Raw genomic sequence first — 57,671 nt, 5'->3', positions numbered from 1 at the left:
GGGCCCACGCCAACATTCAGAAAGACGGCACCTACTCCGTCATCCCTCGCATGTGGGGCGGCATTACCAACGCGGCAGAACTGCGGCGGATTGCCGATGTTGCCGACAAATACCAAGTGCCTATGGTCAAGGTTACTGGCGGCCAGCGTATCGACCTGCTCGGCATCAAGAAGGAAGATCTGCCGTCGGTATGGAAGGATCTGGATATGCCCTCAGGCCACGCCTACGGCAAATCGATTCGTACGGTAAAAACCTGTGTCGGTAGCGAGTTCTGCCGCTTTGGTACGCAGAATTCGACGCAGATGGGTATTGATTTGGAACACGCGCTGTTCAATATGTGGTCGCCGCACAAGGTCAAGCTGGCGGTCTCCGGCTGCCCACGCAACTGCGCGGAATCTGGCATCAAAGATATCGGCATCATTGGTGTGGATTCCGGCTGGGAGCTGTATATCGGTGGTAATGGCGGGATCAAGACCGAAGCTGGTGAGTTCTTCGTCAAGGTCAAGACCGAAGCCGAGGTAATGGAGTACAGCCTGGCCTTCCTGCAGCTGTACCGCGAAGAGGCCTTCTACCTCGAACGTACCGTGCATTACATGCACCGCGTCGGTCTGGAGCATATCAAGACGGGTGTGCTGGAAGATGCCGAGCGTCGCAAGGCCTTGCAAGAGCGTCTGCTGTTCTCCTTGTCATTCGAGCAGGACCCGTGGAAGGAACGTATCGAGAAGGAAGAGCTGAAAAACGAATTCCGCCGCATTGCGGTGAAGGAAGTTGCCGAGGTGGCCCTATGAACTGGCTGGATATCTGCGCACTGGAAGACATTCCCCCACTCGGTTCACGGGTGGTCACCGGCGCCAAGTGCGACATCGCGGTATTTCGCACCAGCGATGACGACGTATTCGCCGTGGATGATCGCTGCCCGCACAAGAATGGGCCGCTGTCCCAGGGCATCGTATTCGGCAAACAGGTCACCTGCCCGTTGCACAACTGGACCATTCAGCTGGAAAACGGCGAGGCCGTGGCGCCGGATGTCGGATGTACTCACCGGTACCCGACCCGGGTAGAGAATGGACGAGTGCAGTTGGTGTTGGACAAGGTTTCTCCATGACCTACGCACTGATTGAGATTAGATCGAGTGTTGGCGCCATTGCCGACGGGCTGGGCTGGACGCGCTGTAAACACGTCCCTGTTCGCTCGGCGATGACCACCCGACCGCCAAGGACGGCGGAAGTGTCGAAATTGCAGGAGCAAATTTCGACCGGTCATCGACGGTCCAGCCCAGCCCGTCGGCAACGTCGCTATTCTGCTGCGTGCAGTCAATCAGTGCTCTCCGTCGCGAAGAAAATTGCCAAATCAACCAACATCGTGAATTTGGAAGCTTGCCCATGATCAAAACAACCGCCTCCACCTGCTGCTACTGCGGCGTCGGCTGCGGTGTGCTGATCGAGCACGATGATGAGCGCATTATCGGCGTCAAAGGCGACCCGGCGCACCCGGCCAACTACGGCCGGCTGTGCAGCAAAGGCGCAACGCTGCATCTGACCGGCGACCTTACGGCTCGAGCGTTGTACCCCGAACTGCGGCTGGGCAAGGGGTTGGCGCGCAGCCGCACTGATTGGGATACCGCCATGGGGCACGCCGCTCAGGTGTTCGGTCAGACCATTGCCGAGCACGGCCCGGACAGTGTCGCTTTCTATATTTCCGGGCAGTTGCTGACCGAAGATTATTACGCGTTTAATAAACTGGCGCGTGCGTTAGTGGCCACCAACAATATCGACAGCAACTCGCGGCTGTGCATGTCCAGCGCAGTGGTTGGTTACAAGCGCAGCCTGGGCGCCGATTCACCGCCCTGCTCCTATGAAGATATCGAACAGAGCGATTGCCTGCTGATCGTCGGCAGCAATATGGCCTATGCGCATCCGGTACTGTTCCGCCGTTTGGAGCAGGCCAAGGCGGATAAGCCGGATATGCGCATCATCGTCGTCGATCCACGGCGCACCGATACCTGCGACATTGCCGATCTGCACCTGGCCGTACAGCCCGGCACCGACGTCGCGCTGTTCCACGGCATCCTGCATATTCTGATGTGGGAAGGCTGGATCGATCGGCGTTTTATCGACGAACACACCGGCGGTTTTGACGAGCTGAAAACCCTGGTGCGCGACTATACGCCGGAGATGGTCTCGGGTATTTGCGGTATCAGCCAGGACGATCTGCAGAGCGTGGCACGCATGATCGGCAGCGCGCCTTCGTTTCTCTCGCTATGGTGCATGGGGTTGAACCAGTCCAGTGCTGGCAGCGCCAAGAACAGCGCGCTGATTAATCTGCACCTGGCCACCGGGCAGATCGGCAAACCCGGTAGCGGGCCCTTCTCGCTGACCGGCCAGCCGAATGCCATGGGCGGCCGGGAGACGGGCAGCTTATCCAATCTGCTGCCTGGTCACCGTGAAGCCGCTAACGCCAAGCACCGCGACGCGGTGGCCGCGTACTGGGGCGTAGACAGCCTGCCTAGCAATGTCGGCTTGAGTGCTATCGAGCTGTTCGAGGGCGTGCGTCAGGGCAAGATCAAGGCACTATGGATCGCCTGTACTAACCCCGCGCAATCTATGCCCGATCAGACACTGATCCACGAGGCGCTGGCGGCCTGCCCTTTTGTAGTCGTACAGGAGGCCTTCGCTACCACCGAAACTTGCCACTATGCCGATCTGCTGTTGCCTGCCGCAAGTTGGGGCGAAAAGGCCGGCAGTGTGACCAATTCCGAGCGGCGTATCAGCCGCGTGCGTTCAGCAGTCGCAGCGCCGGGCGAAGCGCGAGCGGACTGGGCGATCGTTTGTGATCTGGCCACACGCCTGGAGGCGCAGTTGCGCCCCGGCCAGCCCAGCCTGTTCGACTTCGCTAGCCCCCAGGCATTATTTGACGAATACCGCGGGTTGACTGCCGGCCGCGATCTGGATTACAGCGCGCTCAGCTACGCGCTGATTGACGAACTCGGCCCACAGCAATGGCCATTCGACGGCGCTACCCAGTCAGGTACCGCACGGCTGTACGCGAACAATCACTTCCCGACCGAAGACGGCCGAGCGCGCTTTATCGCCGAGTCTTATCTGCCGCACAAGGAACAGCGCGACGCGCGCTTTCCATTGACGCTGAATACTGGGCGCCTGCGCGACCAGTGGCACGGCATGAGCCGTACCGGTACGGCCGCGCAGCTTTTTGGTCATGTCGAGCAGGCGCAGATCAGTCTGCATCCAGACGAGCTGCGCAGCCGGCGCCTGGTCGACGGCCAGCTAGTGCAGGTCAAAAGTCGCCGCGGTGAACTGATCCTGCCGGTACTGAGTGATGAGCAGATTCGTCCTGGGCAGGCTTATATTCCGATGCACTGGGGCAAGCGCTTTCTCAAGGGCCTGGGTGTGAATGTGCTGACCCAGTCAGTGTTCGATCCGCTGTCCAAACAGCCGGAACTGAAGCAGGCCGGCATCAACGTCAAGCCGGTGGTCTTTCCCTGGGAATTGTTCGTACTGGTTGAACATGACGTACAACGACGCTTTACCGCATTACGCGAACACTGTGAAGAACTGGCGTTCGCCAGCTTTAGTCTGGCAGGCCGGGAGCGCCCAGCGCTGCTGATCCGCGCTGCGCATGGCCATGCGCCTGAAGCAGACTGGCTAACCAAGCTGGACAGTCTGCTGGATTTACAGGACGGCCCTGTGCTGATTTACGACGACCCGCGCCGCGCCATCGGCAAACGGGTCAGGATCGAAGCGGGTCGCATCACTGCGATTCGGCTAACCGGTGAAACCGCTGCCCGCGACTGGTTGCGTGCGGCCTGGCAAAACGGCGAGACCAATGCTGAACTGCGGCGCTGGTTTCTGGCGCCCGTCAGCACGCCGCCAGGTGGCAAGTCCGGCAGCGCTGACCGCACTATATGCAACTGTATGAACGTCAGCCAGAGCCGTATTCAGACGGGCATTGAACGCGGGCTGGACCTAAACGGGCTGAAATCCGAGCTAGGCTGCGGGACCGAGTGCGGCTCCTGCGTGCCTGAGATCAAAGGGTTACTGAGCCGGGCCAAGGTGGCGGTATGAGACTCCCCTTTCGCGCCGAGGCCGGCGCTCCCACCAGCCCTCATTCCACTAACGCAGTGATGGTCATGCCAACGTCTGTGAAAGCCCTCGCTTTGGTAAAAACACCGACCCATATGGGAACCTCACCCCCTGTGGCAACGCCAGCCTTTGTGGGAGCGCTGACCTCTGTGGGAGCGCCGGCCTCGGCGCGAACGGCCCCCACCCAAACACCTTACCTACCGGAGACACCCTCATGAGCCCATTAGTCCACCTGGTAGGCGCAGGTCCCGGCGATCCAGAACTCTTGACTCTAAAAGCCGTGCGCGTCCTCGGCCAGGCCGATGTGGTCATGGTCGATGATCTGGTCAACCCAGCGATCCTTGAGCATTGTCCGCAAGCGCAACTGGTGCGCGTAGGCAAACGCGGCGGCTGTCGCTCTACACCCCAGGACTTTATCAACCGCCTGATGCTGCGCTACGCCCGCCAAGGCCGTAAGCTGGTGCGCTTGAAAGGCGGCGATCCGTGCATTTTTGGCCGTGCGGGTGAAGAGGCGCAATGGCTAGCCGAGCGCGGCATTGAATCGGAAATCGTCAATGGCATAACGGCAGGGCTGGCAGGCGCGACCCAATGTGGTATTCCGCTGACGCTGCGCGGCACCAGCCGCGGTGTCACCCTGGTGACAGCCCATACGCAGGATGACAGCGAGCTGAACTGGCAAGGCCTTGCGCTGGGTGGCACCACCCTGGTGATCTATATGGGCGTGGCGCGGCTAGGGCAAATCCAACAGGGATTGTTGGCCGGGGGTATGCCGGCGACCACGCCTGTGGCGATGATCGAGCGTGCCAGCCTGCCGGACCAGCGCCAGCATCTGTGCAGCCTGGCTGATCTCTGCCACGCTGCTGCTGAGTTCCAACTGCAAAGCCCGGCGGTATTGGTGATCGGTGATGTGGTTGCGGCGGCACTGCACCTAAACCAACCAGCGGAACATGCGGCAGCGGCGCAGTAACTCCAGCAACGGTGAGTACACGCCAGCCCCGCTGGTCGAGATGGAACTCGACCTTCCCGGTGGTGCGCTCTGGGAGGGCCGAGTTCCATCTCGGCCTGGGGCGTCTCAGCCAGGACGCTAGTCGAGGTGGAACTCGACCGGTAGTGCTCTCGTCAGCTTTTGGGCTTCATTGCCTCAAGCATCGAGCCCATCGCCTGATGAATCGCATTGATCGCCTTCAACGGCCGGACCATGACCTTGAAATCGATAATCTGACCAGCCTCGTTCCACTCAATCATATCAACGCCGTTAATTTTGACGCCATCGATCAGAGTTTCAAACTCAAGTACTGCGTGATTGCCCTGTTCCACTTCCCGCAAATAGCTGAAGTGCCCAGGCGCATTGAGCACCTGCATCGCTGCCATCAGATACAGACGGGTGATTTTCTTGCCGGTTTGCGGGGTGTGCACGACCGGCGAGTGAAATACCACGTCCTCCGCCAACAGGGCTTCCAAACCTTTTGCGTCCTGATGTTTGACGATCTCATGCCATTGTTCGATTACGCTAGTCATGCGTTTGCTCCCTTGTCTGTTCTGAGCATTCTCGGCGCCTACACCCAGCAGCTCAAGCCCTATAAGCGTCAAGAATAAGGACGCTGTGCTACAAGATGGAACTGGACCTTCCCGGCGGCACTCTGGGAGGGCCGAGTTCCATCTCGGCCAGCGAACTTATCTGCTAGCACAAGGGTCGAGGTGAAACCAGTCCTTCCCGGAGGAGGTACTAAGAAAAGTCAACTAGCCTTGGGGTTGTTGTTCCCGCTGCTGATCAGCCCAAAGCCGCGCATAGGCGCCGCCTGCAGCCAATAAGTCGGCGTGACTGCCCTGCTCCACTACCCGCCCCTGGTCCAATACCAGAATCCGCTCGGCGTGCACGATGGTCGACAGGCGATGCGCGATCGCCAGGGTCGTGCGTTTTTGCGAGACTAGATTCAAAGCGTCGAGAATCAGCCGCTCGGCATGGGTATCGAGCGAAGACGTGGCCTCGTCGAGAATCAAAATCGGCGGATTCTTCAGTAGTACTCGGGCGATAGCGATACGTTGCTTCTCGCCACCGGACAGTTTCAGACCCCGCTCACCCACCTGCGTATCCAGACCCTTTGGCAGACGCCGTACGAAGTCTTCCAGTTGCGCCATCCTTAGCGCCTGCCATATCTGCTCCTGCGAAGCGCCGGGCTTGCCGTAGGCGATGTTATAGCCAATGCTGTCGTTAAACAGCACCGTGTCCTGCGGCACTACACCAATCGCCTGGCGCAGGCTGTCCTGGGTCACACTGCGAATATCCTGACCGTCGATACGGATGGCGCCGCCAGCCACGTCATAGAACCGGAACAGTAAACGCGCCAGGGTGGATTTACCGGCGCCGCTGGGCCCAACGATCGCCAGGGTATGCCCGGCCGGAATATGCAGGTCCACTCCCTGCAAAATCGGCCGAAGGGGATCGTAGGCATGACTGACCTGGTCAAAATCCACTGCACCGCCAGTGATCTGCAGCGGTTTGGCATCGGCGGCATCGGCAACTTTAACCGGCGCTTCCAGCAAGCCGAACAGGCGTTCGATATTCGTCAGCGCCTCGCGAATTTCGCGGTAAATAAATCCGAGAAACCCCAAGGGCACGAACAGCTGAATCATATAGGCGTTGATCATCACCAACTCACCCAGGGTCATGGCACCGGCGGCTACCTGATTAGCAGCCATAAACATCATCAGCGTGACCGACCCGGCGATAATCAACGCCTGCCCGGAGTTCAGCGCCGCCAATGACAGGCGATTCTTCATCCGCGCCGCCTCCCAGCCTGCCAGGTGCGTGTCGTACTCCTGCGCCTCGAAGCGCTCATTGCCGAAGTACTTGACCGTTTCGTAGTTCAGCAGGCTGTCCACCGCCCGGGTATTCGAGCTGTTGTCCAGCTTGTTGCTTTCCCGTACGAAGCGGTTGCGCCACTCGGTACACCAGATCGAAAACGCGCCGTACAGCAGCACGGAACCAAGTACGGTCAGGGCATACATGGGGCTGAAGTTGATTAGCAGAATGACCGCAATCAGGCCGATCTCAAGCAGCGTAGGAATGATATTGAAAACCATGAAGCGCAGCAAAAAGCTGATGCCGCTGGTACCGCGCTCGATATCCCGAGCCAGGCCACCGGTTCGACGCGCCAAGTGAAAGCCCAGATCAAGGCGATGCAGATGTTCGAACACCCGTAGTGAAACGCGCCGCATTGCCCGCTCGGCCACGCGGGCAAAGACCGCATCACGCAGTTCCGAGAAAAACACCCCGGAGAACCGCAGTAGACCGTACATCGCCAACAGCGCAACGGGTACCAAAACCAGCGCATCGGTGGTCGCTTCGAAATGCTCGACGATCAGCTTTAGCGCCCAAGGTACCGCTACGCCCGCCAACTTGGCGACCAGCAAGAAGCCCATGGCCAGCGCAACGCGGCCACGGAATTCGCTGAGATAGGGGATCAAGCTGGTCATGATGCGCCAGTTGACCGGCCCACCATCGTATTGATTATCGGAATTGGGACGCACGGGATTTCCTTAGGCAAGCGACAAGCGGCCTTAGTGTGATTCCTGGCCTAACGAAGTCAAGCCTTTCCCAACAGCCTTCCCATTGCAGGACATCCCGTGATTGGGGGCCTGGCAATCTGTCGCTTACGGCTGGAGGGTCCGAAGGCCCTCCCCTCACTTAGTCCTCGTGCGGAATCGGGTCGCGGTTGACATCCCAGCCGACCAGCAGCAGCGTCGCCAACACACCGAAAGTCAGACCGATCCAGGGTTCGAAGAATGCCAAGGCAGCGCCAATCAGCACTACGGTGCCGCGCGAAGTGTTGTTCTGCGGAATGGACATGGCCACATAAGCACAAGCGAAACCTGTCAGCACCAATGTTAGCGAGAGCGCGATACCCAGCAACGGCTGTAGCCCTGTAAGCAGCGGCAACACGAAGAACATGATCGGCAGGCCCATCAGGTAATAGGAGGCAAGGCCGCTGTGCAGGCTGTTCATGTTCTCTTTGCCCAGCTTCCAGCGCTGCACAATGATCACCTGCACGCCGGTCCACATAGTGCCCTGAGTCGGGAAAAACGGTGCTGCCACCCCCATCACCGCGTTGCGGATCGCTACAGAAATATGCGTGCGGGTCGGATTGATGTCGATATGCTCATCATGGCGCGCAGTCAGGCCGTCACGAATCACCTCGTTACCGGTGACCATGTCGCCGAACAGAATTACATAGGTGATGATTGCCAGGGGGATGCCCTGCAGAAACATCTCCAGGCTTGGCCAACCAATCGCAAAGGGCGACATTTGTGCCCAGGCAGCGCCAACCGGCGGGATCAAGATCCCCCACTGGATATCATAGGTCACCTCGCCGACCATCGGGCCGACGACCGCTGCGATGATGAAACCAGGTAGCAGGCCTAGCGCGCCAATGATCGCAAACGCCTTGTACTTAAGCTTGAGCTTCTGCATTGGCAGCGAGAAGGCAAAAATCAGGCACACCGCGCAGGCCAGAGTGATGGCAATGGGTTGCTGTAGCAGAAAGCGGTCGGCGTCGTCGATAAATACGCGTTTGAGTGCGGCAATCGCAGCACCAAGAATGATACCGGCCTTGAGCGTATCAGGCAGCCAGAGCACGAACTTCTTACCCAGTCCGGAAATACCCAGAATAAACAATAATGCAGCAAAGTTCAGAGACAGTGCGGTCATCGCCTGCCAGCGGGAAGCCGGATCATCATAGCCGCCCAGTACATAGGCCAGCACCAAGGGCAGTGCTGGCGTAATCCACCCGGGCGCGTAGGGTTCACCGAACACAATAATCGCCGAGGCAATGATCGCAGAATGGATCATCGATACCGCTACTGCTTCTTCAAACCCGAGCCCAAAGAACTCCATCATCAGTGGCACCAGCGCCAAGCCGGTTGCAGCAGCCACAAACAGGCCCTGCATCGCTTCCTGCCAATAAAACCGGGTGTGATAGAACGGCATGCGGAAGGTAAAGGGGCCCCAGCGCCAACCGGGCAATTCGGGTTTGGACATAGCAGACTCTCCGTGACGTTTAAATTATTCTTTTAGGTCAATGAACGGCACGCACTGTTCAGTACGGCGTTCCACGACGGGGTCCATTATGCCGCCTGTAAAGATAAATGTGCACAGCCTGCAGCATGCTTTCCAGAGCCACAAACGACGATAGAAAAAGCCCGCAGGAGTGACTCAAAGCCAGCCATAACAAGGTCTGCGGCAAAGACCTGGCATAGCAACGCAGGCCCAGCCATCTCGAGTACGTGTCATCACCACCATGAATAACCTGACTAACCCGGGCGCTCCTCACTGTTCAGCGACCCTGCAGGCGTTCTGCAGGGTCGCTGCAGCCAAGCGGATAGTGGATCAAAGCGAGGTTATTCCATGCTTTGCGCAAAAAATAGCTGCATCGCGGCGAATGCACGTGCTGCTACCTGAGGGTGGTACTCATTGCGGCCCGGCGTAGCGGCCGTCGGATCGGTGAAGGAATGCACCGCACCGCCGTAATTGACGAACTGCCAATCCACCTCGGCGTCACGCATCTCTTTCTCGAAAGTGCGAATTTGTTCGGCGGGCACCGCAGGATCATCCGCGCCGTTCAGCACCAATACCGGCGATTTGATCGCCTTGGCGTCGTCGAGTTCAGGCGTATCCAGATTACCGTGGAAGGACACCACGCCATCAATGTCAGTACCGGAACGTGCCAGTTCCAATACCACGCCACCGCCGAAACAGAAGCCAATGGCACCCATTTTTGAGCTGTCCAACACCGCGAGATCGCTCTGTTTGAAGACCTCCAGCGCTGCATTCACGCGCTCGCGCATCAGCAGCCGGTCCGACCGTACAAAGGTAGCAGCGTCCCTGGCCTCCTCTGCGTTACTGGGGCGCACCGACTTGCCGTACATGTCAGCGACAAACACCACATAGTCAGAACCGCCCGCACGGTAGGCCTTTTTCAGCGCGTTATCGGTCATGCCCATCCAATTGGGCACCATCAATAGTCCGGGACGCTTGTCCTGTACCGAACCGTCATAGACCAGCACGCCTTCATAGGCTTCGCCATCAATCTCGTAAGCAACGGGCTGGGTCACCATTTCTGCCTGCGCCATGCCTACGGCGCCAAGTATTAACATGGTAGTCAGAGTCTTTCTCATTGTGGGCTCCTGGTCAAAAAAGTTCATTCAGGGGGGGATGTGGCTATGGATGCAAGTAGGTATGTTTGGATTTCAGCTTAGACGCTCGGACCCAGGCGTGCGCGTCCCGTCACATCATGTTGACGTTTAGGCCGCCAATAAAAAGGCCCAGTCACCTGAATGACTGAGCCCTTTGTTCACACTGTTAATGCCTTGCTGCTTACTTGCTGAGTTCCACCAGCAGCGCATTCAGCCGGCGCACATAGGCACCCGGGTCCTGAAGGCTCTCGCCAGCCGCCAGCGCTGCCTGGTCGAACAGGATGTGGCTTAGATCGCCAAAGCGCGCCTCATCCTGCTCCTTATCGAGCTTATCCAGCAGCGGATGGGCCGGGTTGATCTCCATAATCGGTTTGCTTTCCGGCGCAGGCTGACCCGTAGCCTCGAGGATCTTGCGCATCTGCAAACCCATGCCGTCTTCATTGATCACCAATACGGCCGGTGAGTCAGTCAGGCGGTGCGAGACCTTGACGTCTTCAACACTGTCGCTGAGCACGTCCTTGATGCGCTGCACCAGGTCGGCTTTGGCCTTGGCCGCTTCTTCCTGAGCTTGCTTGTCCTCATCAGCCTCCAACTTGCCCAGATCCAGGTCACCGCGAGCGATGTCGACGAAGCTCTTGCCCTGATACTCGGTCAAATGGCTCATCAGCCACTCGTCGATACGATCAGTGAGCAGCAGCACCTCGATACCCTTCTTGCGGAAGATTTCCAGGTGCGGACTGTTTTTTACCTGGTTGTAACGCTCGCCGGTCAGGTAGTAGATCTTGTCCTGACCTTCCTGCATGCGCTCTACATAGGCATCGAGACTGACCACTTCGCTGTCGTCGTTCTGCTGGGTGGAAGCAAAGCGCAGTAAGCCGGCAATTTTCTCGCGGTTGGCGAAGTCTTCGGCCGGGCCTTCTTTCAACACGCTGCCGAAATTTTTCCAGAAGGTGGCGTACTGCTCAGGCTCTTTCTTAGCCAGTTTTTCCAGCATATCCAGCACGCGCTTGGTCAATGCCGACTTCATGCTGTCGATGGCCGGATCTTTCTGCAGGATCTCGCGTGATACGTTCAATGACAGATCGTTGGAGTCAACCACACCCTTGATAAAGCGCAGGTAAAGCGGCAGGAACTGCTCGGCATCGTCCATGATGAACACGCGCTGCACATACAGTTTCAGGCCGCGCGGGGCTTCGCGCTGGTACAGATCAAAGGGAGCACGGGCTGGCACATACAGCAGGCTGGTGTACTCAAGCTTGCCTTCAACCTTGTTATGGCTCCAGCTCAGCGGGTTTTCAAAGTCATGGGCCACATGCTTGTAGAACTCCTGGTACTCCTCGTCCTTCACCTCGGTACGAGCACGAGTCCAGAGTGCGCTGGCACGGTTAACCGTTTCCCATTCCAGCTCAGCAGGCTTGTCCTTGTCGTCACCCATATGCTGCTTGGGCAATTCGATAGGCAGGGAGATGTGGTCGGAGTATTTCTTCACCACATTGCGCAAACGCCAGCCATCGGCAAATTCGGATTCGGCCGCCTTCAGATGCAGTACAATGCGCGTGCCACGCTCGGCTTTGGTGACATTCTCGATGGTGAATTCGCCTTCGCCAGCGGATTCCCAGCGCACGCCTTCGTCATTTTCCAGGCCAGCGCGACGGGTAAATACCTCGACCTTATCGGCAACGATAAAGGCACTGTAAAAACCCACCCCAAACTGGCCAATCAAACTCGCATCTTTCTTCTGATCTCCGGTCAGTTGCTGCATAAAGGCAGCAGTGCCGGACTTGGCGATGGTGCCCAGGTTCTCGATCACTTCGTCGCGGGACATGCCAATGCCATTGTCTTCAATGGTCAGCGTGTTAGCAGTTTCATCCGAGCTGATACGAATGCCGATATTCGGTTGATCTTCCAGCAGTTCAGGCTTGGCAATCGCTTCAAAGCGCAGCTTGTCAGAGGCATCAGAGGCGTTGGAAATCAGCTCGCGGAGAAAGATCTCCTTGTTCGAATACATCGAATGGATCATCAGATGCAGCAGCTGCTTCACCTCAGTCTGAAATCCAAGCGTTTCCTTATGGGCTTCCACGGTCATCTTCGGTTGTCTCCCTTTGGTTTCTCTAGGCATTTTCAGTCAAGGCCCTCAGCCCCACATGAGGTTGTTGAGACAATGACGGAAAACTCGGCAACGAAGGCATTCGCTTACCGAGCTGATGGGCCTTTAATGGGGACAACTGCGAAGAATTCAAGTCACCGCGTGGAACGGTAGCGCACTTCCAGGCTGAGAATATCCAGCGGGTGAAAATGGTAATCCACCTGATTGGGGCCACGCGGCTGCGCTATGACGACCCGTTGGTCGCCACTCACGGCTTTCAACCGCCCTTCATATACACGATCCGTGACGGTGACTAACCTGACATTCTGGCCGAGAAACAATTCTGGTTCATCCAGCAGCGCAAGCAGGCTGATCCTTTGCCATTGGCCCAGCTGCGGCTCCACCGGCAGCCGCACACTCGGCTGCACAACCGCTCGGTTAGCGGGCGCAGCAGGCTGTGACCTAGCTGATTCGCGCTCAAGCGTCTTAAGCCATGCCGGCGTCTCTTCCAGCCAGACCTCCCCGGCCAGTCGCGTAGCATCCTGGCTGGGCAGATGCAGGTGCATATTTACCCGAGTGCGACCATCGGGCTGCGGATTGAATTCCAGGCTCATTGTGTAGCCATCAACCACCCGACGCAGCCCAGGCGCCTTTAGTGCACCGGTATACCACTGCATTACCAGTTCCGGACCGGGGCCCAGATCACCCGGCAAACGCTCAACCCGTCGCTGGCGCAGCGCACCCGGGACGCTGGCGAAGCGGATAGTCAGCGATCGACGGACGCGCTCGCCCTCGCCCTCCACCAAAACCAGCTCGTTGTTGTTCCAGAACACCCGGTCAGGTAGAAAGCGCTGACCCATCAACTCGCCTTCGATGTCGCCTTGAGCCGACCGGGATGGGATCCAGTCGCCGGCCATTAACGCATCGAACCGCTCTGGTTGGTCGCGGTGCAGCAAGGCCGCCCCCAGCAGAATAAATGCCAGGCCCAGCAACAGCAGCAACCGAGGTATCAGCGCATAACCGCGCCGCCGCAACACCAGGGTCACCAACGGCAGGAAAATGGCGAGCAGCAGCGGGCCGACGCCCAGGGCTCTGGCATTCAATACCAACCAGGCCCAGGCAATCAGCACCACGACAACACCGCTGACGATCAACAAGGCATCCATGTCTGCACATTCCCAATGCGTAAGTGGTTTGTGAGGATGATCTGTCAGCCCGCGGGTCTGGTTATGTCGCCACCAACGGTCAGTCAATCCAGCTTGAAATGCGCCCTCGCGGTGGCTATCGGCTCGTTAGACCGAGTCTGCCAGGCGGTTATCGCCACATTACCTACTCGCCTGCCCTGGCGCCATACCTGACAGGTGGCATAAGTGTCTTTGTATAGACCTGCACGAAGGTAGTCGATGGAAAAATCGATTATTTTAGGAAAGCTTGAACTGCTCATGGAGATCATCAGGTGCAGCATCGCTGCTTGCTCCATAAAACCGGCGATGACCCCACCGTGCAGCGCTGGCAACACCGGATTGCCGATATTGTCCTTGGCGATGGGCAGGTGAAATACCACTTCCTCACCAAGCCTTAGTACCTGCATGCCTATAGTAGTAGCATACGGAATGCTTGCCACCAAAGGGGCAAAATTGCCGGTATCGTGCGCATCTATTACCAACTGCTCGATTTGCGCGGTAGTCAGCGTCATTGCACCTCTCCATCAATCTGGCGGGACAGCTGCCCTTTCGCATCCGGTTTGCCCATGCGCATAAAAGTGCCCACCACGTGGGCGATCGGTTGCTCACGATCATCCTGGTAGGCGACCCCACGGGTAAAAATCACTGTCGGCGAAATCCGGTAGCACTGGGCAAAGCCATAAATGGCCCTGCCCGGCTCGGCTGGATGCATGTAATCGATGCGCAGATCCAGCGTCGGACAGATTTCAAACTCGGGCAGGTAGCACACAGTGGAAATACCACAGCAGGTATCCATCAGCGTAGTAATCGCACCACCATGCACGACGCCGCTCACCGGGTTACCTATAATGGCTGGGCTGTAGGGCAGTTTGATAATAAGCCCGTGCTCGTCAGCTTGCTCTACGGTCATCCCCAGGACCTGACAATGCCGCAGTACAGACAGGAAACTTCGGGCGCGTTCTGGAATATTAGTCATACAGTTTCTCGATACGGGCCAACCGCCGCAGCACGGGCCACCTAAGGGCCGTCATAATAAACAGAAGCCGCAACAGACTCCACAAGTGGGTGATGCTATCGAAGTTCGAGTGAGAGCCGAGGAACTATTATAAAACTTTCCGGACTAAGCTTATGATAATCATCACCAAGGAGAAATCGATGAAAAAATTGTGCGCAACGGCCGTTCTGATGGCTAGTCTGGGTTTATTGGCAGCCTGCCAGCAAGAGCCTGAAGACAAAATGGACGATGCTGCTGATTCCATGTCTGAATCCATGGAAAGCATGGGCGAGGCTGCGGAAGAAGCGGGCGAAGCTGCAGAGCTGAAAGCTCGTGAAGCAACCGGTAACGAAGAGTCCATGAGTGAACGGACTCGGGACAACATGGAAGATGCTGGCGATGCCGTCGGTGAGGCTTATGAAGATAGCGCTGACTATGTGAAAGAAAAAGCGGGTGACGTTCGCGATTCCGCTGCAGAAACCAGAGATTCGATCGAAGAAAGCATGGAAGAGTAATGCTTTCGGGCATGCCCGTCTGGGCATGCCCTCTTCCTTGCCTCCAATACCTTTCAGAACATCCCGGCCTGAACCTTCCAGCTGAACCCCGCCAGATTTACAGCCGCGCTATTGGCATTAAAGCATTTAGCATCAAACCAGTGGCTACAGAAAACCATGGGGTTCATACTAAAACAGGCTTCAAGCTAAAGCAGGTGAAAGCAGCAGTCCCAGACAGCTGATAAAACCGACGCCCCAGACCAGGCTACGCACCTTATCCAGATTCATCAGATAAAGGACTGTGTAGGCAACCCGCGAAATAATGAATAGCGCAGCCAACAGGTTGATTGTAAAGCCCTGAGTATTGGTTACCTGCGCCACCAGAACGCCCGCTGCAAATAACGGAAAAGCCTCCAGCATATTAGAATGTGCCGCCATGGCGCGCGCGCCCCACCCGGTTAACGCAGCCTGTTGCGCCCGCGGATGACGATTGTCGTAACCTTTATCGCTGCTTCTGGCCATAGCTACAGCCACCGGCGCTTTGGTAAATACGATCAACAGGGCTGCAAAAAACAGACACCATAATGGAAAGCTCATTCAACTTTCTCCTGAGTGGGCGACTCAACCGCCGCCGTTGGGCTGAACATCATGACTTCAAGCACGTCCGAATGAAACTCCCGACGGTACAATACCCAGACTACACCGGCCGTGGTCACCATAAAGAATAGCGGGTTGATAAACCAGGTCAGTGCAGCCAAGGCAAAATAATAAGCACGCAACCCGAGGTTGAACTCATTTCCGGCCATGGATAACACCGCAGCCGCCCTGGCGGCATAAGCTTTGCGCTCTGTTTCAGTGACGTTCTTCTCACCCACCAACGGTGCCGACCCCAACAATACTGACGCGAAATTGTATTGGCGCATACCCCAGGAGAAGGTAAAAAACGCGTAGACAAAAATGGTCAACATCACTAACAGTTTCATCTCCGACATTTGCCGGCTGACGGTCGCCACGAAGGGCATATCCTGAAGCAAGGTTTGCGCTCGGTCGGTGGCGCCCATCACCGTGATCAAACCGGCCAGTATCAGCAAGGTACTAGAGGCAAAGAAGGCGGTATTACGCTCCAGATTACCGATCACGCTGGCATCAGCAATACGCTGCTCGCGCATCAACAACCGGCTCATCCAGTCCTGACGGTAAAGGTGTAGCACGCTGGCCAGGCACGCGGTGTCGCGGCCCTTGTGCCGCGCATAGAAGGTATAACCTATCCAACAAAACAGAAACCAGAGCAAAGCCAATAAATTGAACCAGATAGCACCAGCATCGGGAAAATCAGGTAGCTCAGGTAGCACGGGCATTCGGGCCCCTCTTCAAGCGAAAACCATTCGGATTAATACAGGCAGTATAGCCACTCGCACGCTGCCCGTACTGGTGAGAAGCACTGGATCCAATGAAAGACACTCACCCATAAAAAACCCCGCCGAAGCGGGGTTTTTTACTGCCTGATGGGAGAAGAATTACTTCTTCAAAGCCCAACCGGTCAGCTCGGCCAATGCAACGCCGATATCGGCCAGCGAACGTACTGTTTTAACACCCGCATCTTCCAGCGCAGCAAACTTCTCGTCTGCCGTGCCCTTACCACCGGAAATGATTGCGCCGGCGTGACCCATGCGCTTACCGGCAGGTGCCGTAACACCAGCGATGTAGGACACAACTGGCTTGGTCACGTTGGCCTTGATGTAGGCTGCCGCTTCTTCCTCGGCGCTACCACCGATCTCGCCGATCATGACGATAGCTTCGGTCTTCGGATCGTCCTGGAACATCTGCAGGATATCGATGAAGTTGGAGCCCGGAATCGGGTCACCACCGATACCGACACAGGTAGACTGGCCAAAGCCAGCATCTGTAGTCTGCTTCACGGCTTCATAAGTCAGGGTGCCGGAACGTGAAACGATACCGACCTTGCCTGGCAAGTGAATGTGACCGGGCATGATGCCAATCTTGCATTCGCCGGGGGTAATAACGCCTGGGCAGTTAGGCCCGATCAGGCGCACGCCCAACTGGTCACAGACGACTTTGCAGTCGAGCATGTCCAGCGTCGGGATGCCTTCAGTAATGCACACGATCAGCTCAATGCCGCCATTAGCTGCTTCCAGGATCGAGTCCTTGCAGAACGGAGCAGGAACGTAGATCACACTGGCGGTGGCGCCAGTTTTCTCTACCGCTTCGCGAACGGTATTGAACACGGGCAGGCCCAGGTGAGTAGTACCACCCTTGCCCGGGGTCACGCCGCCAACCATCTTGGTGCCGTACTCGATGGCTTGCTCAGAGTGGAAAGTACCCTGTGCGCCAGTAAAGCCCTGGCAGATAACTTTGGTGTCTTTATTGATCAGGATGCTCATTATTTACCCTCCGCGGCCTTGACGACTTGCTGGGCAGCGTCGGTCAGACTGGTTGCTGCGATGATGTTCAGACCACTTTCCTTTAGTACCTTGGCGCCCAGTTCGGCATTGTTGCCTTCCAGACGAACCACTACCGGTACTTTCACGCCGACTTCCTTCACTGCACCGATGATGCCTTCAGCAATCATGTCGCAACGAACGATGCCACCGAAGATGTTGACCAGAACGGCCTTCACATTGGTGTCGGAGAGGATGATCTTGAAAGCTTCAGTAACGCGCTCTTTGGTCGCACCACCGCCCACATCCAAGAAGTTGGCAGGCTTGCCGCCGTGGTGGTTGACGATATCCATGGTACCCATGGCCAGGCCAGCACCGTTGACCATGCAGCCGATATTGCCTTCCAGCGCAACATAGTTGAGCTCGAACTTGGCAGCGTGGGCTTCACGCGGATCGTCCTGCGACGGATCGTGCATGCCACGCAGCTTGGGCTGACGGTACATGGCGTTGCCATCGATGCCAAGTTTGGCATCCAGGCAATGCAGGTTGCCGTCTTCCTTGATCACCAACGGGTTGATTTCCAGCAGAGCCAGATCGTAGTCGGCAAAAAGTTTGCCCAGACCAACAAAGATATTGGTGAACTGCTTGATCTGATCGCCTTTCAGGCCCAGTTGGAAAGCCAGGTCGCGGCCCTGATAGGGCTGCGGGCCGACCAGCGGATCAACGATGGCTTTGATGATTTTCTCGGGAGTCTCTTCCGCTACCTTCTCAATTTCCACGCCACCTTCGGTGGAGGCCATGAACACGATACGGCGGCTGGAGCGATCCACGACCGCACCCAGGTACAGCTCCTGAGCGATATCGGTGCAGGACTCAACCAGAATCTTGGTCACTGGCTGACCACTAGCATCAGTCTGATAGGTCACCAGACGTTGGCCCAACCATTTTTCAGCGAACGCTTTGGCTTCGTCCTTGCTCTTGATCAGCTTGACGCCGCCAGCCTTACCACGGCCGCCCGCGTGAACCTGGGCCTTAACCACCCACATATCACCGCCAATCTTATCGCAAGCTTCGGCCGCGGCTTCTGGAGTGTCTACTGCAAAACCTTTTGAGACAGGAAGGCCGTACTCAGCGAACAGCTGCTTCCCCTGATATTCGTGAAGATTCATGCGTATCTACCGTTTTGATCGTGTAGGAACTACGTTTCATAACGCCGGCAGCATCGCCGGATCGAGTCCGACTCCTGCCTGCATTACCCTTATCACCGGTATGGAAGCTCTGAGCAGTTGCCTGGGCCGTCGAATCGCGTCGTTGCGTCCGATATACTTCCCGCGCACTGTTCAGAACCGCCATTGATGACCAGACCGATTGCTCGGTCGATATTGCCGCTTCGAAATAACGCCAGCGGGGCTGGCAAGCCGAATAACGACCTGCCAGTCACAGGGACGCTATATTATCGCTTCTTGCGATTGGCGACATGTATTGCGTGACCATTTACCGCTAGAGCCGCTTCATGCAGCGCTTCGGAAACAGTCGGGTGTGAAAATACCATCATGCCAAGGTCTTCAGCACTGGTGCCGAATTCCATACCAATGGCGCCCTGCTGAACCAGTTCGGCAGCGCCAGGGCCAATCACGTGAACACCCAGGACGCGGTCGGTCTTGGCATCAGCAATCACCTTAACCATACCACCGGCATCGTTGGCAGCCACGGCGCGGCCGTTGGCCGCAAACGGAAAGACGCCAACATTAACTTCAACGCCTTCAGTCTTGAGCTGTTGTTCGTTCTTGCCAACCCATGCAATTTCCGGGTGGGTATAGATAACCGAAGGAACCAAGTCATAGTTCATTGCGGTTTTGTGACCGGCAATACGCTCGGCAACCATTACGCCCTCTTCCGACGCCTTGTGTGCGAGCATCGCGCCACGCACCGCATCACCCACGGCATACACACCGGGAACGCTGGTCGCACAATAGTCGTCAGCAAAGATCACACCGCGCTCATCCATATCCACGCCGGAATCACTGGCTAGCAGGTTTTCGGTGTAAGGGCGGCGGCCTACGGCGACAATCAGTTTGTCAAAGCTCAACTGCTGTTCACCGTCTGCGTCCGTGAAAGACACAGTGACTTGCTTACGCTTGATATCGGTACCCGTTACGCGAGCACCCAGGCGGATCTGCATGCCTTGCTTGGTGAAGGTCTTCAGCGCTTCCTTGGAGATCTGCTCATCAGCCAGACCGAGAAACTTGTCCAGTGCCTCGAAGACCACAACCTCGGCGCCCAGACGCCGCCATACCGAACCCAGCTCCAGACCGATCACGCCAGCACCGATCACGCCAAGTTTCTTGGGCACAGTCTGAAATTCCAGTGCGCCAGTGGAGTCAACGATAATGTCGTCGGTCAGCGGCGCCGGGGGAATTTCGATGGGGCGCGAGCCGGAGGCGAGAATTACGTTCTCGGCTTCCAGTACGGTAGTTTTGCCCTCAGCATCAGTCACTTCAACTTTCTTGCCAGCCAATAGCTTGCCGTGACCCTCAATACTGGTCACGCCATTGGCCTTGAACAAAGCAGTCACACCGCCGGTGAACTGCTTGACGATCTTGTCCTTGCGCTCGAGCATCGCTGGAATGTCGATGCTCAGGCCCTTGGTGCTGATACCGTGAATCTGAAAACCATCCTGGGCTTCATGAAACTTCCAGGAGCTATCCAGCAGCGCTTTGGAGGGAATGCAACCGACGTTGAGGCAAGTGCCGCCCAGCGCCTGCTTGCCGTCCTTGCCCACGTATTTCTCGATACAGGCTACCTTCAAACCCAACTGGGCAGCACGAATGGCAGCCACATAACCGCCGGGGCCGGCGCCGATTACTACTACATCGTATTTATCACTCATAACCCAATTCCTCTGTTTGCAGCTGTGTGGGTGAAGCCGCCCCAACGCTTGTGACGTATAAGAGCAGCTTGCCGCGTGCCGCTTGAAGCTTGCAGCTGTTAATCAGATGTCCAGCAGCAGTCGAGCCGGATCTTCCAGCAGTTCTTTAATCGCGACCAGAAAGCTAACCGCTTCCTTGCCGTCGATCAGGCGATGGTCGTAGGACAGCGCCAGATACATCATCGGCAGAATCACCACCTGACCGTTGACCGCCATTGGGCGTTCCTGGATCTTGTGCATGCCCAGAATCGCTGCCTGCGGTGGATTGACAATCGGTGAAGACAGCAGCGAGCCGAATACGCCGCCGTTGGAAATAGTAAAGGTGCCGCCGGTCATGTCTTCCATGGACAGCTTGCCTTCCTTCGCCTTGCGGCCGAAGTCAGCGATGGTACCTTCCACCTGAGCCAGGCTCATGTGTTCGGTGTTACGCAGGATCGGCACCACCAGACCACGGTCACTGGACACAGCCACACCGATATCCTGATAACCGTGGTAGACCACGTCGGCACCGTCGATGGACGCGTTCACGGCAGGATAACGCTTCAGCGCTTCAGTCGCCGCTTTAACGAAGAAGGACATAAAGCCCAGACGCACGCCGTTGTGCTTCTTCTCGAATAGGTCCTTGTACTTCTTGCGCAGATCCATGATCGGCTTCATGTCGACTTCATTGAAGGTCGTCAACATGGCCATGGTCGACTGGGCATCAACCAGACGCTCGGCGATGCGTGCACGCAAACGCGTCATCGGCACGCGTTTCTCGACGCGGTCGCCCTCACCCAGGCTCGGTGCAGCTTCGGCTGCGGCGGGCTTGACCGCTGCAGCCGGCTTGGCCGGTGCGTTTTTCTTCGCCTCGACGGCGTTCATTACGTCTTCCTTGGTAACGCGACCGCCCTTGCCTGTGCCGGCAATATCACCCGCAGCTAGACCATTTTCTTCAGCGATCTTGCGCGCCGCAGGTGACAGCAGGGGCTCTTCACCCGAAGCAGAAGCCTCACTGGCAGCAGCCTTGTCGGCGCCTTTGCTTTCAGTTTTTTCTTCAGGTTTGCCTTCCGGCTTGGCAGAAGCCGTTTCGCCATCTTTCAGGCTACCCAGCACTTCGCCACTGAGTACGGTGTCGCCTTCACCCTTGACGATATCGCCAAGTACGCCATCGGCTTCCGCCAGCACTTCCAGTACGACCTTGTCGGTTTCGATGTCGACGATCAGGTCATCACGCTTGACGGCGTCGCCAGGCTGCTTGTGCCAGGTTGCCACGGTGCCATCGGCAATCGATTCGGGAAATGTTGGGGCCTTGATTTCAATAGCCATTGTTAATCCTTAAATTAATGCTGTGTTGTCTGCCAGATGCTCAAGCGGTGAGTGCGTCTTGCAATAGTTTTTCCTGCTGTTCGGCGTGCATGGCCGGATAACCGCAAGCAGGTGATGCCGAGGCCTCCCGTCCAGCGTAGTCCAATGGCAGGTTCTTGACCTTATGCTGGGCTATCACGCGTCGCATATGGTGTTGGCTGCAGTACCAGGCGCCCTGGTTCATCGGTTCTTCCTGGCACCAGACGACCTTCTTCAAGGATTTATAACTAGCCAGCACTTCTGCCAGATCATCCTCGGGGAAGGGATACAGCTGTTCGATACGGATAATCGCCGCATTGTCGAGTTCATCCTTGCGGCGCTTCTCCAGCAGATCGTAATACACCTTGCCGCTGCACATGATGACTCGTTCGACCTTCTTCGGATCCAGGGCATCAACCTCTGGAATCACAGTCTGGAACGAACCTTCGGCCAGATCTTCCAGCGAGGAGATGGCAAGTTTATGACGCAACAGGGATTTGGGTGTCAACGCGACCAATGGCTTACGCAGCGGGCGAATCACCTGACGGCGCAGCATGTGGTACATCTGCGCCGGAGTTGAAGGCACGCAAACCTGAATATTGTGCTCGGCACTCAATTGCAGGAAGCGCTCCAGGCGAGCAGATGAATGTTCTGGCCCCTGCCCTTCATACCCGTGTGGCAGGAGCATAGTCAGACCACAGAGGCGGCCCCACTTGTGCTCACCGCTGGTAATAAACTGGTCAACCACCACTTGTGCACCGTTGAAAAAATCACCGAACTGCGCTTCCCATACCACCAGGACATTTGGTGTGGTCGTGGCGTAGCCATACTCAAAGGCCAACACCGCTTCCTCTGACAGCAACGAATCATAGATATCAAAGCGCGGCTGGTTCTCGGCCAGATTGGCCAAGGGAATATAGGTGCTGCCATCTTTCTGATTATGTAGCACCGCGTGGCGGTGGGAGAAGGTCCCGCGACCTACGTCCTGGCCCGTGATGCGCACAGGATGGCCCTCGTGCAACAGGGTCGCGTAGGCCATGGTTTCGGCGAAGCCCCAGTTCAGCGACAAAGCACCAGCCGCCATCTTGTTGCGATCTTCGACAATCTTGTTGACCTGACGCTGAATCACCAACCCATCGGGAAAGTCATTCATCCGATTGGCCAGTTCTTGAAGGGTCTTCAGGTCAAAACGGGTATCGTGACGCGCCGTCCACTTGTGGTCCAGATACGGCGCCCAGTCTACAAAGGAGCTGGTATCGGGCTCCTTGACCAGGCTCTTGACCACGTGATCGCCGTTGTCTAGCGCGTTGCGGTACTCTTCCATCATGCCCTGTACGTCATCACTGGACAGCACGGTTTCAGTGACCAGACGCTCGGCATAGATTTCCCGCGTGGTGGCGTGCTTGGTGATCTTCTCGTACATCAGCGGCTGAGTACCGGACGGCTCATCCGCCTCGTTGTGACCGCGACGGCGGTAGCAAACGAGATCGATCACTACGTCGCGCTTGAACTGCATGCGATAGTCGACAGCCAACTGGGTTACGAACAAAACCGCTTCTGGATCGTCACCGTTGACGTGAAAGATCGGTGCCTGGATCATCTTCGCCACGTCAGTACAATACTCGGTAGAACGTGCATCATCCTGACGGCTGGTGGTAAAACCAACCTGGTTATTAACGATGATGTGGATGGTTCCGCCGGTCTTGTACGCCCGGGTCTGCGACATCTGGAAGGTCTCCATGACGACGCCCTGGCCTGCAAAGGCCGCATCCCCATGGATGTTGATCGGCAATACCCGATCACCTGAATAATCCTTGCGACGATCCTGACGGGCACGCACCGAGCCTTCCACCACCGGAGACACAATCTCCAGATGCGAAGGGTTAAAGGCCAGAGCCAGGTGCATTTCACCACCTGGGGTCATCACGTTCGATGAGAAGCCCTGGTGGTATTTGACGTCGCCTGAACTCAGATTGCTTTTTTTCTTGCCTTCGAACTCGTCAAACAATTCGCGCGGGTTCTTACCAAGAATATTCACCAGCACGTTCAGGCGGCCGCGGTGGGCCATGCCCAGTACCGCTTCCTGCGTACCGTAAGAGCCTGCGCGCTGGATAATCTCATCGAGCATCGGAATCAGACTCTCACCGCCTTCCACACCGAAGCGCTTGGTGCCAGGGAACTTGGTACCCAGATATTTTTCCAGACCTTCAGCCGCAGTCAAACGCTCCAGCAGATGACGCTTGGTCGGTACTGAATGCTGAGGCTTGCCACGCACGCTTTCCAGACGCTGCTGAAACCAGCGCCGCTGGGTTGAATCAACGATGTGCATGTATTCTGCACCGAAGGTCGAGCAATAAGTCGATTTCAGTGCGTCGAGAATTTCTCGCAGAGGCGCTTCTTCTTTGCCGATATGCAACTCACCGGTGCGGAAGGGGGTATCCAGATCAGCATTCGTCAGGCCGTAGTCGGCTAATGTCAGGTCAGCAATTTCTTCACGTTGCCAAAGGCCAAGTGGATCAAGGCTGGAACTCTGGTGGCCGCGCATCCGGAAAGCCTGGATGAGGCGCAGCACATCAACCTGTTTTTTCTCGTGCTCACTACTGACAACACCGCCACCGTTGACCGTAGCGGTACGCCGCTGATTCTTGGCCAATAGTTGAAAGTGTTCACGAATCGTCGAATGGGAAACATCCGACCCGGCATGGCCGTTGGCTTGCGGCAATTTCTGAAAATAGCTGCGCCACTCATCGGCAATACTGTTTGGGTCGTGCAGATAGAGCTCATATAGCTCTTCAACATAGGAGGCATTCCCACCGTCAAGATGAGATGTGCTCCACAGCTGCTGCATTTCGCTGTCTGGCATGCTTGGTCACCCTCTATAAGGGGACACCATCTGGCACAAAGACCATTAATTGGCAAAAACACTGCCATCCGCGCAAAACATGTGGTGGAGGACGGCATTGTCTCTGCCATTCACCCTGTCTTGTCATGTTCTGCGAAACCGGAATATTGCCGGCCCCGACAGATAGTTCGGGTGTTACCCGATTGCCCCTGTTGGTTTAGGTACATACAAGCCGCGGCTTTGTGGGCTGCGGCTCGATTTAAAAAACTGACCGGCTTCCCTATAGCAGGAGCCGGCACAGGCCAACGTAATGCAGACCGCGACCGCTTAGGTACCGCTCTGCAGCAACATGTTGCGAATGTGGCCGATTGCACGGGTCGGATTAAGACCCTTGGGGCACACATTCACACAGTTCATGATGCCGCGGCAGCGAAATACGCTAAACGGATCGTCCAGTGCTGCCAGACGCTCGTCGGTTTGGGTGTCGCGGCTATCCGCCAGGAAGCGGTAAGCTTGCAACAGACCCGCTGGACCGATGAACTTGTCCGGATTCCACCAGAAGGAAGGGCAGGCAGTAGAGCAGCAAGCACAGAGAATACACTCGTACAAACCATCCAGTTTTTCCCGCTCTTCCGGCGACTGCAGGCGCTCGATAGCCGGCGCCGGCGTGTCGTTCTGCAAATACGGTTGAACCTTTTCGTATTGCTTGTAGAAGATGCTCATATCCACAACCAAGTCACGTATGACGGGCAAACCCGGCAGCGGACGCAACACTAACTTGTTTTTCTTGACCACATCGGACAACGGGGTGATGCAAGCCAACCCGTTCTTGCCGTTGATATTCATCCCGTCGGAGCCGCATACACCCTCACGGCAGGAGCGACGATAGGCCATGCCCACGTCCTGCTCCTTGACCAGAGCCAGCACATCAAGAACCATGATGTCCTTGCCGCCGGTATCGATCTGGAAGTCCTGCATGTAGGGAGCGCTGTCGCTCTCCGGGTTGTATCGGTAGACGCTTACTTGCAGCATATCGGTCACCCTTAGTAAGTCCGGATCTTAGGTTCAAACACAGGCACTGTTTTCGGCGCGAAGTTGACTGCCCGCTTACGCAACTCTTTGGTGGCAGGCATATACAGGCTGTGGCACAGCCAGTTTTCATCATCACGATCTTCAAAATCTTCACGGGCATGCGCACCACGGCTTTCGGTACGCAGGTTGGCGGCTATGGCTGTTGCCTCGGCCACTTCCAGAAGGTTTTGCAATTCCAGTGCTTCGATACGCGCAGTGTTGAACGCCTGGCTCTTGTCATCAATCTTCACGGTCGCAATACGCTCGCGCAGATCGGCCAGCTGTTTGATACCTTTTTCCATAAACTCACCGGTACGGAACACACCGAAGTAATTCTGCATGCAGTTCTGCAGCTCCTTACGCAGTGGCGCGACCTCTTCGCCGGCGGTACGCTTATTCAACGCATCCAGACGGCCCAGCGACGCTTCGATGTCAGATTCGGACGCCGAGCGATGCTCAACGCCATCTTTCAACGAAGACTCCAGATGCAGACCTGCGGCACGACCAAACACCACCAGATCGAGCAGCGAGTTGCCGCCCAGACGGTTGGCGCCGTGCACCGATACACAAGCAACCTCACCTACAGCAAACAGACCATCAACGATCTTGTCCTGGCCGTTGGCATCCTGGGTAATTGCCTGGCCATGAATGTTGGTCGGAATACCGCCCATCATGTAGTGGCAGGTCGGAACCACGGGAATCGGTGCAGTGACTGGATCAACGTGAGCAAAGGTCTTGGACAATTCACAGATACCCGGCAGGCGGCTGTGCAGAACTTCCTCGCCCAGGTGATCAAGCTTGAGCATGACATGGTCGCCGTCAGGGCCACAGCCGTTACCGGCAATGATTTCCTTGACCATGGAACGAGCCACAACGTCACGACCAGCTAGGTCTTTGGCATTGGGCGCGTAACGCTCCATAAACCGCTCGCCATGCTTGTTGATCAGGTAACCACCTTCGCCACGGCAACCTTCGGTCACCAGGGTACCTGCGCCGGCAATACCGGTCGGATGGAACTGCCACATTTCAATATCTTGCACTGGTACGCCAGCGCGCAGCGCCATGCCGATACCGTCGCCGGTATTGATTAGCGCGTTGGTGGTCGAAGCGTAAATACGCCCTGCGCCACCAGTGGCCAATACAGTCGCCTTGGAACGGATATAGGCGGTCTCACCAGTTTCAATGCAGATTGCAATCACACCCACCACAGTACCGTCCTGGTTCTTCACCAGATCGACTGCATACCATTCATTGAGGAAGGTGGTGTTGTGCTTGACGTTGTTCTGATACAACGTGTGCAGCAGAGCGTGACCGGTGCGGTCGGCCGCTGCACAGGTACGTGCCGCCTGAGTCGGATCGTCTGGCCCCTTGGACTGACCACCGAACGGACGCTGATAGATACGGCCCTGCTCGGTACGGGAGAACGGCAGACCCATGTGCTCGAGCTCGAAAATCGCTTCCGGGCCAACCGAACACATGTATTCGATAGCGTCCTGGTCACCGATATAGTCGGAACCCTTGACGGTATCGTACATGTGCCAGCGCCAGTCATCGTTCGGATCAGCAGAAGCAATGGCGCAAGTGATGCCGCCCTGGGCAGACACCGTGTGCGAGCGGGTCGGGAATACCTTGGTGACCACGGCAGTCTTGTGACCGCCTTGGGCCAGTTGCAGCGCTGCGCGCATGCCTGCACCACCACCACCTACGATGATAGCGTCGAAAGTCAACGTACGAATGTTAGCCATTTAGATACCCCAAAGAATCTGCACGCCCCAGACAAAAAAGACAAACATCGCCAAACCGCACACCGCCTGAAACAGGAAGCGAACAATAGTGGCTGAGTTGCCCAGTGCCATGGGAGTCAGGTAGTCAGTAGAAATGGTCCACATTCCGACCCAAGCGTGAACGCTCAGGGCCACCAGCGTGAGCAGACTGAATATACGCATCCAGTTCTGGCTGAACAGACCTTGCCAATCCGCATAAGTGAAGCCCGGATTGAATATCAGATAACCCAGCAGGAACAGCACATAAGCTGCCAGTAACACGGCAGATACACGCTGCACCATCCAGTCATAAAGACCGCTACGAGACAGGTTGGTGACGTTGGTTACCATATCCACACCCCCAGAAGAACAATCAGAATGACGGATACGACAATCACAATCTGTGAGCCCAGCTTACCGCTCTCGAGGCCCTCACCTATTCCGGCGTCCATGATCAGGTGACGAATACCGGCGACCAGGTGATACAACAGGGCAGACAACACACCCCATAGGATCAGTTTGGCCAGCGGATTCTGCAAAACCGACTGCACTTGCTCAAAACCACTTTCGGAACTCAATGACACGTCCAGCATCCAAAGCAGACCGGCGATGGAAATGAACAGAATGATGCCCGAAATACGGTGAGCAATCGAAGTCAGCGCTGTGACAGGAAGTTTGATTGTCCTGAGATCTAGATTGACAGGTCTTTTGCTATTCACGGCTATATTCACACTCGTGGCCCCTTTTTAATTCAGGGCTGGATTATAGGAAGGTGCACTATTGTGGGTACCCCAGCAGCATAACTTCTTGACCTTTCAGGCAGGCCGATATGCCACTTTGCCGGTCATGGAGTATAGAGACTTGACCCCCTGATTACAATGCAAGTAAGCCCTTGGAATGCCCTTGTTACAACCCTGCAGCCCACTCGGCAGACTTATCCAGGCTGCAAATAAAAGCTTTTTATCCCGACGATATCCATTCACTATGGGTACAATTGACAAACCGATTTATCACCTTATAGTGATGCGGGCCCTGCATTGGGGGCCCTTTTCGATTCCAGTTTCGATTCCAGCAGACAGGAGGCCATCAATGGCTGATAAGAAGGCGCAGTTGATCATCGAGGGGAACACCCCCATTGACCTGCCAATGTATTCAGGCACTCTTGGCCCGGATGTTATCGATGTGCGCGGCCTGACCGCTGAAGGCTTCTTCACCTTCGACCCCGGCTTTATGGCCACTTCTTCCTGCGAATCCAAGATTACCTACATCGATGGCGACAAGGGCGTGTTGTTGCACCGCGGCTATCCCATCGAGCAACTGGCAGAGAAGGCCGACTTTCTGGAAACCTGCTTCCTGCTGCTCAAGGGTGAACTACCCAGCGACAGCGAGAAGAAAGAGTTTGTCAGCACCATCAAGAACCACACTATGGTGCATGAGCAACTGAAGACCTTCTTCAACGGCTTTCGCCGCGACGCTCACCCGATGGCCATCATGTGTGGCGTTGTAGGCGCGCTGTCCGCGTTCTATCACGACTCGCTGGACATCAACGATGCGCACCATCGCGAAATCTCTGCCGTGCGCCTGATCGCCAAGATGCCGACGCTGGCGGCGATGGTGTACAAGTATTCCATGGGTCAGCCCATGATGTACCCGCGCAACGAACTAAGCTATTCCGAAAACTTCCTGCACATGATGTTCAATACACCCTGTGACGAGAAGAAGATTAACCCGGTGCTGGCCAAAGCCATGGATCGCATCTTCGTATTACATGCCGATCACGAACAGAACGCCTCGACTTCTACCGTGCGTCTGGCTGGTTCTTCCGGCGCCAACCCGTTTGCCTGTATCGCTGCGGGCATCGCGGCCCTGTGGGGCCCCGCACACGGTGGTGCCAACGAAGCGGTTCTAAGCATGCTTGATGAAATCGGCGATGTATCGAATATCGAGAAGTTCGTAGCCAAGGCCAAGGATAAGGACGATCCGTTCAAGTTGATGGGCTTCGGTCACCGCGTTTACAAGAATTTTGACCCGCGCGCCAAAGTCATGAAGCAGACCTGTGACGAAGTGCTGGCCGAGCTGGGCATCAATGACCCACAGCTGGAACTGGCAATGAAGCTGGAAGAAATCGCTCGCAACGACCCCTACTTCGTTGAGCGCAATCTCTATCCGAACGTCGATTTCTATTCCGGGATCATCCTCAAGGCCATCGGTATCCCGGCCTCGATGTTTACCGTCATTTTTGCCACCGGCCGTACGCCAGGCTGGATCGCACACTGGAATGAGATGATCAGCGGACCGTACAAGATTGGCCGCCCGCGCCAGCTCTACACTGGCTCGCCCAAGCGTGACTATCCGGGCTGATTTCCAGCCAATAAAAAACCCGCCTCGGCGGGTTTTTTATTGGCCTCTAACTGACAACCACAACGCCTACCCCGCCCATTTCTGCTCTGACTCACCCTCGTCATTTCCGCTAAAGCGGAATTCCGCTTTGACCTTGGCTCAGAGTCATCCAGTCAGCTATCAGGCGCACACTCCAGCGCTTTTAATCCACCAACGGATCCCCGCCTTCGCGAGGATGGCGATAACCTGGAACAATTTGACCGGATTAAGGCAGCGTCGCGCTTATATCGCTTGCAGCCCACTGAGGAGAATCATGCCGTCTGCGCTTCCCACCAACCGATAATCCGCAACGCGTCAGCGGCAGTAGCGCCGCACACGTCTTCAGCCGGATGAAACGCTGCACACACCCGGGGTCGATCCGGGGACAAGAAAATCGCGCAACGGGCCTGTGCATCCAGATGAATACAACGCACGCCGGCCGGCTTACCCTGTGGCATACCGGGAATCGGTGAGCTGATGGAGGGGGCTATGCAGCAGGCGCCGCAACCAGAGCGGCAAATAGTCAATGACATGAGCTTTGCCCTCCTGTGGACGCGACATGATCGAGGCGGCGTATTATCCACAGCAGAGCAACCCCTGTCGATCTGACAAACAGCCCCTGTAGGCGATTACTCCCTGCCCTTGCGCTCCAGCCGCGCAATCAGACTGGAGGTATCCCAGCGGTTGCCGCCCATAGCCTGGATATCCGCGTAAAACTGATCGACCAACGCTGTTACCGGCAGTTGCGCGCCGTTACGCCGCGCCTCATCAAGCACGATGCCCAGATCCTTGCGCATCCAGTCCACGGCAAAGCCGAACTCGAACTCGCCAGCCAACATGGTTTTGTGGCGGTTCTCCAACTGCCAGGATTGTGCCGCGCCCTTGCTGATCACCGACATCGCCGCCTCACCATCCAAACCGGCACTCTTGGCAAAATGCAAGGCCTCTGCCAACCCCTGCACCAGGCCGCCAATGCAGATCTGATTGACCATTTTGGTCAACTGACCCGAGCCCGCCGGCCCCATCAACTTGAGCATTTTAGCGTAGCAATTCATCACCGGCCGACTGAAGTCAAAGACCGATTCATCACCGCCGACCATGATCGTCAACTGGCCATTTTGCGCACCCGCCTGTCCACCTGAGACGGGCGCATCCAGGAAGCCCACACCCTTTTCCGCACAGAGCTGGAAAAGCTCGCGGGCAACGCCAGCGGAAGCCGTGGTGTGGTCAATAATCACCGCACCAGAGCGTATGCCCTGGAGCACTCCCTGCTCGCCGCTGACCACTTCACGCAAATCATCATCGTTGCCGACGCAGATCATCACCAGATCCTGATCAGCTGCCGCCTGCGCCGGCGTCGAACAGGCGCGCCCGCCAAACTGATCTACCCAGGCTTGCGCTCTAGACTGCGTCCGATTGTAGACAGTGACTTCATGATTGGCAGCGCGCAGATGGCCTGCCATTGGGTAACCCATCACTCCCAGACCAATAAAAGCCAGGTTTGCCATCAGTATTTCCTCTAGAAAAAGGAGACCGCATCAAGCGGCCTCGTCAGTATCGTCCGTCTGCGTATGGACATAATCGCCGGGCACATTAGCTATGCACAATACCCAGACCCAAACGGCATATTCTGTGGTCAAGCACAATAGCCTAAGCTGCTGCGTAGAGACTCAGACTGAAACCTTTTGCCAATATATATCAGGAATCGTTATCAACTTGGGCTGATTCTGTCATCTCTAACGAGTAGCATACAGCCAGCTAAACGATGTTAACCATGGCCAGCAAACCGCGCCCGCCAGGAAAGGAAAGCCCCTACGCATGTTGATGCCCAGACCCGTCTCATTCCGTAGTTTCCCGTGTCTGTTCATACTGGGTCTGTTCTTGCTTGCACTGCTCGCTGGTTGCCAGCAGGAGGCCCCGCCAGCATCAGCCGAGCGCCCCCCGACTCCGGTGGCCGCCTATGAAGTCAGCACGCGAGACCTGTCCCGGCCACTGCGTATTGCCGCAACAGTAGAACCGCGCACATTGATCAGTTTGGCTGCGCGTACCGCGGGCACCGTCCAGAGTGTAGCGGTCGAGGAAGGCGATCGGGTCAAAGCTGGCCAGCTTCTGGCGCAACTCGATGTCGCCGAAGCGGTAGCCGAACTGGCCCGCGCGCAGGCACAGATGGCTTCGGCAACCCTCGATTTTAATCGAGCCATCGAACTACGTAGGCGCGGCGTGGCTACCGAAATCGAATATCAAGCCGCCGATGTTGCCTTGCAGGTCACCCGCAGCCAACGCGAGTTGTGGCAGAGTCGGGTTGCTTACGGGCGGATAGAGGCACCGCAAGCCAGCATGGTCATTGCCCGTTATATCGAAACCGGAGAAGCGGTTGAAACGCAGAGCACCCTGTTTGAGCTAGCCGATATGGATCAGTTGGTATTGCGCCTCGGCGTCTCTGAGCTGGATGTTGTGCATTTGCAGCAGGGCCAGCTACTGCCCATCACCCTGGACGCATTGCCAGAGCTGCGCTTGGAAGGCATAGTGCGGCGCATCTTCCCCGCCGCGCTGGGCAGTAGCCGGCTGATAACGGTAGAAGTGCTGCTGCCGACCACCGCCTGGGACCAGGGCGTCAGGCCAGGCTTTCTGGCGCGCATTGACGCAGCCATCGATCCACGCCCGGATACCCTGGTCGTTCCCTCTGCAGCGCTGGGTAGCCAGGAAGGCGGATATTACCTATTCGTCATTGAGCACGATATCCTGGTACGCCGCACGGTAACCACCGGCATAAGCCGCAGCCGCTGGACCGAAATACTCAGCGGCGTGGAGCCCGGCGAACTGATTCTCGCCAGCAACCCGATCGACATGCTGGACGAGCAGAAAGTCCGCATTGTCATTCGCCATGACTGAGCGCCGACGTTTCGGCCTGACGTCTCTGGCCATCAGCCGTCCAGTAGGTACGCTGGCACTTTCTTCCGTGGTACTGGTTATCGGCCTGTATTTTCTCCAGCGCCTACCGATTGACCTGCTGCCGAGCATCGACTATCCGCAGATCCGCATCAGCGTCGAGTACCCCGGCGTGTCTGCCGAGGTCATCGAAGAGCAGGTAACCCGGGTACTGGAACGCAGTCTGGCGGCGACGGAAAACCTGACCAAAATCAGCAGCGAAGTCGAAGACAGTCAGACCGACGTTGACCTGACGTTCGAATTTGGCACTGACCTGGATCTGGCGCTACAGGACACCGCTCGCGGCCTGGAACAGGCGCGCGCGCTACTACCGAATATCGACCCACCCCGGGTACGGAAATTTGACCCCGGCCAACAGGCCGTATGGCAAGGTGGCTTCAGCTCTACCGTGCGCAGCGAGGCGGCGCTCAACGACTGGATTGAAAACACTCTGTCGCCACAGCTTATCGGCATCCCGGGGGTCTCCTCGGTAGAGGCCGCTGGTGGCATGGTCCGCGAGATAGAGGTCGTCGTTGACCAGCAGCGGCTGCTGTCCTACGGCATGGGCATGGACGATGTCAGCCGCACGTTGGCAGCGGAGAATCGCGACCTGCCAATTGGCCGGGTGACTTCCGAGACCTTTGATGTAGCTGCCAAGACCGAGGGACTGTTCACCTCGCTTGAACAGATTGAAAACCTGCTATTACCCCTGCCCCGTGAAGTGTCGCGCTACGGGCAGAATATCCGTCTTGCCGATGTTGCCGAGGTAATCGATGGGCATCGGCGTCAGCGCGTATTCGCACGCCTGAACGGCACGCCTGCGTCTCAGGTCTCCATCTACAAATTACCCGAAGCCAACACGGTGGCCGTTGCCGATGCGGTACGCGACACCTTGGACCGGTTGGTTCGCAATGGCTTCATACCCGCGGATATCAGTTACCGTCCAACCCAGGATCCGGCCTACTTCATTCGTGGTGCCCTTTCCAGCGTCAGCTCCGCAGCCCTGTTAGGCGGCACACTGGCAATGATTATGGTGCTGCTGTTTCTTGGCAGTCTGCGCAAGGGCTTTGTCATTGGCATCTCGATTCCGATCGCCATCATGGCCACTTTCAGCCTGATGGGCGTCAGCGGACTCACCCTGAACATTATCAGTCTGGGCGGGCTGGCTCTGGGCGTTGGCTTGCTGCTCGACAATGCCATTGTGATGCTGGAGAACATCTATCGGCATCGAGAAACCTTGGGCAAATCGCCCAAAGATGCAGCACGCGATGGCGCCAGCGAAGTGGTATCGGCTATCACCGCAGGGACGGTTACCAACCTGGCGGCAGTGGTACCCTTCCTGCTGGTCAGCGGTATTGCCGCGCTGGTGTTCCGCGAGATGATCCTGACCATTTCATTCGCCATCCTGGCAACACTTTTGGCTGGGTTGACGCTAGTACCGTCACTGGCCGCGCTAATGGGCCGCATCAGTTTCAACAGCGGGCTGGTCCGCAGCGCTCCGGTACGCTTGTTCAGCAGCGGCATAGCACGCCTGCGCAACGGTTATTCGCGCGTACTGCCCGGCGTGCTGCGCTGGCGTTGGGCCGTGATGGTCATTGCCAGCGTCTTGCTGGCGGGATCTGCCTGGCTATTCACGCAACTGGGTAGTGAGTTTCTGCCGCAACTGGACGATGGCGCGGTACAAATTCGCATCACCATGCCCGCCGGTACGCCACCGGAAGAAACCCAACGCGTTTCCCGCCAGATAGAACAGCTACTGATGGAGCGCGACTACGTCGATAACGTATTCACCTTGGCCGGGGGCGCTTTATGGGGTGGCGTCATCAGCGAACGTGCCGGATCCGGGATTTTCCAAATTCAGTTGGTGCCCGCCAGCGACCGCCCGGACATGCCTGCCGGTATCTGGATCAACCAGGCGCAAAAGGCCGTGCGCGACCTTGGCCTACCTGGTGTGCGCATCACTGCCCGCCCGCCGCAGATTCGCGGCCTGCGCTTTACCAGCGGTGGCAACGACCTGGCGATTGGCGTAACCGGTCCGGACCTGGGCGAATTGCAGCGCATTTCCGACGATATCAGCGAGCGCTTGCAAGGCATTCCCGGTCTGATCGGACTAGAAACCGGCGCCGAAGAGCAAACACCGCTGCTACGTCTGTTTGTCGATCGCCAGCGCGCGGCGCAATTCGGACTACGGGTGAGTGAAGTAGGCGAAGCGATTCGCCATGCGGTAGATGGCCAGGTCGCTACCCAGTACATCGACGGCAACCAGGAATATGACCTACGAGTGCGTTTGCCCTACAACAGCATTACCGATGCCGACGATCTCGGCAATTTGATGCTTTTCCGCGTTGATAACGAGCCAGTGCTGTTACGTGACGTCGCCACCCTAGAACTGGGTGAAGGCCCGGCAGTGATCTACCGTGAAAATCAGACCCGTATCATGCGCGTGATTGGCGATATCAATACCAGCATTTCCGACGTGGGTACGGTCATGATGGAGGTCGAGTCGCGACTGGCAGACCTTGATTTGCCTGAACGCTACAGCCTGCTCACCGGCGGACAATGGGAAACGATCAAGGAAACCAATCAGGAAATCACGCTGGTGGTACTGCTGTCGATCTTCCTGGTGTTTGTCGTGCTCGCCGTCCAATACGAACGCCTAAGCAACCCGCTGATCATCATAGCCGCCGCGCCCTTGTCGATGGTGGGCGTCAGCCTGACGCTCTGGGTTACTGGTACGCCCATATCCTCACCGGTGATGATTGGGCTCATCCTGTTGATTGGCATCGTCGTAAACAACGCCATTCTGCTGGTGGAATACATAGAACAAGGCCGCAAACAGGAGGGTTTGAGCGTTGTGGAAGCGGTCGCCAAAGCAGGCAGCGTGCGCCTCAGACCGATTCTGATGACCACCTTGACCACAGTCCTGGGCATGCTGCCCTTGGCGATAGGCATTGGTGAAGGTGCGGAAATCATGCGGCCACTGGCGCTGACCGTCGTCGGCGGGCTGATGTTCTCGATGCTGCTGACACTCTTTGTGGTGCCTTGCCTGTATATGATCATCAACGGCTTTGCCGAACGCGCCAGCGCTAAACTGACCGGCAAAAGCGCGCAGGTCTGATTTCGATTGCCGGTTTATAACCGGCTTAGGCATACTATGCGGCTCTCAATTACGCTCTCGAGGAGCCCGCAGATGTTCAAGATCAACGAGTATTTTGATGGCAAGGTCGCGTCAATCGGCTTTCAGCAGCCTGACGGCACCGCCACTGTGGGCGTGATGGCACCGGGTGAATATGAATTCGGCACCCATCAGCTGGAAATCATGCAGGTGATTACCGGCAAGCTTACCGTGCAGTTGCCCGGTGGCGACGACTGGGAAGACTATGCCGCCGGCAGCCAGTTCGTCGTGGCCGCGCATAGCAAGTTCAAGCTCAAGGTGGAGGAAGATACCGCCTACCTGTGCGAATACCGCTGAGCCCAGAGCAGGCGGCAGATTAATACCTGCCGCCATGCTGCCCGCTCAACTCCGTGTTTCAATCCCACGATTCAATCCCGTGTAATCTGTCCGGTCGCCACATCTTCCGACATACCCTTGGCATAGACTTCGATAAAGATTGGCGGCATACGCTTGGGTTTGCCGGTGGACACTTCGATGCAGACAAAGGTGGTGCGGGCGCGCAATAAGGTGGCGCCGTCCGACACGCGGCATAGCTGGAAGTGACGCGTCATCCGCAGCTTCTGGTCCCAACTGACAATCCAGGTCGCCATGACCAGTTGATCACCCTCGTAAGCCGCGCGCAGATAATCTATCTCATGGCGAAACACCGCCATGGCTCTGTCCAGCTTGCGGTACTCCTCCACGCCCAGTCCCAGTGAGCTGGAATGTTGCCAGGCGCACCGCTCTAACCAACCGACGTAAACGATATTATTCGCGTGCCCGAGCCCGTCGATGTCCTCGGGTTGTACGGTAATCTCCAGAGTATGCGGGTTGTCCAGATCCCATTTCACTGTCGCTAACTCCCATCCATATCGTTTTGTAAAGTACAAAGCATACCACTGCTCACCTAATTTCTGATCCGTCAGCCTCGATAGCAGATGGAGCAGCACGCTGATCTGTGGTGTAGTCTGCACACAGGCCTTCCAAGGAATCGGCGTTCATGTTCAAGCACCTGCACTTTCCCATTCTGGTCATCAATCCGCATATAGGCCGTCAGGATGTCGCTGGCAGTCAACTCGCAGAGCTGGCCAAGGCGTTAAAGCAAGAAGGCCTGGAAGTGTTGGCAACAGCCTCCATTGAAGAGGGCCGATTGATCGCTGAAGCGCACCGAGGCCTGTCCTGTATCCTCTTTAGCGTCGACCAGGAAGATGATCTGGAGCAGGTCAAAGCCCTGTTTCTGGCGGCCCACTGTCGCTCGCCGGAGTTGCCGATTATGGCGCTGACGACCCGCCAGAGCCTGGATAACGACAAACTCAGCGCGCTGCGCGAGCTGCACCAACTGCGCGGTATTATCTATCTATTCGAGGACACCCTGCCCTTTATTGCCGGGCAGATCGCACGTACCGCGCAGGCTTACCTTGGGCAGCTGTTACCGCCATTTTTCAAGGCGCTACTCGATTACACTGGCCGCGCCAGTTATTCCTGGCATTCGCCCGGGCATGGCGGCGGTGTGGCCTTTCGCAAGAGCCCGGTCGGCCGCGCCTTTCACGACTTTTTCGGCGAAAACACGCTGCGCTCCGACCTTTCGGTATCGGTTCCTGGCCTGGGCTCGCTGCTCGATCACAACGGCCCGATCGCAGAAGCGGAAGCCAATACCGCGCGCACCTTTGGCGCCGATCACAGCTTCTATGTGGTCAATGGCACCTCGACCGCCAACAAGATCATCTGGCACGCCTTTGTCAGCCGTGATGATGTGGTGCTGGTCGACCGCAACTGCCACAAGTCGATTTTGCATGCGATCATCATGACCGGGGCCATCCCGGTCTATCTGACTGGCTCACGCAACGATTACGGTATTATCGGGCCGATCAGCCTCGACGCCTTCGCGCCAGCCAACTTGCGCCAGAGGCTCGCCGAGCACCCACTGCTACAGGGGCGCGAAGCCAAGATCCGCCTGGCGGTGCTGACTAACTCGACCTACGACGGGCTCTGCTACAACGCCGAGCAGATCAAGGATGAGCTGGAAGACACCGTAGATATTCTGCATTTTGACGAGGCCTGGTACGGCTACGCGGCCTTTCATGAGTTCTACGCAGGCCGCCATGGCATGGGCAGCAAGCGCGGCTTTGAGCGCGCCAGGCATCCGCTGGTGTTTGCCACCCAGTCGCCGCACAAGGTTCTGGCGGCGCTCTCCCAAGCCTCGATCATCCTCGCCGAGAACAGCATTGACCAGCAGCTCGACCTGGAGCGCTTCAACGAAGCCTTCATGATGCATACCTCGACCTCTCCGCATTACGGCATTATCGCGTCGATCGACGTCGCCACTGGCATGATGGCCGGCGAGCCCGGCCGCTCGCTGGTGCAGGAAACCCTGGATGAAGCGCTCTCGTTCCGCCGCGCGATGCAGCAGACAGCCGCACGGCTGCATGAGGATCAATGGTGGTTCGACGTATGGGAACCTGAAGACGCACTGGATGCCGAGCAGGTGCAGGCCGCCGACTGGACCCTGGATAATCACCAGGACTGGCACGGCTTCGGCCCCATGGCCGATGACTATGCGCTGCTCGACCCGATCAAAGTGACCCTACTCACCCCCGGTGTCGAGGAACAGGGGCGCCTGGCCAAGAGCGGTATTCCCGCCGCAGTAGTCACGCGCTTTCTCGCCGAACGCGGGCTGGTGGTAGAGAAAACCGGGTTGTATTCGTTCCTGATTCTATTTTCCCTGGGCATCACCAAAGGCAAATGGAGCACGCTGGTCTCGGAGCTACAGGAATTCAAAAGGCTGTATGACGCCAATGCCCCGCTGGAAGCCACCCTGCCCGGCATTGCCGCCACCGGACATTATCGCGGCCTTGGTTTACAGGATATCTGCCAGCAACTGCATGCCTTTTACAAGGAGCAGCGCATGGTGCGCACGCTACGGCATATCTACACCGAGCTGCCGGAGATGGTTGTACGCCCGGCCGACGCCTACCAGCATATGGTTCGCGGCCAGGTGGAAATGGTTCCGCTCGAGCAGTTGGCCGGTCGAATCAGCGCGGTAATGCTAGTGCCCTACCCGCCCGGTATCCCGGTGATCATGCCGGGTGAACGCTTCCCTGCAGACGGTTCCGCGATTACCGACTTTCTGCAGATTGCCGGTCGTCAGGATCACTGTTTTCCGGGCTTCGAAAGCGACATCCATGGCCTGCGCAGCGTCCAGCAGGATGATGGCAGCCTGGTGTTCTGTGTGGATTGCCTTGACGCAGGTTAAGGGCTCAACGACACAATCAGGCTAGCGTACCGGTGTATTGAGCAGCCTCAGTGGCTGCGCTTGAGCTTGCCAAAGTCCAGCTGATTCTCCGGCGGCGAGCTGTTGATCGCCATCACCTCACGACGCTTGTTCTTGAGAATGTAAACGAAGCAGCCTAGATAAAGTGCTATCACCAGCGCGCCAACCCACTCGATCTGCAGGAAATCGAGCATGAACAAAACCGTCAGGCCACACATCAGCAGGAAGTTACCGACAAAATATTTGCCCTTACCAGCGCGTTCGGCGGTCAGGTTCAGGTTCTCACTGTAGAGACGAATCAGCGAATCCAGCGAGTTGACTACCATCAGGATACCCACACTGATCATGGCCAGATTAACCGCCGTACTGATCACCAGCTCCTCGGCATGGTAGTAGTAGAGCACCGAAAACCAGGTACCTATAGCGACCGAAGGAAATATCAGCATGGCGAGCATCAACTGCCAGGTACGCAGACCGCTGACAAAGCGCGCGGTAAACTGGCCAATCATGACACTCCAAGAGAACCACCAGAACAGGTAGAACGCATGGTAGTCGTTCAGCGGCAGCATAAACTCGTGCAGATTGGTGAAGTACTCACCGATCATACCAGCGGTGCCAAAGAAATCCCCCACAGTGCCGTCACCGAGCAGGAAGGCATCGGTCCACATGGTCGCGATCAGCAACATGAAGAGTACCGATGAACCCACGCTGAGAATGCGTACATACTTGATCTTGCTGCTCGAATACACCGCTGCGGCAATGGCTGCGATAACGATCATGTAGAAGACCGGCAGCACGGCTTCGCCGTCGCCCAGATCCGGTAGATACCAGGGCAGGTTGACCAAGAGTAAAAAAGCGGTAAAGGCGCAGGTCCCGATAATCACTGCGTTGTTGACGAACTTGACCGCTGGGATCTCGAAGAACTTGACGCGCGGCTCGATCATGCAGAAGTAAAAACAGGTGAGAAAATAGAAGCCCCAGATCAAGAAGCCCCAGAAGCCGAATTCGATGGCCAACGGATTGGCAAAATTGTACTCGGGGCTGGCAGCCAGATCGGCGTAGCCGGCGAACTCGGTCAGCGGAAACATGATCAATCCCACATCCAGACCCGAAGTAAACAGAATCGCCACAAAAGTCAGAACCGGGAGCGGTGTAACCCCGATACAGAGGGTATTCCACCATTTGCAAAGAACAAAAATGATGGCAGTGAAAGTGAACAGCAAGCCTATTGATAGCCAGAGTGTCATGGGGTTTCCTTTTCTGGTCCGACGGGTACAAACATCCGCAGATTCTCGGCTCAGGGCTTGAGTATCTGCCGCTTGCCGGCGCTTGTGCGCGGCATGCGGCAATAGTCAAAACCTGACAGTTTGCATGATGGGCAGGCTCAAGCTGCCCAGTACTCAGACAGGGGGGCGCGATGCCTCCCCTGCCCTTTGGCGAGTTCGCCATTGTTCATCCAACCTGACCTTCGCATCCGAAGGTGCCAGCGGCTCTATGCCCCTGATCAGGTCTGCTGCGCGCTCGGCAAGCATGATGGTCGGGGCATTGAGATTGCCATTGGGAATGACCGGAAACACCGAGGAATCCACCACGCGCAAGCCTCTGATGCCGTGCACCCGCGTCTGCGGATCGACCACGGCCAGCGCATCGGTGCCCATCTTGCAGGAGCACGATGGGTGATAGGCGCTCTCTGCTGCGCCACGGACAAAGGCATCGATCTGTTCATCGCTCTGCACCGCCAGCCCCGGCTGGATTTCCTCACCCCGGAAGGCGTCCATCGCCGGTTGACCGATGATCTCGCGCGACAGACGCACGCAATCGCGGAAACCTTCACGGTCGGCTTCATGCTGCAGGTAATTGAACAGAATCTCCGGAGCCTGACGCGGATCGCTCGAACGCACGTGCACATGGCCGCGACTCAATGGCTTGTTATGCCCGACATGCAGCTGAAAGCCGTCACCATCGAAGGCTTCGCGGCCATCGTAGCGCATGGCTGCAGGCAGGAAGTGATACTGGATATCCGGCCACTCGACACCCGCCTTGGAACGAATAAAGCCGCAGGACTCAAAATGGTTGGTAGCACCCAGACCGTCTTTGCGCAGCAACCAGCGCACGCCGATCTGCAACTTGCTCCACCAATCAAGCTTGCGATTAAGCGAGACCGGCTGCTTGCAGCGAAACTGAAAATAGAACTCCAAATGGTCCTGCAGATTCTCGCCGACGCCAGGCAGATCGTGTACCAGCGCGATTCCAGCTTGCTCCAACACTTGGGGCTTGCCAATGCCCGAGAGCTGCAGCAAGTGCGGCGAACCAATCGAGCCGGCCGCCAGAATCACCTCGCGCGATGCCGCCACACTGCAGCGCTGGCCGTTCTTCTCGTACTCCACGCCAGTGGCAGTCTTGCCTTCAAGCAGTACCTTGTGCACCAGTGCGCCGGTGACCACGGTCAGATTGGCTCGCTGCATGGCCGGTCGCAGATAGGCATTGGCGGTGGAACAGCGGCGGCCATTACGCACCGTCATATGCATCGGTCCGAAGCCTTCCTGCTGCTCACCGTTGTAATCCTGAGTAGCGGCATACCCGGCTTCGACGCCGGCATCGACAAACGTCTGATACAGCGGGTTCTGCATCTGGTTGCCATTGTTGACGCCCAACGGCCCCTGATCACCGCGATAGGTATCGCCGCCAAAGGCCCAGGTTTCTGCCTTGCGAAAATACGGCAGACAATCGCGATAGCTCCAGCCCTCGGCGCCAGCTTGCTGCCACTGGTCGAAGTCGCGTGCGTGGCCACGCACGTAAACCATCCCATTGATCGAGGACGAACCACCGAGCACCTTGCCACGTGGGCAATGCATACGCCGCCCGTTCAGGTAAGGCTCGGGCTCGGTTTCGAACTGCCAGTTGTACTTGTGCGTATTCATCGGGATCGACAGCGCAGTGGGCATCTGGATAAAGATGCTCTTGTCACTGCCACCGGTCTCCAGCAACAGCACGCGGTGCTTACCGTCCTCGGTCAATCTGGCGGCGAGCACGCAACCCGCCGAGCCAGCACCAACAATGATGTAATCGAAATTCTTTTGCATAATCTGCTCCCCGTTAAAACGGGCTGTCCAGATCCTGCATGCCGACATAGACAGACTTGATCTGGGTGTAATGATCCAGCGTAACGCGACCGTTCTCACGGCCGATGCCGGACAGTTTGTAGCCACCGACCGGCATTTCCGCAGGCGAAGCACCGTAGGCGTTTATCCAGCAGATACCCGCCTGAATCTGATGAATAACCCGGTGCGCACGGCGAATGTCGCGGGTGAAGACGCCAGCAGCCAGGCCGGTTTCGGTAGCGTTGGCGCGGCGGATCACGTCTTCTTCATCGCGGAAGGTCAGTACTGACATAACTGGCCCGAAGATCTCTTCACGGCAGATAGTCATGTCGTCGGTGCAGTCGGTAAAGATCGTCGGCTCGACGAAAAAGCCGTCCGCCGCGCCGGCCGGCTGGGCACTGCGGCCGCCGCACGCCAACGTTGCACCCTCGGCAATACCTTTCTCGATATAACCGAGCACCAACTGCCGATGTTGCTGGGAAATCAGCGCGCCGAAGTTGGTTTCAGGGTCCATCGGATCGCCGATACGGATATTGTTCCTGGTGCGTTCAAGCAGTTGTTCCATAAACGCCGGATAAATAGCCTCATGCACAAAGACCCGCGTGCCGTTGGTGCAGATCTCGCCCTGGGTGTAGAAGTTGCCCAGCATCGCTGCCGACACAGCGTTGTTGATATCCGCATCCTCGAACACGATCAGCGGCGACTTGCCACCCAGCTCCATGGTTACGTCCTTGAGCGTGGTAGCGGCCGCGCCCATAACTTTCTTGCCCGTCCCCACCTCACCGGTGAACGACACCTTGGCGATATCTGCATGGTGCGTCAGCCAGGCGCCGACGCGGCCATCGCCCTGCACCACATTGAACACGCCAGCGGGTACGCCTGCTTCGTGATAGATCTCGGCCAGCTTGAGTGCGCCCAGCGGTGTTTCTTCCGAAGGTTTGAATATCATGCTGTTGCCACAAGCCAGCGCTGGAGCAGACTTCCAACAGGCGATCTGCAACGGGTAGTTCCAGGCACCAATACCAGCGCAGATACCCAGCGGTTCACGCCGGGTATAGTAAAAATCGCCGCCCAGATCCTGCTGATTACCCTCAATAGACGGTGCCAGTCCAGCGAAGAACTCGATCGCATCGGCGCCAGTGACCACATCAACTGCGACCGCTTCCTGCCAAGGCTTGCCGGTATCCTGCACCTCGATCGCCGCGAGTTGATCATTACGTTCACGTAGCAGGGCCACAGCACGCAGCAGTATGCGGCTGCGCTGGATACCACTCATGGCTGACCATTCAGCAAAGCCGCGGGCGGCACTTTCGATTGCAGCCTGCTGGATCGATTCGTCCGCCACTTCCATCTGGTAAATGACCTGACCGGTACCCGGATTGACCACAGAGAAGCTTTCTCCGCTGCTGTTGGCGAGGTATCGACCGTCGACGAAGTTCTGGTAGCGTGGTAATAGCATTGATTGGTTAAACCTCATTAGTTGGTTTTTCTGTGTGCTTTAATACGTCCAGCACGAAGCACTTGCATAGCGCTTCGCCGGTAGCAAAACTCTGCTGTGGATCAGGCCCCAGCGCGCTGCGCAGCCAGAACCCATCGATCATCGCCGCACTTTGCCGGGCTGCGTTCGTCGCCGCCTCAGGCGGCAGCAACTGGGCAAAGGAATAACGCAGGTTGCTGTACAGCCGTGCACTATTGATCTGTTGCAGCCGTCTGAAGCCAGGCTCGTGCATCGACCGAGCCCAGAAGCTCAGCCAGGTCCGGCTGGCCAGGTCCGAGCGCTGAAACTCAGTAAAATTCGCTTCAACGATGCACTCCAACCGCTGCCGCGGTGAGCCATCGGTGGCCTTGATGCGCTCACCAAAATCCTTGCCTAACTGCTCAAGCAAATAGCGTAACGCAGCCTCGATCAGCCCCTGCTTACCACCGAAATAATGGCTGATAATCCCCGAAGACATACCCGCACGGCGGCTGATGGAGATGATGGTGGTGTTCTGCAGCCCCAGCTCGGCAATTGATTCGAGCGTCGCCTGTATGAGCTGCTGCTTGCGTGTGTCTTTGATTCCGATCTTGGGCATATTTTTTCTTAATTGAACGTTCAATTAACAAAAAGCTTACCGAAACCGCGCCCGGGTTACAACCGACGTAACACCAGAGCTTGCCCGGCGAAATCGAATCAGAGGCCGGTCAAACGGCCGAAAGGCCCGCCCTCAAGCCCGCGCGAGCGGGACCGGACTGAGCAATACAGAAGGGAGTACTGACCGCCAGGTGCATGATTTCAGCGTTGGGCGGTGCGCAGATGAGCATTTGGGTAGTTAAATAAAGCCGATACCCACCTGGAACAGGCGCTCGACCTGTTTTACCGCACGCTTGTCGGCGACAAACAGAATCACATGATCACCGTCCTCGATCACGCTGTGATCATGGGCGATGGATACCACCTCGCTTCTCACCAAGGCACCGACTATGGTCCCCTCGGGCAGATCCAGTTGGTCTATCCGGCGCCCGACCACTTGCGAGCTTTGACGATCGCCGTGGGCAATCGCTTCCAGCGCTTCAGCGGCGCCGCGACGCAGGGAGTGCACTGCCACTACGTCGCCGCGCCTGACATGGCTGAGCAGCGCACTGATAGTCGACTGTTGCGGCGACAGGGCAATATCAATCAGACCGCCCTGCACCAGATCGACATAGGCCGGATTGTTGATCAGCGTAATCACTGTACGCGCCCCAAGCTTCTTCGCCAGCATCGATGACATGACATTCGCCTCGTCATCGTTGGTTAGTGCCAGGAACACATCCGTCGCTTCGATGTTTTCTTCGATCAGCAAATCGCGGTTGGACGCGCTGCCGTGCAGAATGGTGCTCTGCTTCAACTCCTGTGACAGTAATTCACAGCGCTCCAGGTTCAACTCGATCACCTTGACCCGATAACGCTCTTCAATGCTCGCCGCCAGCCGCGCGCCAATATGCCCGCCACCAGCGATAACGACTCTTTTGTAGGGCCGATCCTGGCGGCGTAGCTCACCCATCACCTGACGGATATCTTCGCGTGCCGCGATAAAGAACACCTCATCGTCGGCCTCGATAACCGTGTCGCCACGCGGAATCACAGCGCAATCGCGTCGGAAGATCGCCGCCACACGAATCTCCACGCTGGGAAGATGTTCGCGTAGCGACGCAATTTGCTGGCCTACCAGCGCGCCACCGTAACGCGCCTTCACCGCTACCAGCTGCGCCTTGCCCCCGGCAAAATCCAATACCTGCAACGCCCCCGGGTACTGGAGTAGGCGTTTCAGGCTGAGGGTGACTAGCGCTTCCGGGCTAATCAACACGTCCACAGGGATCGCCTCACGACTGAATAGCGTGTCCCCGTGGCTCAGGTAATCATGCTCACGCACCCTGGCAATCTTGCGTGGCAAGTTGAACAGGCTTTGCGCCACCTGGCAGGCAATCATATTGATTTCGTCACTGCTGGTGACGGCAACCAGCATATCGGCATCCTCTGCGCCGGCCTGGGCAAGGATATGCGGGAGTGAGGCGGAGCCACAGAGCGTACGTAGATCGAGGCGGTCCTCCAGCTCACGAAGGCGTCGGGCATCGTGGTCAACCACGGTAATATCGTTGGCTTCGCCAGCCAGATGCTCGGCTAGGGTGCCGCCAACCTGCCCGGCACCCAGAATGATGATACGCATGCGTAGCTCCCGGTAATGTGCATGCGTTCAGTGTTGGTGATCAGCCTGTAAAAAAACGATGCTCAGCTTCCAGACAATGCGTAAATAATGCGTATACGCTCAGTCTTGCTGACCAAGAAACCGGTAACCGACCCCCGCCTCGGTTTCGATATAACGTGGCGCGGTGGGATCATCGCCCAGCTTGGCACGCAGCCGGCCGATAAAAATCCGTAAATAGTGGGTGTCGTGGGTATGATGCGGACCCCAGATATCCTTGAGTAGCTGCTGCTGAGTGATAATCCGGCCCGGATGGGCGATCAACGAACGCAGCAGCTCGAATTCCTTCTTCGACAAATGCACGTCTTCCCCGGCCACACTGACACGACGGTCAAGCAGGTCGACTTTCAGGTAGCCATCGGCATAACCGACAGGAGGGATTGCCACACCAGAATAAGTGCGCAATACCGCGCGAATACGGGCCAGCAGCTCATTGGCACCGAACGGCTTTTCAACGTAGTCGTTGGCACCATTGTCCAGCGCCATGACCTTGTCGCGCTCGCCATTGCGCACGGAAAGCACGATCACCGGGCCCTGATAGAATTCGCGCAGGCTCTGCAGCAACTGCTGGCCGTCCATGTCTGGCAAGCCGAGATCCATAATCACCAGGTCCGGCTCGTGCAACGCTGCCTGTTGCAAACCGCGCCGGCCATCCTCCGCCTCAAGTAACTGGTAACCCTGGGAGCCGAGGCAGATCGTCAGAAAGCGTCGAATCTGCGGCTCGTCATCGATGATCAGCACCTGAGTCATATCGGCTCGCTCGCGACGGAATCGTCCACTTTTGGCAGAGGCAAGCTCAAGCGCAGTGTTGCGCCCTTGCGCGTAGCACTCTCAAGCACAGAGACCTTGCCACCATGCGCCGCTAGAATACTGCGACAGATGGCCAAACCCAGACCCGTGCCCGCAGCATACTGATCGCCATGACTGAAGGTGTGAAACATGTCGAATATCTGGTCGCGCTTGTCCGACGCAATGCCCGGACCGCTGTCGCGCACATCAACATGCAGCCAGCCCTCTTCTTCTTCAGCGCTGAGCCAGATGCGGCCATGCGGCGGGGAAAATCGAATGGCATTTTCCAGCACATTGAACAGCGCCTGCTCAATCAGCGCCGGATGCACATGCAACAAGGGCAGACCCGTGGGCACGTCCAGCTTTATCTCCAGATCGCCAATCAAGGGTTTGCTGCGGCGCATGACCACACTGACAATATCGTCCAGGCCGATCCAGTCACGGTCCAGGGTCAACTCGCCGTGACCCAGACGGGTCATATCCAATAGTTTCTGGATATAGCGATCCAAACGCCGGGCCTCGCTGAGGGTATTGTCCAGCAGCTCGGCGCGTTGCGCAGCATCGAGCGAGTCGCTCAGGTCAATCAAGCTGGACACCGAGCCAATCATCGTCGCCAGTGGCGTACGCAAATCATGCGATACCGAGGAAAGCAGCGCGGAACGCAGTTGCTCGCGCTCCTTGCCCAAGGTTTCATCACGCAGAGATTCCTCCAGTTGCACTCGCCCCCAGGCCAAGCGCGCCAGGCTTACCAACATTTCCAGGCGTTGCCGGTGCACACTCTGCAGCGGCTCGGTAGCCGATAAACGTATTGTGCCTACCGGCTCGGCCTTCGAGTTGGTAAAGATCAGAGTGACGCCGCCCGCGTCCTCGAACCAACTGACCTCACGCGCCTGCTGCACGGGATGCTGACTCGCCAGGGCGACGTCTGCCGGGCGAGCATACCAACCAAGAGCCTCCTCCAATTGCGCGGAAAAAACCCGGACAACCTCATCGGCGGCAACGCACACCGAAAGGGCTCGAGCGCAGGCCATCTGCTGCGCGTTCCAGCGTTCGCTATCCCGTAGCGCAGCCACCTGCTCGCTGAGCCTGGCAGCCAAATGGCCGGTAACGATGGCCACCATAATCAACAGGATGCCGGTGAAGATATCCTCCCGATGCAGCATACGCAGGGAGTAGTGAGGCTCGGTGAGAAAAAAATTATACGCCAGGAAACTAAGGATGGCCGATACCAACGCGGGCCTGACACTGGTGCTGATCGCAGTGAGCAGCACTGCGGCCAGGTACAGCAAGGCCAGATTGGCTACCGACAGCAGCGGCGACAGCAGAACCGCCATCAGCGTTGCCAGTGCGGGCAACAGCACCGGAAGGATCAGCGATTTGAGATTGGCCACGCCCAGGGTTGTCTTTTTCATCAACTGCGCCAGAACATCGGTGTAAACAGAACCATCATCGTCAGAAGCTCCAGACGGCCGAGAAGCATCGCCAAGGATAGCAGCCATTTGGCCGCGTCCGGTAAGGCCGCGAAATTCCCCGCAGGCCCTACCACTGGCCCCAGTCCCGGACCCACGTTGGTCAGCGCCGTGGCAGCGGCCGTTAGACTGGTGACCAGATCCAGCCCCATCAGCGACAATAGCAGGGTAAAGCCGGCCAGGCAGAGGAAAAATAGAAACGAAAAGGCAATCGCCGAGAGGATGATGTCATCGCTGACTGGCTTGCCGTTGTACTGGGTAACAAATACGCCATTGGGATGCACCAACTTACGTACCTGACTGCGCAGGAACAAGTAACTCAGCTGGAAACGGAAGACCTTCATCCCGCCACTGGTTGATCCGGAACAGCCGCCAATAAACATCACCACGAAAAACAGCGCCACGCTGAACGCACCCCACTGGGTATAGTCACCCGAGGCGTAACCGGTGGTGGTGATCACCGAGACAAGGTTGAAGGTCGCGTGAGTTAACGCCTCGAACGGGGCGTGCGCGCCCTGTTCAATCAAATAGGCGGTAAGCGCCAGCGATACCGCAGCAACAATCATCAACAGCCCCTTGACCTGCTGGTTATTCAACGCAGCCAGCTGCGGGCGCCGAACAAAGCCGATCAACATGGTGAAAGGCATCGCACCCAAAAGCATAAAAACGATGGAAATCCACAACACCGGAGCACCAAAGCGCCCCATGGAACGATCGTCCGTAGCGTAACCGCCGGTGGACACGGTGCTCATCGCATGATTAATCGCATCGAACAGGGTCATCCCCGCCCACCAGTAGCTCAGCATGCACGCCAGACTGAGACTGAGATAGGTACCCAGCAGCATGCGCGCCAGGGTCTGAATGCGCGGCATGGATTTGTCTGACCAGTCGGAAGATTCGGTATGAAACAGCCGCATCCCGCCAACCCTTAGAAAGGGCAGGATTGATACCGCCATACCCACCACGCCCAGGCCACCTAACCATTGCAGCAATGAACGCCATAACAGCAGGCTCGGCGGCAGCGTTTCTATTTTTCCCAGAATGGTCGAGCCGGTCGTAGTAATGCCCGAGACCGCCTCAAACACCGCATTGACGAAAGTCAGCTCAAAATGACTGAAAAACAGCGGTAAGGCACCCGCCAGCGACATCATTACCCAGCTCAAGCTGGTCAGCAGGTACAACTGCCGGGCAACCAGATGAAAGTGAAGGGAACGGCCGCTGACCACCATCATCAGGCCCAGCGCAGAAACCAGACCAGCGCTGATAAGAAACACGGACATTTCAGGATCCTGACGGATCCAGGCAAACAATGCCACCGACAACATCAGCCCAGCCATGATCAACATGAGAATCCCGCACACATAGATGATCGGACGGAGGAAATTGAACATGACCTGACTCCTGGAATGATGGAGCACAGGCTAAGGGCGCACGGCATAAACAAACGAGCCGCAAATGCCTGGCCAGGCGTAAACATTGCGTAAAAGCCGGCCAAAAAACCAAAAAAAAGGGCCGACAACGAATGTCGGCCCTTGGTAATGGTGGAGCTATGCGGGATCGAACCGCAGACCTCCTGCATGCCATGCAGGCGCTCTCCCAGCTGAGCTATAGCCCCGTGGTCTTGCGACCCCGATACACCAAAGTGTATCGGTCAAACAATGGCGTCCCCTAGGGGACTCGAACCCCTGTTACCGCCGTGAAAGGGCGGTGTCCTAGGCCACTAGACGAAGGGGACGCAAACCCTTCTCACTGAGGCTGGAACCTCGGTGCAGTGATAAAACCGGCCAACGCAGAGCGGCGACCAAAAATGGTGGAGCTATGCGGGATCGAACCGCAGACCTCCTGCATGCCATGCAGGCGCTCTCCCAGCTGAGCTATAGCCCCGTCTCTAGGACGGGGCGCATATTATGATTGGAGCCCCGAGCTGTCAACAGAATTTTATCTAGAACAGGTACTTAAGCTGACTGCAAGCGCCCTAGGCTAACAGCTTTTCCCAGGCCTTGACCTCTTTCTTCGAGCTGCCGCCCAGCAGCTCAAGCGCCTGACGCAGTCGGAAACGGGTCAGGTCTGGGCCCAGGTGCGCCATGGCGTCCAGTACCGACACCGAACTGGCCTGACCGGTGATGGCGGCGAACAGCAACGGCATCAGATCACGCAGTTTCAGTTCAAGCAGTTCGGCAATCTGCTGGATGCTCGCGGTAATGCTGTCCTTATCCCACTGGCGGGTAGCTTCGAGCTTCCACAACAGCAACTGCAGCGCCTGGCGGACCTGATCTGGCGAGAGCTTCTTGTGCTCGAACAGGCTCGCCGCTGGATTCACCTGACCGGTCATAAAGAACCCGGCCAGCGGAATCAGCTCACTGAAGGTTTCCACCCGGCTCTGCACCAAAGGAATCATTGGTTTGAGATAATCGGCGTTCAGCGCCCAGGTTTGGACTGCGGTAGCAAACTGATCGACCGACAGCTCGCGAATCCATTGGCCGTTCAACCAGGCGAGCTTTTCCACATCGAAAATCGGGCCGCCCAGCGATACGCGCTGAATATCGAAATGCGCGACCATCTCATCGAGGGAGAACTTTTCACGCTCGTCCGGCATCGACCAACCCATGCGCCCCAGATAATTGACCAGCGCCTGTGGCAGATAGCCCATGCGCTCATAGAAGGTAATGCTGGTGGGGTTCTTGCGTTTGGACAGCTTGCTCTTGTCCGGATTACGCAGCAGCGGCATGTGACAGAGTTGCGGCATATCCCAGCCAAAGTACTGATACAGCAATATGTGCTTAGGTGCCGAGTTGATCCATTCCTCACCGCGCAGTACATGGGTGATGCCCATCAGGTGGTCATCGACGACATTGGCCAGGTGGTAGGTCGGCAGGCCATCGGCCTTCATCAGCACCTGCATATCCACCTGCTCCCAGGGGATATCAATCTCGCCACGCAGCATGTCCTGCACCTGGCAAATACCGGTCTCAGGCACTTTCATCCGTACGACATGGGACTCGCCCGCCGCCACCCGATCAGTCACAGCCTGCTCACTCAGCGACAAGCAGTGGCCGTCGTACCCGGGGGTCTGCTTATTGGCCGTTTGCTCGGCACGCAGGGCGTCCAGCCGCTCGCTGCTGCAGAAGCAGCGGAACGCATGACCCTGACTGATCAGTAGCTCGCTGTGCTGGTGGTAAATCGCGCTGCGCTCACTCTGCCGATAAGGCCCGTGTGGGCCACCCACATCCGGGCCTTCGTCCCATTCCAGCCCCAACCAGCGCAGGGAGTCGAGGATCTGCTGTTCAGACTCGGCAGTGGAACGCACCTGGTCGGTGTCCTCTATCCGCAGAATGAACTGCCCGCCGTGCTGGCGGGCAAAACACTGATTGAACAGGGCGATATAAGCGGTACCCACATGGGGGTCACCGGTAGGCGAAGGAGCAATACGCGTGCGGACAGTCATGGGATCTCTCGTGATGGGAAACGGGTGTTACTGGTCGGCCAGATCAGGCGGCGCAAGCTGTGATGATATCAGCGCCTCCGCATCCTTCTCCACACCCAAGACAATGAATCTATCCAGACTTTCGATCATGAAGTCGATAAATGCCTTGACCTTCATGGCCTGGAAACGTCGAGAGGGATACAAGGCATAGAGTTCACTAGACGGCAAGGTGACGTGCTCGAGCACGCGGACCAGTTGGCCTTGTTCAACGTAGGGCTCGGCGATAAAAGCCGGCACATTGATGATGCCCGCGCCGGCGATAGCCGCCTCGCGGGCAAAGGTAATGTTGTTGACGGTCAAAATCGGACTCACCTGCACGCTCACATGCGGGTCGAGAAAGTGCCATTTGCGCCCGCCATCCATCAAAGTATGAATACACCGATGCTTGGACAGCTCCTCGGGCTTCTGCGGCATGCCGTATTGGGCAATATAATCCGGGCTGGCAAACAATTGGCGCGGGCTGGACATCATCGGGCGGGCAACCAGGCTCGAATCCTGTGGCCGGCCGCGGTGAATCACCACGTCAATGCCCTCTTCCACCGGATCGATCATCCGCGTGGTCAGTTCGACTTCCACCTGGATCGCCGGATAGCAACGCATGAATTCACCCACCACGCCGCCCAGGAATAGTTGACCAAACTCAATCGGCGAGCTGACCCGCAGCAGTCCGGTTGGCTCACGCTGTAACTGCATGATCGCCTGCTCGGCTTCGGCAAACTCCTGCATGATTTGCCGGCAGCGCTCGTAATAAGCCTGGCCGACTTCCGTCAAGCGCAGTTTGCGCGTGGTGCGATTGAGCAGACGCACCCCCAGCCGCTCCTCCAATTGCGCAATCCGCCGACTCACGGTGGACTTCTGCATATTCAAGGTGAGTGCGGCACTGGTAAAGCTATGGCATTCGACTACCCGGGTGAAAATCAGCGCGTCATCCAAACCCATTTCGACTGTTCCTGTGATGCAACAAAGTGTCCAGATTCTAACCCCTCTTTACCTAAGCGGAACAGTGCTAGAGTGCACGCAAGAACAAAAACAGGATCAATCATGTCATCCCGAGTACGCACCCGCCTCTTCATTTTTTTTCTTCTTGTGGTCCTGGCCGGCGCCGGGTTTTTCACCCATTGGTGGTTTGTTGGCCGTTATTATCAACATACCGATAACGCCTACGTTCACGCCGAAATCGCCCGGGTCAGCAGCCAGCTAAGTGCGCAAGTAACCGAGGTATTGGTCAGCGATAATCAATTGGTCGCCGCTGGCGACCTCCTGGTACAGCTGGACCGCCGGGACTACGAGATTGCGCTGAGCCATGCGCGGGCTAATCTGGCCACGCGTAAGGCGGAACAGGCCGAAGCCGAATCCCGCCTCTTGCAGCAGGACAGCCTGATTGCTGCGGCGCAGGCCGATGTGGAAGCCCGCCAGGCAGAACAGCGACGCATCGGCTTGGACATAGAGCGCATTACGCCATTACGCCAATCCGGCTATGCCTCCGAAGAGCAGATCAGTAATTTCCGCGCCCAACTCGACGTTGCCAAGGCGCAAGTGCGCCGTGCCGCTGCGGACAGCCAAACCCAGACCCTGAGTAAAGAGTCTTTACGCGCTGATATCGATCGCCTGAGTGCTCTGGTGGATGCCGCGCAGGCCGACATTGTGCGTGCCGAACTGGATCTGCAGCGCACGGACATCACCGCGCCCGTCGCCGGCCGCGTGGGGCAGCGATCAGTGCGCATCGGCCTTAACGTCCAGCCTGGCGCCCATCTGCTGGCGCTGGTGCCGCAAGATCGGCTTTGGGTGCAGGCCAACTTCAAGGAAACCCAGCTTCAAGGCCTGCGTGAGGGGCTGAAAGCGACCCTGGTATTCGATGCCTTTCCTGGCGAAGAGGTGCCGGGGGTGATCGACAGCCTGTTCCCCGCCTCCGGCGCGCAATTCAGCCTGTTGCCGCCAGACAACGCCACCGGCAACTTCACCAAGGTCGTACAACGTATTCCGGTGAAAATCCTGATTGATGACGAGCACCCTCTCAGCCCACAGTTAAGGCCTGGCATGTCGGTCAGCGTCAAGGTCGATCTGCGTGGCTGAAGGCGTCGCAGAACAGATTATTCCGCCGCCCAGTCGGCGTGATTGGATCGCCCTGCTCAGCGCCATTCTTGGCGCCTTTATGGCTATTCTGGACATCCAGATCATCAATTCGTCACTCAAGGACATCCAGGGCGCGTTGTCAGCGACCGTCGAGGAAGGCTCGTGGATTTCTACTGCCTACCTGGTCGCCGAAATCATCATCATTCCGCTGGCCGCCTGGCTGACCATGGTGCTGTCACCACGACGCTTCGCGGTCGTGATGTCATCGCTGTTCGTGATCGCCTCATTACTCTGCTCCATGGCCTGGAGCCTGGAGAGCATGATCATTTTCCGCGTGTTGCAGGGCCTAGCCGGCGGCGCGCTGATTCCCTTTGCCTTTATGCTTATTCTGACCAAACTGCCTGCACGCGACCGCCCCAAGGGCATGGCTATGTTTGCCATTACCGCCACCTTTGCGCCCTCGATCGGGCCTACCATCGGCGGCTGGCTGACTGAGCACTACGGCTGGGAATACATTTTCTACATCAATATAGTGCCAGGCCTGCTGATGATTAGCGGGCTACTCTACGGCCTGGACAAATCCCCCCCGCGCTGGGCGTTGCTCAAGCAGGGCGACTACGCTGGCATTCTGACCATGGCGCTGGGTCTGGGCTGCCTACAGGTGTTTCTTGAGGAAGGTCATCGCGAGGACTGGCTCGAATCGCGCTGGATGGTAGTCCTGGCGGTCATCGCCTTCGTTAGCCTGGTGACCTTCGTCATACTGCAACTATCGCGGGACAATCCGCTGATCAATCTACGCCTGTTCAAGGATCGCAACTTTCTATTCGGCAGTCTGGCCAACATCGGGCTGGGCGTGGGGTTGTACGGCACCGTGTTTGTGCTACCTGTCTACCTGGCGCAAATTCAGCACTACAACGCGCTACAGATCGGCCAGGTGATCATGTGGATGGGCGTGCCGCAACTGTTGATCATTCCGCTGGTGCCGATCCTGATGCGCTATATCGATGCGCGCTTGATCTGTGCTACGGGCTTCTTTCTGTTTGCCTTCGCCAGTTTCTTCAGCGGCAGTCTGAGCCTGGATTTCGCCGGGGAGCAGTTTATCGGCATTCAGATCTTTCGCGCGCTGGGCCAACCGATGGTGCTGGTGCCCATGTCTATTCTAGCTACAGCGATGATCCCGCCCTCACAAGCCGGCTCCGCGTCCAGCTTGTACAACATCTTGCGCAACCTCGGAGGGGCGGTCGGCATTGCCGCACTGGCGACTATCCTGGACAGCCGCGCCAAGCACTATTTTGACTTTCTGCGCGAACATATCGTGCCCGGCAACCCGGCGGTGGAGGAACGATTAAGCGTCTTGACCGCACAGCTGGGCGATCCGCAAGCCGCGCTGATGATGCTCAACAACCAAGTGCACCAGCAGGCTCAGATCATGGCCTACAACGATGCCTTTCACCTCATCGGCATTCTGCTGGCCTGCTCCATGGTATTTATCCTGTTGGTTCGGCCATTACCCAAAATCCCGCCAGCGGCGCATTGATACTGTCATTTATTTTGAGCACCCTCTGGAATTAAACCCTTCCAATAGGTAGCATCAGCCTATCTTGTAAAATATATCAAACATGGCAGATACCTCATGGGCTACACATCGCACACCACCTCCTACTATGCCGCCTCCGCTAACAACAGCACCGATCGCCCAGCACTGCAAGGCGCTCATGAGACAGATGTGTGCGTCATCGGCGCCGGCTACACCGGTATCTCCACCGCCCTTTTTCTGCTCGAGCACGGATTTCGTGTCACTGTATTGGAGGCGGCGAAGGTGGGCTTTGGCGCATCTGGTCGCAACGGTGGGCAGATCGTCAACAGCTACAGCCGCGATATCGATGTGATCGAGCGCAGCCTGGGCGCCCAGCAGGCACGGCTGCTCGGGGAAATGGCTTTCGAAGGGGCGCGGATCATTCGCGAACGCGTGGCCAAGTACCAAATCCAGTGCGACCTCAAGGATGGTGGCGTGTTTGCCGCAGTGACCGACAAACAGATGAGCCATCTGGAAGCACAGAAACAGCTCTGGGAACGTTACGGCCACACGCAGATGCAATTGCTCGATGCTAAGGGCATTCGCGACGTGGTCAATACCGACCGGTATGTGGGCGGCTCACTGGACATGAGCGGTGGCCATATCCACCCCCTCAATCTAGTGCTGGGCGAGGCTGACGCCGTGGAGTCGCTGGGCGGCATCATCCACGAACAGTCGCGGGTCACTCGGGTCGACCAAGGCGCCAAAGCAGTAGTACATACCGACCAGGGCCAGGTCACCGCCGACTTCGTCGTGGTTGCTGGCAACGCCTATCTCGACGACCTGATTCCACAACTGGCGGCCAAATCAATGCCTTGCGGCACACAGGTGATCACTACCGAACCCCTAGGCGAGGAGTTGGCCAAGTCCCTATTGCCGCAGGATTATTGCGTCGAGGACTGCAATTACCTGCTGGACTATTACCGGCTTTCTGCCGACAGGCGCATGATATTTGGCGGTGGCGTGGTCTACGGAGCACGCGACCCAGCCAATGTCGAAGCGCTGTTACGCCCCAACCTGATCAAGACCTTCCCCCAACTCAAGGACGTCAAGATCGACTATGCCTGGACCGGTAACTTCCTGTTGACCCTCTCGCGCTTGCCGCAGGTAGGGCGAATCGGTAGCAACCTCTACTATTCCCAGGGCTGCAGCGGCCATGGCGTGACCTACACGCATCTGGCCGGCAAAATACTCGCCGAAGCGATCCGTGGGCAGGCGGAGCGTTTCGATGCCTTTGCCCACTTGCCCCATTACCCATTCCCCGGCGGCCGCTTACTGCGCATCCCCTTCACCGCCATGGGTGCATTGTATTACCAGCTAAGGGATAAACTCGGCTTGTAAATCAGTGCGTTAGTGCACAATAACTGTCACAAACGTTGAACAGTAGGCACTTTATGTTGTCTATCCCTGAGTAGCGGCCCTGATATGGGGCTATGCTACGTCTGAGCAGCGGACTATTTCGCTGTTTGTTGGGCAACCGTTGACGGAAGCCCTAAGATAAAAAATCAGGAGTAGGCCCTATGACTTTCATGAAATCTACCCAGCGTTACCTGTCCATTATGCTGACCGCATTGTTCCTGCTCACTACCGTGACCAGCGTGCATGCTCAAGCCAGCATGATCGGCACCCAAGATGTGATTTCTCAAGAACAGGTTAGCGTTGATCGCGAAGCGCTGAAAAGCATGCTGTCAGACGAAGCCGTTCAAGAGAAAATGGCGTCAATGGGCGTCTCCTCTGACCAGGTAGAACAGCGCATCAACAGCCTGACGGCTGACGAGCTGGCCTACTTCAATGCCCAACTGGACGAAGCGCCTGCCGGTGCTGGCATACTTGGTGTGATCGTGCTGTTCTTGGTGATCTTCATCATTACCGATCTGCTGTGCGCCACCAACGTTTACAAGTTCGTCAACTGTATCAACCGCTAATCAGGTGCGATGTCTAACACACCTGTTCGTACTGCTCGGGCTGGCAGCTTTACTGTCAGCCTGCGCAGGGCGACCCACTGCTCTTCCATCACCTGAATCCTTAAGCAATCTCCCTTCCAGCACCTACCTGGATCAGGTCCCCTTCCATGCGCAGGACGCCTATCAATGCGGCCCCGCAGCACTGGCCATGATATTGAATCATCGAGGTTTGCCGGATACGCCGGACGAACTGGTTGGCCGTGTCTATATTCCTGAGCGCAAAGGCACGCTGCAGGTTGAACTGGTGTCAGCTTCCCGAGAGCGTGACTTACTGGTGTACCCAGTCGCACGCCAGCTTGAAGCAGTAATGACCGAGCTGGACGCCGGCAACCCGGTACTGGTGATGCAGAATCTGGCTTTCAACTGGTTCCCCCAGTG

47 protein-coding genes and 3 tRNA genes (2 of these 50 only partly in view) are annotated in these 57,671 nt (G+C 57.2%); 15 read left to right on the top strand and 35 right to left on the bottom strand.

The features are described 5' to 3' along the window. The 4 genes from nirB to cobA all read left to right on the top strand — a co-directional run. Positions 1–788, top strand: the 3' end of a protein-coding gene (gene nirB, locus K787_RS0112340) for a nitrite reductase large subunit NirB (RefSeq protein ID WP_022963116.1). It extends 1,669 nt beyond the left edge of the window; 788 of the gene's 2,457 nt are visible here — the last part of the coding sequence; its start codon lies off the left edge, out of view; it ends in the stop codon at positions 786–788. Next, a complete protein-coding gene (nirD, locus tag K787_RS0112335; RefSeq protein WP_022963115.1) occupies positions 785–1,105 on the top strand; it encodes a nitrite reductase small subunit NirD in 321 nt (106 codons plus the stop codon). The genes nirB and nirD overlap by 4 nt, the downstream gene beginning before the upstream one ends. 277 nt (positions 1,106–1,382) lie before the next feature. Next, positions 1,383–4,082, top strand: coding sequence for a nitrate reductase (locus K787_RS0112330; RefSeq protein ID WP_022963114.1), 2,700 nt, complete (start codon positions 1,383–1,385; stop codon positions 4,080–4,082). Between the two features lie 232 nt (positions 4,083–4,314). Next, complete coding sequence (gene cobA, locus K787_RS0112320) at positions 4,315–5,067, top strand: uroporphyrinogen-III C-methyltransferase (RefSeq protein ID WP_022963112.1); 753 nt, start codon at positions 4,315–4,317, stop codon at positions 5,065–5,067. Between the two features lie 152 nt (positions 5,068–5,219). Here the strand turns inward: cobA and K787_RS0112315 are convergent, their stop codons facing one another. The 8 genes from K787_RS0112315 to K787_RS0112280 all read right to left on the bottom strand — a co-directional run bounded on the left by K787_RS0112315 (position 5,220) and on the right by K787_RS0112280 (position 14,538). Further along, a complete protein-coding gene (locus K787_RS0112315; RefSeq protein ID WP_022963111.1) occupies positions 5,220–5,618 on the bottom strand; it encodes a nuclear transport factor 2 family protein in 399 nt (132 codons plus the stop codon). 222 nt (positions 5,619–5,840) lie between these two features. Then, on the bottom strand, positions 5,841–7,631 hold the full coding sequence (locus tag K787_RS0112310; RefSeq protein ID WP_022963110.1) for an ABCB family ABC transporter ATP-binding protein/permease: 1,791 nt from the start codon (positions 7,629–7,631) through the stop codon (positions 5,841–5,843). Between the two features lie 157 nt (positions 7,632–7,788). Then, entirely contained in the window at positions 7,789–9,138 is a 1,350-nt protein-coding gene (locus tag K787_RS0112305; RefSeq protein WP_022963109.1) for a hypothetical protein, read from the bottom strand. A gap of 359 nt (positions 9,139–9,497) precedes the next feature. Next, positions 9,498–10,274: a dienelactone hydrolase family protein gene (locus K787_RS0112300; protein ID WP_022963108.1), complete on the bottom strand. Its 777-nt coding sequence runs from the start codon at positions 10,272–10,274 to the stop codon at positions 9,498–9,500. 199 nt (positions 10,275–10,473) lie between these two features. Beyond that, positions 10,474–12,378, bottom strand: coding sequence for a molecular chaperone HtpG (gene htpG / locus K787_RS0112295; protein WP_022963107.1), 1,905 nt, complete (start codon positions 12,376–12,378; stop codon positions 10,474–10,476). Positions 12,379–12,533: 155 nt separating this feature from the next. Next, complete coding sequence (locus tag K787_RS0112290; RefSeq protein ID WP_022963106.1) at positions 12,534–13,544, bottom strand: hypothetical protein; 1,011 nt, start codon at positions 13,542–13,544, stop codon at positions 12,534–12,536. A gap of 83 nt (positions 13,545–13,627) precedes the next feature. Beyond that, positions 13,628–14,068: a PaaI family thioesterase gene (locus tag K787_RS0112285; RefSeq protein WP_028614891.1), complete on the bottom strand. Its 441-nt coding sequence runs from the start codon at positions 14,066–14,068 to the stop codon at positions 13,628–13,630. A gap of 2 nt (positions 14,069–14,070) precedes the next feature. Further along, positions 14,071–14,538: a PaaI family thioesterase gene (locus K787_RS0112280; RefSeq protein WP_022963104.1), complete on the bottom strand. Its 468-nt coding sequence runs from the start codon at positions 14,536–14,538 to the stop codon at positions 14,071–14,073. Positions 14,539–14,690: 152 nt separating this feature from the next. On the opposite strand from K787_RS0112280, the gene K787_RS23000 reads away from it, so the two are divergent. After that, positions 14,691–15,071, top strand: a complete 381-nt coding sequence (locus K787_RS23000) for a hypothetical protein (protein WP_152486833.1) — start codon at positions 14,691–14,693, stop codon at positions 15,069–15,071. A gap of 180 nt (positions 15,072–15,251) precedes the next feature. Here the strand turns inward: K787_RS23000 and K787_RS0112270 are convergent, their stop codons facing one another. The 11 genes from K787_RS0112270 to sdhC form a co-directional block, all read right to left on the bottom strand. Next, positions 15,252–15,647 (bottom strand): MAPEG family protein, encoded by a 396-nt coding sequence (locus K787_RS0112270; protein ID WP_022963102.1) that lies wholly within the window; start codon positions 15,645–15,647, stop codon positions 15,252–15,254. Beyond that, entirely contained in the window at positions 15,644–16,408 is a 765-nt protein-coding gene (locus K787_RS0112265) for a DUF599 domain-containing protein (RefSeq protein WP_022963101.1), read from the bottom strand. The genes K787_RS0112270 and K787_RS0112265 overlap by 4 nt, the downstream gene beginning before the upstream one ends. Before the next feature lie 159 nt (positions 16,409–16,567). After that, positions 16,568–17,452, bottom strand: coding sequence for a succinate--CoA ligase subunit alpha (gene sucD, locus K787_RS0112260; protein WP_022963100.1), 885 nt, complete (start codon positions 17,450–17,452; stop codon positions 16,568–16,570). Next, entirely contained in the window at positions 17,452–18,618 is a 1,167-nt protein-coding gene (gene sucC, locus K787_RS0112255; protein WP_022963099.1) for an ADP-forming succinate--CoA ligase subunit beta, read from the bottom strand. The genes sucD and sucC overlap by 1 nt, the downstream gene beginning before the upstream one ends. A 284-nt stretch (positions 18,619–18,902) precedes the next feature. Continuing rightward, positions 18,903–20,339, bottom strand: coding sequence for a dihydrolipoyl dehydrogenase (gene lpdA, locus K787_RS0112250; RefSeq protein WP_022963098.1), 1,437 nt, complete (start codon positions 20,337–20,339; stop codon positions 18,903–18,905). A gap of 102 nt (positions 20,340–20,441) precedes the next feature. Beyond that, on the bottom strand, positions 20,442–21,686 hold the full coding sequence (gene odhB, locus K787_RS0112245) for a 2-oxoglutarate dehydrogenase complex dihydrolipoyllysine-residue succinyltransferase (protein ID WP_022963097.1): 1,245 nt from the start codon (positions 21,684–21,686) through the stop codon (positions 20,442–20,444). Between the two features lie 40 nt (positions 21,687–21,726). Continuing rightward, positions 21,727–24,567: a 2-oxoglutarate dehydrogenase E1 component gene (locus K787_RS0112240; RefSeq protein ID WP_022963096.1), complete on the bottom strand. Its 2,841-nt coding sequence runs from the start codon at positions 24,565–24,567 to the stop codon at positions 21,727–21,729. Positions 24,568–24,873: 306 nt separating this feature from the next. Beyond that, positions 24,874–25,578, bottom strand: a complete 705-nt coding sequence (locus K787_RS0112235) for a succinate dehydrogenase iron-sulfur subunit (RefSeq protein ID WP_022963095.1) — start codon at positions 25,576–25,578, stop codon at positions 24,874–24,876. 11 nt (positions 25,579–25,589) lie between these two features. After that, positions 25,590–27,362, bottom strand: a complete 1,773-nt coding sequence (gene sdhA, locus K787_RS0112230) for a succinate dehydrogenase flavoprotein subunit (protein WP_022963094.1) — start codon at positions 27,360–27,362, stop codon at positions 25,590–25,592. After that, positions 27,363–27,731: a succinate dehydrogenase, hydrophobic membrane anchor protein gene (gene sdhD, locus K787_RS0112225; RefSeq protein WP_022963093.1), complete on the bottom strand. Its 369-nt coding sequence runs from the start codon at positions 27,729–27,731 to the stop codon at positions 27,363–27,365. After that, positions 27,725–28,099 (bottom strand): succinate dehydrogenase, cytochrome b556 subunit, encoded by a 375-nt coding sequence (gene sdhC / locus K787_RS0112220; RefSeq protein ID WP_028614889.1) that lies wholly within the window; start codon positions 28,097–28,099, stop codon positions 27,725–27,727. The genes sdhD and sdhC overlap by 7 nt, the downstream gene beginning before the upstream one ends. 370 nt (positions 28,100–28,469) lie before the next feature. Between sdhC and gltA the strand changes: the two genes are divergently transcribed. Then, on the top strand, positions 28,470–29,741 hold the full coding sequence (gltA, locus tag K787_RS0112215; protein WP_022963091.1) for a citrate synthase: 1,272 nt from the start codon (positions 28,470–28,472) through the stop codon (positions 29,739–29,741). A gap of 290 nt (positions 29,742–30,031) precedes the next feature. On the opposite strand, the gene K787_RS24740 is transcribed toward gltA, so the two are convergent. Further along, positions 30,032–30,292, bottom strand: coding sequence for a YkgJ family cysteine cluster protein (locus K787_RS24740; protein WP_084672060.1), 261 nt, complete (start codon positions 30,290–30,292; stop codon positions 30,032–30,034). A gap of 96 nt (positions 30,293–30,388) precedes the next feature. Then, a complete protein-coding gene (locus tag K787_RS0112210) occupies positions 30,389–31,267 on the bottom strand; it encodes an NAD(P)-dependent oxidoreductase (protein ID WP_022963090.1) in 879 nt (292 codons plus the stop codon). A 310-nt stretch (positions 31,268–31,577) separates the two neighbouring features. On the opposite strand from K787_RS0112210, the gene K787_RS0112205 reads away from it, so the two are divergent. The 3 genes from K787_RS0112205 (at position 31,578) to ppnP (ending at position 36,159) form a co-directional block, all read left to right on the top strand. Then, on the top strand, positions 31,578–32,651 hold the full coding sequence (locus tag K787_RS0112205; protein ID WP_022963089.1) for an efflux RND transporter periplasmic adaptor subunit: 1,074 nt from the start codon (positions 31,578–31,580) through the stop codon (positions 32,649–32,651). Continuing rightward, on the top strand, positions 32,644–35,805 hold the full coding sequence (locus K787_RS0112200; RefSeq protein WP_022963088.1) for an efflux RND transporter permease subunit: 3,162 nt from the start codon (positions 32,644–32,646) through the stop codon (positions 35,803–35,805). Before K787_RS0112205 ends, K787_RS0112200 begins: the two co-directional genes overlap by 8 nt. A 72-nt stretch (positions 35,806–35,877) precedes the next feature. After that, a complete protein-coding gene (gene ppnP / locus K787_RS0112195) occupies positions 35,878–36,159 on the top strand; it encodes a pyrimidine/purine nucleoside phosphorylase (RefSeq protein WP_022963087.1) in 282 nt (93 codons plus the stop codon). A gap of 71 nt (positions 36,160–36,230) precedes the next feature. Here the strand turns inward: ppnP and K787_RS0112190 are convergent, their stop codons facing one another. Then, positions 36,231–36,692: an acyl-CoA thioesterase gene (locus tag K787_RS0112190; protein ID WP_022963086.1), complete on the bottom strand. Its 462-nt coding sequence runs from the start codon at positions 36,690–36,692 to the stop codon at positions 36,231–36,233. Positions 36,693–36,841: 149 nt separating this feature from the next. On the opposite strand from K787_RS0112190, the gene K787_RS0112185 reads away from it, so the two are divergent. Further along, positions 36,842–39,094 carry an Orn/Lys/Arg family decarboxylase gene (locus K787_RS0112185; RefSeq protein WP_022963085.1) on the top strand — a complete coding sequence of 751 codons (2,253 nt, stop codon included), beginning with the start codon at positions 36,842–36,844 and terminating at the stop codon, positions 39,092–39,094. A gap of 47 nt (positions 39,095–39,141) precedes the next feature. Here the strand turns inward: K787_RS0112185 and K787_RS0112180 are convergent, their stop codons facing one another. The 13 genes from K787_RS0112180 to K787_RS0112120 form a co-directional block, all read right to left on the bottom strand. After that, positions 39,142–40,359, bottom strand: a complete 1,218-nt coding sequence (locus K787_RS0112180; RefSeq protein WP_022963084.1) for a choline transporter — start codon at positions 40,357–40,359, stop codon at positions 39,142–39,144. Between the two features lie 153 nt (positions 40,360–40,512). Then, positions 40,513–42,195 carry a choline dehydrogenase gene (gene betA / locus K787_RS0112175; RefSeq protein ID WP_022963083.1) on the bottom strand — a complete coding sequence of 561 codons (1,683 nt, stop codon included), beginning with the start codon at positions 42,193–42,195 and terminating at the stop codon, positions 40,513–40,515. Positions 42,196–42,208: 13 nt separating this feature from the next. Continuing rightward, positions 42,209–43,672, bottom strand: coding sequence for a betaine-aldehyde dehydrogenase (gene betB, locus K787_RS0112170; protein WP_022963082.1), 1,464 nt, complete (start codon positions 43,670–43,672; stop codon positions 42,209–42,211). A 7-nt stretch (positions 43,673–43,679) separates the two neighbouring features. Next, on the bottom strand, positions 43,680–44,288 hold the full coding sequence (gene betI, locus K787_RS0112165; RefSeq protein ID WP_022963081.1) for a transcriptional regulator BetI: 609 nt from the start codon (positions 44,286–44,288) through the stop codon (positions 43,680–43,682). A 237-nt stretch (positions 44,289–44,525) separates the two neighbouring features. Further along, a complete protein-coding gene (gene trkA, locus K787_RS0112160) occupies positions 44,526–45,902 on the bottom strand; it encodes a Trk system potassium transporter TrkA (RefSeq protein ID WP_022963080.1) in 1,377 nt (458 codons plus the stop codon). A 99-nt stretch (positions 45,903–46,001) separates the two neighbouring features. Next, positions 46,002–46,688, bottom strand: coding sequence for a response regulator (locus tag K787_RS0112155; protein ID WP_022963079.1), 687 nt, complete (start codon positions 46,686–46,688; stop codon positions 46,002–46,004). Further along, a complete protein-coding gene (locus tag K787_RS22995; protein ID WP_022963078.1) occupies positions 46,685–48,139 on the bottom strand; it encodes a sensor histidine kinase in 1,455 nt (484 codons plus the stop codon). Before K787_RS22995 ends, K787_RS0112155 begins: the two co-directional genes overlap by 4 nt. After that, entirely contained in the window at positions 48,139–49,587 is a 1,449-nt protein-coding gene (locus K787_RS0112145; RefSeq protein WP_022963077.1) for a TrkH family potassium uptake protein, read from the bottom strand. Before K787_RS0112145 ends, K787_RS22995 begins: the two co-directional genes overlap by 1 nt. Positions 49,588–49,735: 148 nt before the next feature. Then, positions 49,736–49,811: transfer RNA gene (locus K787_RS0112140), tRNA-Ala, on the bottom strand. Positions 49,812–49,855: 44 nt separating this feature from the next. After that, positions 49,856–49,931: transfer RNA gene (locus K787_RS0112135), tRNA-Glu, on the bottom strand. Between the two features lie 73 nt (positions 49,932–50,004). After that, a tRNA-Ala gene (locus tag K787_RS0112130) sits at positions 50,005–50,080 on the bottom strand. Between the two features lie 91 nt (positions 50,081–50,171). Next, positions 50,172–51,641, bottom strand: coding sequence for a glutamate--tRNA ligase (gene gltX / locus K787_RS0112125; RefSeq protein ID WP_022963076.1), 1,470 nt, complete (start codon positions 51,639–51,641; stop codon positions 50,172–50,174). 27 nt (positions 51,642–51,668) lie between these two features. Beyond that, complete coding sequence (locus K787_RS0112120; RefSeq protein ID WP_022963075.1) at positions 51,669–52,619, bottom strand: LysR family transcriptional regulator; 951 nt, start codon at positions 52,617–52,619, stop codon at positions 51,669–51,671. A 102-nt stretch (positions 52,620–52,721) separates the two neighbouring features. Here K787_RS0112120 and K787_RS0112115 point away from each other — a divergent pair, with 102 nt between their 5' ends. The 5 genes from K787_RS0112115 to K787_RS22990 all read left to right on the top strand — a co-directional run. Then, positions 52,722–53,753, top strand: coding sequence for an HlyD family secretion protein (locus tag K787_RS0112115; RefSeq protein WP_022963074.1), 1,032 nt, complete (start codon positions 52,722–52,724; stop codon positions 53,751–53,753). Continuing rightward, positions 53,746–55,290, top strand: coding sequence for a DHA2 family efflux MFS transporter permease subunit (locus K787_RS0112110; protein ID WP_022963073.1), 1,545 nt, complete (start codon positions 53,746–53,748; stop codon positions 55,288–55,290). Before K787_RS0112115 ends, K787_RS0112110 begins: the two co-directional genes overlap by 8 nt. A gap of 96 nt (positions 55,291–55,386) precedes the next feature. After that, positions 55,387–56,670, top strand: coding sequence for an NAD(P)/FAD-dependent oxidoreductase (locus K787_RS0112105; protein ID WP_022963072.1), 1,284 nt, complete (start codon positions 55,387–55,389; stop codon positions 56,668–56,670). Between the two features lie 179 nt (positions 56,671–56,849). Then, positions 56,850–57,254, top strand: coding sequence for a PA2779 family protein (locus K787_RS0112100; protein WP_022963071.1), 405 nt, complete (start codon positions 56,850–56,852; stop codon positions 57,252–57,254). Between the two features lie 4 nt (positions 57,255–57,258). Then, positions 57,259–57,671: the beginning of a PA2778 family cysteine peptidase gene (locus K787_RS22990; RefSeq protein ID WP_022963070.1), read on the top strand. It continues 586 nt past the right edge of the window; 413 of the gene's 999 nt are visible here — the first part of the coding sequence; its start codon is at positions 57,259–57,261; its stop codon lies beyond the right edge, outside the window.

Source organism: Halopseudomonas pelagia CL-AP6, from assembly GCF_000410875.1.
In the GTDB taxonomy this organism is placed as follows: Bacteria; Pseudomonadota; Gammaproteobacteria; order Pseudomonadales; family Pseudomonadaceae; genus Halopseudomonas; species Halopseudomonas pelagia.
Note: the sequence above shows the minus strand (reverse complement) of the source record. Positions and strands in the feature narration are given on the sequence as shown.

Excerpts from the sequence above, each read along its gene's own strand:
- nirD (WP_022963115.1), top strand. The coding sequence starts at position 785 with ATGAACTGGCTGGATATCTGCGCACTGGAAGACATTCCCCCACTCGGT.
- K787_RS0112330 (WP_022963114.1), top strand. The coding sequence starts at position 1,383 with ATGATCAAAACAACCGCCTCCACCTGCTGCTACTGCGGCGTCGGCTGC.
- cobA (WP_022963112.1), top strand. The coding sequence starts at position 4,315 with ATGAGCCCATTAGTCCACCTGGTAGGCGCAGGTCCCGGCGATCCAGAA.
- K787_RS0112315 (WP_022963111.1), bottom strand. The coding sequence starts at position 5,618 with ATGACTAGCGTAATCGAACAATGGCATGAGATCGTCAAACATCAGGAC.
- K787_RS0112305 (WP_022963109.1), bottom strand. The coding sequence starts at position 9,138 with ATGTCCAAACCCGAATTGCCCGGTTGGCGCTGGGGCCCCTTTACCTTC.
- K787_RS0112300 (WP_022963108.1), bottom strand. The coding sequence starts at position 10,274 with ATGAGAAAGACTCTGACTACCATGTTAATACTTGGCGCCGTAGGCATG.
- htpG (WP_022963107.1), bottom strand. The coding sequence starts at position 12,378 with ATGACCGTGGAAGCCCATAAGGAAACGCTTGGATTTCAGACTGAGGTG.
- K787_RS0112290 (WP_022963106.1), bottom strand. The coding sequence starts at position 13,544 with ATGGATGCCTTGTTGATCGTCAGCGGTGTTGTCGTGGTGCTGATTGCC.
- K787_RS0112280 (WP_022963104.1), bottom strand. The coding sequence starts at position 14,538 with ATGACTAATATTCCAGAACGCGCCCGAAGTTTCCTGTCTGTACTGCGG.
- K787_RS23000 (WP_152486833.1), top strand. The coding sequence starts at position 14,691 with ATGATAATCATCACCAAGGAGAAATCGATGAAAAAATTGTGCGCAACG.
- K787_RS0112270 (WP_022963102.1), bottom strand. The coding sequence starts at position 15,647 with ATGAGCTTTCCATTATGGTGTCTGTTTTTTGCAGCCCTGTTGATCGTA.
- K787_RS0112265 (WP_022963101.1), bottom strand. The coding sequence starts at position 16,408 with ATGCCCGTGCTACCTGAGCTACCTGATTTTCCCGATGCTGGTGCTATC.
- sucD (WP_022963100.1), bottom strand. The coding sequence starts at position 17,452 with ATGAGCATCCTGATCAATAAAGACACCAAAGTTATCTGCCAGGGCTTT.
- sucC (WP_022963099.1), bottom strand. The coding sequence starts at position 18,618 with ATGAATCTTCACGAATATCAGGGGAAGCAGCTGTTCGCTGAGTACGGC.
- lpdA (WP_022963098.1), bottom strand. The coding sequence starts at position 20,339 with ATGAGTGATAAATACGATGTAGTAGTAATCGGCGCCGGCCCCGGCGGT.
- odhB (WP_022963097.1), bottom strand. The coding sequence starts at position 21,686 with ATGGCTATTGAAATCAAGGCCCCAACATTTCCCGAATCGATTGCCGAT.
- K787_RS0112240 (WP_022963096.1), bottom strand. The coding sequence starts at position 24,567 with ATGCCAGACAGCGAAATGCAGCAGCTGTGGAGCACATCTCATCTTGAC.
- K787_RS0112235 (WP_022963095.1), bottom strand. The coding sequence starts at position 25,578 with ATGCTGCAAGTAAGCGTCTACCGATACAACCCGGAGAGCGACAGCGCT.
- sdhA (WP_022963094.1), bottom strand. The coding sequence starts at position 27,362 with ATGGCTAACATTCGTACGTTGACTTTCGACGCTATCATCGTAGGTGGT.
- sdhD (WP_022963093.1), bottom strand. The coding sequence starts at position 27,731 with ATGGTAACCAACGTCACCAACCTGTCTCGTAGCGGTCTTTATGACTGG.
- gltA (WP_022963091.1), top strand. The coding sequence starts at position 28,470 with ATGGCTGATAAGAAGGCGCAGTTGATCATCGAGGGGAACACCCCCATT.
- K787_RS24740 (WP_084672060.1), bottom strand. The coding sequence starts at position 30,292 with ATGTCATTGACTATTTGCCGCTCTGGTTGCGGCGCCTGCTGCATAGCC.
- K787_RS0112210 (WP_022963090.1), bottom strand. The coding sequence starts at position 31,267 with ATGGCAAACCTGGCTTTTATTGGTCTGGGAGTGATGGGTTACCCAATG.
- K787_RS0112205 (WP_022963089.1), top strand. The coding sequence starts at position 31,578 with ATGTTGATGCCCAGACCCGTCTCATTCCGTAGTTTCCCGTGTCTGTTC.
- K787_RS0112200 (WP_022963088.1), top strand. The coding sequence starts at position 32,644 with ATGACTGAGCGCCGACGTTTCGGCCTGACGTCTCTGGCCATCAGCCGT.
- ppnP (WP_022963087.1), top strand. The coding sequence starts at position 35,878 with ATGTTCAAGATCAACGAGTATTTTGATGGCAAGGTCGCGTCAATCGGC.
- K787_RS0112185 (WP_022963085.1), top strand. The coding sequence starts at position 36,842 with ATGTTCAAGCACCTGCACTTTCCCATTCTGGTCATCAATCCGCATATA.
- K787_RS0112180 (WP_022963084.1), bottom strand. The coding sequence starts at position 40,359 with ATGACACTCTGGCTATCAATAGGCTTGCTGTTCACTTTCACTGCCATC.
- betA (WP_022963083.1), bottom strand. The coding sequence starts at position 42,195 with ATGCAAAAGAATTTCGATTACATCATTGTTGGTGCTGGCTCGGCGGGT.
- betB (WP_022963082.1), bottom strand. The coding sequence starts at position 43,672 with ATGCTATTACCACGCTACCAGAACTTCGTCGACGGTCGATACCTCGCC.
- betI (WP_022963081.1), bottom strand. The coding sequence starts at position 44,288 with ATGCCCAAGATCGGAATCAAAGACACACGCAAGCAGCAGCTCATACAG.
- trkA (WP_022963080.1), bottom strand. The coding sequence starts at position 45,902 with ATGCGTATCATCATTCTGGGTGCCGGGCAGGTTGGCGGCACCCTAGCC.
- K787_RS0112155 (WP_022963079.1), bottom strand. The coding sequence starts at position 46,688 with ATGACTCAGGTGCTGATCATCGATGACGAGCCGCAGATTCGACGCTTT.
- K787_RS22995 (WP_022963078.1), bottom strand. The coding sequence starts at position 48,139 with ATGAAAAAGACAACCCTGGGCGTGGCCAATCTCAAATCGCTGATCCTT.
- K787_RS0112145 (WP_022963077.1), bottom strand. The coding sequence starts at position 49,587 with ATGTTCAATTTCCTCCGTCCGATCATCTATGTGTGCGGGATTCTCATG.
- gltX (WP_022963076.1), bottom strand. The coding sequence starts at position 51,641 with ATGACTGTCCGCACGCGTATTGCTCCTTCGCCTACCGGTGACCCCCAT.
- K787_RS0112120 (WP_022963075.1), bottom strand. The coding sequence starts at position 52,619 with ATGGGTTTGGATGACGCGCTGATTTTCACCCGGGTAGTCGAATGCCAT.
- K787_RS0112115 (WP_022963074.1), top strand. The coding sequence starts at position 52,722 with ATGTCATCCCGAGTACGCACCCGCCTCTTCATTTTTTTTCTTCTTGTG.
- K787_RS0112105 (WP_022963072.1), top strand. The coding sequence starts at position 55,387 with ATGGGCTACACATCGCACACCACCTCCTACTATGCCGCCTCCGCTAAC.
- K787_RS0112100 (WP_022963071.1), top strand. The coding sequence starts at position 56,850 with ATGACTTTCATGAAATCTACCCAGCGTTACCTGTCCATTATGCTGACC.